A 57671-nucleotide genomic window follows, 5' to 3' on the forward strand; every position below is an offset into this window, starting at 1 on the left:
GCGCCGGCTGCGGGCCGGTGCCGCCGGCGGTGAGCGCCGCCGCGCCGCCGGAACGGCCCGCGCCGACCGCGGTGGGCTGGCGCACCTCCAGCCCGTTCTGCGTCGTGGTGGCCGCCGCCGGCGCCGGACGGGTCCGGTCGCCCTCCTCGACGACCAGGTCCTTGGGGATGACGACGACCGCGGTGGTGCCGCCGTAGGCGGACCGCTTCAGCTGGACGCGCAGCCCGTACCGCTCGGCGAGCTTGCTGACCACGAACAGGCCGAGCTGCACCGAGCTCTGCAGGTTGAAGTCCGGCGGGTCGTCGATCCGCGCGTTGATCTCGGCGAGCTTCTCGTCGGTCATGCCGAGCCCGCGGTCCTCGATGTCGATGGCGAAGCCGTTCGCGACGAGGTGGCCGCCGACCTGCACGACCGTGTCCGGCGGGGAGAACGACACGGCGTTCTCGATCAGCTCGGCGAGCAGGTGGGTGACGTCGCCGACCGCGCGTCCGGCCAGCTCGACCGGGCCGAACGGCAGCACGGTGACGCGGGTGTAGTCCTCGACCTCGCCGACCGCGGCGCGCACGACGTCGATCATCGGGACCGAGCTGCGCCAGCCGCGGGCGGGCAGCGCGCCCGACAGCACGATGAGGTTCTCCGCGTTGCGCCGCATCCGGGTGGCGAGGTGGTCGAGCCGGAACAGCTCCTCCAGCTCCTTGACCTCGATGTCGCGGCGGCGCTCCATGGTGTCCAGCATGGTCAGCTGCCGGTGCACGAGCGTCTGGGTGCGGCGGGCCAGGCTGAGCAGGACGTCGCGGATGCCGCGGCGCAGTTCCGCCTGCTCGACGGCGGTGCGGATCGCGGTCTCCTGGACGGCGTTGAACGCGCGTCCCACCTGCCCGATCTCGTCGCTGCCGAACTGCAGCGGCGGCGCCTCCACCGACACGTCCACCTTCTCGCCGTGCCCGAGGCGCTCGACGACGCCGGGCAGCCGCTGCTCGGCCAGCTCCCACGCGGCGATGCGCAGCCGTTCGAGCTGCCGGACGAGGGCGCGCGCCGTGGTGATCGACACGACGATGGACGCGATGACCGCGAGAAGCCCGAGACCACCGGCGAGGAGCAGTCTGACGACCACTCCGATCGCGATCGGCTTGGCCTTGTCGACGATCCGGTCACCGCCCTTCAGCACCACCTTCTCCAGTGCGGCCTGGACGGTCTGCGTCGAGGACCGCCAGTCCTCGGCGCGGATGCGCAGCGGCGCCCCGGGACGGCTCTGCTCGATCCGGTCCTCGACGGTGCGCATCCGCTGGTAGGCGGGGCTGTTCAGCACGTTCTGGTAGTCGGCGCGCTCGGCCGGAGTGAGCTCCGTCGCGGCCTCCTCATGCAGGAACCGCTGCGTGCCGACGAGCGACACGAACTGGGCGTGCTCGCTGGGCAGCAGCCGGCCCGCGGCGAGCGCGCCGGCGAGCAGCGCGTCCTCCCGCGAGAGGACCTCCTTGGCGCGTGTCAGGGCGTTGAGCGTCCGGCTGTCCTTCGCGATGGCCTCGTCATCGACGCTCCCGGCCGCGTTGTAGATGCGGAACGCGGAGTCGATGAGGTCGTTGAAGGGCTTGACGGCCGCCTGGCGATCGATCCGGTGCGCATCGATGGCGGACCGGGCGCCGTCGAGGCCGGCGATGTAGGAGAAGGACTCCTTGATGCGTTTCTCGAGGTCGTCGCTCGCCGTGCGGGAGACGTCTCCACCGGAGGCGAGCCGGCGGAACTTGGCCGCCTTCTCCCGGACGAGCGCGCGCTGCTCCGTCAGCGCTTGACCCTGGGCGACTCCGGGGGCGGCGATGTAGATGACCGTGAGCCTGCGCTCCTGCTGCAGGTCGGTGACCAGGTCCACCATCGGTCGGGTCACCTTCTGGTCGATCGTGCTGACCGAGAGAAGACCGAGGCCCTCCCGCACGGTCACCCACGCGGCGAACGCCCACAGGGCGACCAGCGAGGCGAGCATGGCCGTGATCTTGGTCCGCAGACGCGTGTTGCGGATGCGCATCAACCTGTCCTCAACGAGTGCCGGAAAGACTCGCCGTCCGTCCCGAGGGGGTGGCCGACTGTCGAGCCGCTGCTGTGGGGCGCGCGCGGCGGTGAAGATCACCGTTGCGCACAGCGCAGTACCTTAGCAACGTCGCAGCCGCAATAGATGCAGTTTGTCTACACGCGCGGAAGCGGTTTTCCGGCGATCTCGCGAATTGTGACCTCCGTTACAGTGGAGGGTGGCGGCGCCCTAGCGGAGGCGCGTCAGGGAGGCGTCCGTGAGGTGAAGCGCGGAAAGCACCGCGGTCCACACAATCGCCTTCGGATAGTAGAGGTCCTTGTCATGCCAGAGCGCCGGCCCGAATTTGTCGTCGCTCGCGAAGTCGGGCGCGATCCGGAGGAGAAAATCCTTGCCGCGTGCAATGGATGATCGTACTTCCTCCTGCGCGGGTGCGGTCAGCGCGAGAATTTGCAGTGCATAGGCCGTCTCTTCGGCGGTGCCCTCCCAGTGGCCCCAGGAACCATCGTCCCGCTGCGTGGCCAGTATCCACCGCCGCGCTCGGCGCACTGCGTCTCCGGCACTGCCCGTTCCGTAGTCGTGCAGAGCCAGAGTGCAGCACATCGTCGCGTAGTACGGAGACGCGTGCCAGCGGTCCGTCCAGCTGCCGTCGGCGCGTTGGTGTTCGCGCAGAAGCAGCGTGATCCGGTCCACCGCCGCCACGTACTTCGAGGTGAAAGCGTCCTCGGGCGCCGTGCCCCGCGCGAGCAGTTCGAGATGCAGGCCGAAGGCGTCGAGCACGTGCGCGTTCACCGACACGGAGAAGCCCTCTTCGCCCTGCCAGGTGCAAAAGTGTGTTTCCGTCGCGAATCCCCACAGCGACTCCGGCGAGCGAGGGGTCCCGAGAAGCGCCAGCGCAAAGAGAGCGACGGAGGTCGTATCGGCGTCGGCAGGGAGACCGTCGGCCGCCGCGACGCCGGTCGGCCGCAGGGTGTCGGCGAGACCCCTCACCAAGGTGGCGGGCACGGCGGAGGCGAGGCCGGACCGTGCAAGTCCGCTGAGCACCCAAGAGCGTTCGAAAATGGTGATCGGGATTCCGCAGGGCACCGGTCCGTTGTGTCGCGTCGCGACATTTTCCAGGAACAGCCGGGAGCGGTTGTGCGGGTCCCGCGCCCCGCATTCGTCCAGCCAGGCCGCGGTCGCGGCCGGTGACGCACCCACCGCACCGGTGCGCTCCGCGCGGATCGCTCTATTACCCCGAACCGCCGTTCCTATGGCCTCCAGGGCGTGCAGGACCTTCTCCGGCAGCGCCGCTCCTGCTTCGGCCATCGACCGGAGCAGGGTGGCCCTGCCGGTGTTCAGCGCGGGGGGAGGAACGAGCCGGCCGCCGAACGACACCCGGCGCAGGCCGTGAGCATCCTTCTCCGACCTGCCGTCGAGATGGTGGTTGATGGCCTCGATCAGGACGGGAGCGATCACGTCGAGCGCCGGCAGGTCGGGGATGTCCGATGCGGTGAGAGCCGGCAGCGTCTCGGACAGGAAGCGCAGCCCGCGCTCGGTCGCCGCCGCCAGGACCGCAGGGTCCAGAGGATGCTCGGCGGTGTCCGGAACCATCTCGCCGTCCATTCCCCTGCCCAGCGTCGCCAAGAGGGCCTCGACCGCGCTCAACGTCGGGCCGAGCCCGTATCCGCCGGGGCCGCCCCACCCGCCGTCGGCCCGCTGGCCGGTCAGGAGGTACCGCAGCCGCCGAGCGTGGCCCTCGAGCCACGGAGCGAGGGCCACCAGCCTCCCGGTCTCGTAGACCGACGGAGACACCTGGCCCCAGGGTTCGGCGGCGAGACCTTCGACCAACTCCCGGCAGGCGGCCCGGACATCGACGGCCTGGAGCCGCCGAACGGAGGCGGCGGGCTTCGCGGGAGCCGTGTCCTCGACGGTCATAGCTTCCCCCAGTAGTCCGTCATTCCGTAGAAGCCGGTGCTGAAGCCGATCTGCCGTTCCAGATACCTGGCCGCCTCCGGGCAGTCCGTCTTGACCGGTTCGATGAGGTCGTGGCTGCGCGCGATGAGAAGGTCGATCCGGGCGCGCACGTCGGATCGGTCCAACCCGAGCATCAGCGCGTTGAGGTCGCCCCATTCGAGGTCCCGGTGGAAGGTGGCGAGGTCGTTCAGCAGCCGCAGGACGCGCTGGACCTCCTGGCTCGCCGCCCACAGGTCGTCGATGCGGTCGATCGTGGCCTCGTCCCCGACCGAGATCCAGTGCGACAGGTTGACCCAGGTCGTCCCGAAGTTGTCGGCGTTCTCGAGGTACTCCTCGAACGTCGGCAGGGCGTCGTCCCGGCCGCCCGCCCGTGCGGTCTTCCACTCCCACTCCTGCGCCATCGCCGCGAGCCACCTGCCGAGCTGGTCGCGCCAGCGCGGCCCGGCGGCGGCCCACGCGGGCCGGGCGGCGAGATCGTCGATGATCTCGGCGAGGAAGGTGGTCAGCGGGGTCGGCTCCGCGGTCCCCGCGCCATCGGCGACCGCCAGGCATTCGCCGACCAGGGTCCGCACCGCCTCGCGGGTCTCGGCGACGTAGTCGATCTGCCAGTCGGCGGCGAAGTTCCACATCGACGTCTTGATCGCGGTGAGCAGCCGCGGCGCGTCCGCCCACGGGGAACCGAAGGCGTTGGCGAGCGCCACGGACGCGAAGAGCCGGTCGTCGAACGGGTTGGGCGGGAACAGTTCAGGATAGGAGTCGACGCATCGCTTGAGGTCGCGTTGGCACTCCATGGCCAGCGCGCAGATCCGCCCTTGCTCCGCGGCGGACGACACCTCCCCATCGCCGAACTTTCCGTGCCCGCCGTGCGGGGAGGCGGGTGCCGCCCCGCGTGTGCCGGACGCCGTCATCGCTTGATCGGGCGCAGGCGGATCAGGACCGGTTCCCGCGGTTTCAGGGTGATGTCCACCCGGGGTTCGATCGGTGTCTTGTTCTGCAGGACCGGCCGGAACCGGCTCAGCAGCGTGGCGAGTATGAGCGGCGCCTCGAGGAAGAAGAAGACGCGTCCCGAGCACTGGTTGGGGCCGCCGCCGAACGCCGTGTAGGCGAACCGGTGTCGCGTCCGGTCCGGCGCGAACCGCTCCGGGTCGAAGACGTCGGGGTCCGGCCAGACGCCGGGCAGCCGGTGGGTCAGGTACGGCGAGATGATCAGTGTGGACCCGGCGTGCATGCGCACCCCGTCGATGACATCGTCGGCCGCGATCGTGCGCGGGGTGACCCAGGCGACCGAGTACCGGCGCAGGACTTCCTGCAGAAGCTGCTTCGTGTAGACGAGCTTGGGCAGATGGTCGAACGAGGGCACATCGGTGCCGATCACGGTGTCGATCTCTTCGTAGAGCCGCGCGCGGACGTCCGGATGGGAGTCCAGCGCATCCCAGAGGAACGACAGTGCCGAGACCGTGGTGTCGGTGCTCGCGACGAACAGCCCGACGACGCCGTCGCGTACCGCCTTGTCATCGACGCCGTTGCCGTTGTCGTCCCGGGCTCTGATCATCATCGACACGACGTCGTGGCCGGCCGCCCCGTCCCGGCGCGCCTCCCGCACGATCGGGTAGACGAGGTCGTCCATCGCCTGGACGCAGGCGTTGAACGCGCGGTCACCGGGAAGCGGGATCGACAGCGGCACGAACGGCATCAGCATCCGGGCGCGGAACGAGGACGTGGTCGCGGTCACCATCACGTGGCCGAGCTCGTCGATCTGGGAGAGCGAGATGCGGTCCCCGACGAGCACCCGGATGATCGTCCTGTACACGACCCGGGTCATCTCCGCGAAGGCGTCCACCGGCTCGTCGGGAGCGGCGCGTTCCGCGAGCTGGTCGACGGCTTCGGCGATCGTCGCCGTCATCTCGTCGGCGATGGTCGCGATGCTCGGACCGGAGAGCAGCGTCTGGAACACCTTGCGCTTGACCGGCCAGCTCGGATCGACATCGGACGCGTCACCGGTCAGCCGGGCCAGCGGCTTCCACATCATGCCCTCGCGCCGGTAGTTCTCGACGTTGTCGCGGAGGACGTGTTGCAGGTGGTCCGGGTGAGTCACCAGGTAGGGGCGGAACGGGCCGAGGTTCAGTCGGACGATCTCGCCGTTCGCGTCACGGCCGATCCGCTCGAATCCCTCCAGCGGATTTCTCAGCAGGCTCCCCAGATGGCGCATTGACAGGGTTCTAGGCTCACGGGTCTGCCGTAGAGCGACATCGACGGACATTCTCAACCCCTTGAAAGTCGGGTGGCGATGCTCGCTGACCGTGGCCGGACAGGTTCGAGTTAGCCGGAGATGCCTGTTTTGCTCTGCTCTGAGTTGTCTGTGAGTTATGACTGGTTCGACGGAAGTATCACATGATCATTTGCCCCCTGCAAGATCCCTGTTGGTAGGAATTGTGACTATCTGCGTGTGAAGTGGCTCACTTTGCCGTTGATATGCACAGCTAGTAAGGGAGGGCGTGACAAAATCTTTGTCACTCAGCGTGGTCGCGTGATCTCAAACGGGCGCGGAATTCGAATGAATATTCGAACTCCTGTGCGCTGCGGAGGGCGTGTCGACGTCTTATCCCGGCCTGGAGCGAAAAAATTTCCGGATAGGACGCCCGCGGCCGCCGAGGATTTTTCGTGTAATGGCGTCGACGCGTCTCGTCAAGAGAAGCCGGTCACTCTTCTCGAATGACGAGACCGGGTCAGAGGCCGTCGCGGCTGCCCGGGAGCAGCGTCGGCCAGGCGAGCCGACCCGCCACGCGCACCTTCCCGGACGCCGAATGGGACCCGCAGTGCACCCGCACCGTGTAGGTCCCCGGCCTCGCGTCGGCCTTGAGCACCGCGGTGCCGTCCCGGCCGTCCAGCCGGGCCCGCCCGTCGAACACGTCCGACGACGCCCAGTGCCGCCCCGGTCCGCACTTGGGGACCGACAGGGCGACCTTCTCCCCGGCCCGGGTCACGCCCGGCCGCACCGTCAACCCGTCCTGCCCGGACGTCGTCGCCTCGCCTGTCGCCGGTGCCAGCAGTCCCGCCGCGATGAGTGCGGATCCCAGCATGGTGACGCTCAGCAAACGCAACAGGACTCCCAGGAGGCGGCGTGTGACGTCCGGCACTTTAGTGGCTCGGCCCGGCGCCTTCAATGCGCGGTTTCCGGCACGGCATCCGGTTCCGCCCGCCGAGCCCGCCGTCCGCTGCGAACCCCGTCCCACGTCAGCGTCACCAGCGCCAGCCAGACGAGCAGGAAGCCGGCCCACCGGCTCGGCGGCATCTCCTCGCCCTGCACCAGCAGCCCGATCAGGAACTGCAGGACGGGCGCCAGGTACTGCAGCATCCCGATCGCGCTCATCGGCAACCGGATCGCCGCCGCGTTGAACAGCATCAGCGGGATCGCCGTCACGATCCCCGCGCCGGCCAGCAGCGCCGCGTGCCCCGCCCCGTGATGCCCGAACGCCGCGTCGCCCCTTCCGGCCAGCACCACCGCGAACACCAGCGCCGGCACGAACATCACCGCGGTCTCCACGGCGAGGCTCTCCGCCGACGGCATGCTCGCGAACTTCTTCAGGAGCCCGTACGTCCCGAACGAGAACGCCAGCACCAGCGCGATCCACGGCAGCCGCCCGTAGTCCGCCGTCAGCACCGCCACCGCCGCCGCGCCCAGCCCCACCGCCGCCCACTGCCCGGCCCGCAGCCGCTCCCGGAAGATCACCACGCCGAACACCACGCTGATCAGCGGATTGATGAAGTAGCCCAGCGCCGCCTCGATCGTGTGCCCGCTGTTGACCGCGTAGATGTAGGTGCCCCAGTTCGCGGTGATCACCACCGCGGCCGCCGCCAGCAGCCCCGCCTTCCGGACCGTCAGCGTCCTGATCCAGCCCCAGTTCCGGGCCGCCGCGAGCACCACCGCCACCGCCACCAGCGACCACATGATCCGGTGCGCGAGGATCTCCAGCGCCCCGGCCGGCTTCAGCAGCGGCCAGTACAGCGGGAACAGCCCCCACAGGACGTACGCCGCGACCCCGTACGCCATCCCCCGATTCCCCACGACCGGCACGATATCAACCAGTAATCACCCAAAGCGATAACGCTCATGACGTGGCCTCCACCGGCCTAACATGAGCGCATGCCCGCCTCCGCAAGGCCCACGATGCTCTCCGCAGGCTCCGCGGCCTTCCCCTGCCCGGTCGGCGTCGCTACCGCCGATGGCTGAGGAGCGGCACTGCTGCGAGACCATGACGCGCCAGACCGACCATTCATGTGACCTGCACGAAGACCCCTTCGACTGCCCCGACGCACTCATCAGGTACAGCGCGAGATTCCAGACCGGCGCCTGGAGAACCCCTCGCCGCTGAACCAGCCGATCCCAGAGGAGCGCAACGGCTACGGCCTGGACGGCATACTCCGTCGGCGTAGCCTCTGCGGATGAGTGATCCGGTGGCTTCGAGCGCAGGAGGGCGGGTCTGGGCGTCCAACGTCCGCCCGCTCTTGGAGATGATCTCCGAGGGCGCCGATGACCGGACGCGGGAGTCCATCGAGCTTCTGCTGACCGTGTTCGCTCGGTACGAAGTCGATGCGGGTCGGACGGACTGGTGTGGTGCGGGGGCGTGACTCAGTGCTGAGCGGGGTGGGTGCGTTCGAGGACGAGGAGGGCGGCGTCGTCGGCGAGGTGGTCCTTGGTGTGGGCGATCAGGTCGCGGTGGATGTGGTCGAGCAGCGTGTCGGGGTCCGTGGCGGGGAAGGTCGCGACGCGGTCGGCGAGCGGGTAGAAGTCTCCGCCCGGTGAGCGCGCTTCGATGACGCCGTCGGTGTAGAGGACGAGCATGTCGCCGGGCGTGAACGCGAAGCGGTCGACGGTGACCGGGGCGGGGTTGGGCACGCCGAGCGGGGGTGCGGGGGCGTCCGGCTGGAGGGTCGTGACCCCGTGGTCGTGCACGAGCAGGGGAGGAGGATGGCCGCAGCTGATCATCTCGACTTCCGTGTGGTCGTCGGCGATGTCGAGGACGAGCGCGGTGATGAAGTGCTCACCGAGGTCGTCCTCGGTGTCGGCGACCTCTTCGAGGTCGCGGTCGACGCTGTCCTGGAGGGCGGCCGTGAGCGCGGGCAGGGCGTAGCGGCGTGCGCCCTCTCGGAACGCGCCCAGGACCACCGACGCTTCGGCGATGGCGTTCAGGCCTTTGCCTCGGACGTCGCCGATCAGCACGCGGCTGGCGGATCCGGCCGCGCGTGTGATCGAGAACAGGTCGCCGCCGATCAGGCTCTCGTCCTCGGCCGTCAGGTACAACCAGGCCACGCGCAGCGGGCCGATCCGCTGGGGCGGCGGTCGCAGGAGGGCCTGCTGCGCCGTCGCGGCCACCGACCGCGCCCGGCCCAGCGCCCGCTCGCGGCGCTCCCGGACCAGGCGCAGGGAGACGATCAGCAGGGAGAGCACGGTCAGCGCGGTGATCTGCGCGATGTGGTTGGTCGTGCTCAGCCCGCCGTGCAAGGTCGCGATGAGCACCTGGTCCGCCACCGCAAGTGCGGCGACGACGGCGGTCAGCCGTGTCGTCGTCAGGGAGGCGGCGAGCGCGGGCGCGATGACCAGGAAGGGGCCGAGGTGGACGGTGGTCCCGAGGACGAGGTCCGTCACGGTGATCGCCAGCATGAACGCGAGCGCGACCGCCACCGTCGCGTACGTCAACAGCGGCCGCTTGACACGGCCCGCCCACGCGCGTCGCCCCTCCATGGCCATCCCATGCCCTCGGCACTGGGGGTCCATGTTCCTGACCAGGCCGTTTCCGGGGCGTCGTTACCTTCGGCCGCCGAAGGTCCAGGCGTGGACCTCGACGTCGGCGTAGAGGTCCGGACTCAGGACGGTGCGGGCCGTCTCAGGGTCCGGTGCCTGGAGCAGCGCCGCCGTCCCCAGCCAAGTGCCACCGTCGTCGGACAGCAGGGGGCCATAGGCGATCAGCGCGTGGTGGTCGGGCGGCAGGTCGCGGTCGGCGGTGTGGCCTGCGCCGAGGCCGAGCACCAGGTAGTGGCCGCCCTCGGTCCGGTCGCCGGTGAACTCCCACATCGTGCGTCCGAGCGAGTTGTGCCAGCGGCGCAGCATCACGTCGCGGTAGGCGCCGGCCTGGTAGCCGGGCTCGTCGAAGGCGAACGCGCGGGCCGTGGCGGGGTCGGGCAGGTCGACGATGTGCACGCTGCCGGTGAGCGTTTCGCCGTCGTCGGCGAAGGTAGGACCGCGGGCGATCATCTCGGCCGCGTACCGGTCCATGTAGGACCAGTGCTCTTCCACGAGTTCGTGACGCAGGTTCATAGAGCCGCGCCTATCGCGGTGGTAACAGAAGAACTCCATGCCGGACAGTCTTCACCACCCTGGTAGGGCATGATCCGTCGCCTGGTAGCGCGGCCCGGTCAGGCGAGGTTCTGTGCAGGGGTCGCGATGCCTTCCCGTGCAAGGCGGAGGAGGCGGTCGGCTTGTGCGGGGCCGGATCCTGCGGCGGCGATCCCGCCGGCCAGTGCCAGGAGGTCCGGACCATTGAGGTCGGGACGGACCGTACCGGCCTCCTGTGCCCGCGCCAGTAGCGGAGCCACGGTCGCGTGCATGGCGGCGTGCCATTCGTCGAAGAGGGGAGAGCGTCCGTCTTCCGGAATGGCTCGGGCCAGGTCGCCCTTGTCGGCGACGTGTGCGATGAACGCCTTCAGCCATGCGAAGAGGGCGTCGGCGGGCGGGTCGTGTCGCAGCAGGTCCCGGCCCTTGGCGGTGAGGTCGGTGACCTCGTCCGCGTAAACGGCGATGAGCAGGTCGCGGCGCGTGGGGAAATGCCGGTACAGGGTGGCGTTGCCCACGCCCGCGTGACGGGCGATGTCGTCGAGAGGCGCGCTCGGTCCGCGTTCGGCGAAGACCCTCTTGGCCGTCGTGAGGATGAGGGCGCGGTTGCGTTGCGCGTCCGCCCTGGGCATGGCTCTCCTCACCGTGATCTCCCTGGTCAGTGTACGGCGCCGGGCCGGACGCGAGGGTGCGTGAGCGGCGCGGCGGGCGACTCGGGAGGATGGGACCGGAGCGCATCCCACGGCGGAAGGACGAAGCGGTGCAGGAGATCCGACGGGCGCGGCTGGAAGACCACGAGGCGGTCGTGCGGGTGATGCCGGAGTGGTGGGCCGATTCGCGCACGCCGGAGCAGGCCCGCCAGTTGACGCTGCTGCTGCCTCGGCTGTTCTTCGAGCACTTCTCCGGGACGAGCCTCGTCATGGACGGGGACGACGGCATGCACGGCTTCCTCGTGGGATTCCATTCGGCGGACCACCCCGATGAGGCGTACATCCATTTCGTTGGAGTCGACCCCAGGCACCGTAAGGACGGCGTGGCGAGAGCCCTCTACGAGAGGTTCTTCGAAGAGGCCACAGCCGCAGGCCGTACGAAGGTCAAGGCCATCACGTCGCCCGCCAATACCGGATCCATCGCTTTCCACCGGGCCATGGGCTTCGACGTCCACGTGCCGGAGCCCGGATACGACGGACCAGGGCAGGACCGTGTGCGCTTCGAGAAGACGCTCTAGGCGGCTCTAGGCGGCGGCGCCGCTTCGAAGGTAGGTGAGGACGGCGAGCACGCGGCGGTTCTTGTCGTCCGTCAACGGCAGGTCCAGCTTGGTGAGGATGTTGCCGACGTGCTTGCCCACCGTCACCTCGGCGACGGTGAGGATCTGCGCGATGGCCGTGTTGGAATGCCCTTCCGCAATGAGCGCGAGCACCTCGCGCTCGCGCGCGGACAGCCGCGACAGCGGATCCTGGCTGCGGCGCAGGAGCTGCCGGACGACCGTCGGGTCGACGACCGTACCGCCGTCCACGACGCGGCGTAGCGCGGCGACGAACTCCTCCACGTCGACGACCCTGTCCTTGAGCAGGTAACCGACGCTCGTACCGTCATTGGAGTCGAGCAGGTCGGCGGAGTAGCTCAGCTCCACGTACTGGCTGAGCGCGACGACGGCCAGGCCGGGATGCGCCTTGCGCAGCTCCACGGCCGCGCGTAGCCCTTCGTCGCTGAAGCCCGGCGGCATGCGGATGTCCGTGACCACGAGGTCAGGGGAGTGCTCCTCCACCGCGGCCTTGAGGGCGTCGGCGTCCTCCACCGCAGCGACCACGTCGAAGCCGAACTTGCCGAGCAGCCCGACGAGTCCTTCCCGCAGGAGCACGCCGTCTTCGGCGAGGACTACTCGGACGGTCGGCTGCACGGGAACTCCACGCGTAGGACGGTCGGCCCACCGGCCGGACTGGACAGGAGCATTCTTCCGTCAATCACCGCTACGCGGTCGGCAAGACCGGTGAGACCGCTCCCTAGGGACGGGTTCGCGCCGCCCTTGCCGTCGTCCTCGATTTCCATGGTCAGAGTGTCGCCGCGAAGGCGCACGCTTATCCGTCCTCTACGGGCGTCGCTGTGCTTGGCGATGTTGGACAGGGCCTCGGCGGCGACGAAGTAGGCGGTGCCCTCCTCATGCGGGGGCAGCCGTTCGGGCAGGTCCGTCTCCACCGTCACGGGTACGGGGGAGCGGTCGGCGAGTTCGCGCAGCGCGGCGGGCAGCCCTCGGTCGGTCAGGACGCGCGGATGGATGCCGCGGATGAGTTCGCGCAACTCCTCCATGAGGAGTTTGGCCTGCTCGTGGGCCTCCGTCACGCTGCGGCCGGCGTCGGAGTCGGCGGGCAGGTCCACACGGGCCATGCCGAGCTTGAGCGTGAGACCGATCAGGCGTTGCTGCGCACCGTCGTGCAGGTCGCGCTCGATGCGCCGCCGCTCGGCCTCGAACGCGTCCACCAGCCTGGCCCTGGACCGGGACACCTCGACGAGTTCGGCGCGGAGCCGCTCACCGGAACCCCGCCCGAGAAGGCTTCTGGCCATCGCTCCGTGCGCGCCCGCGAGGACGGCCGCGAAGTACGGGATGGTGGGCAGCAAGGCGAGCCCGGCTATGGCGTACGGCACGGCGTCCGCCGGAGTCGCCACCTTGGTCAGACCCAGGGACACCGGTTCGCCATCGCCTTGAGCGAGAAGTGGGCTGAAGAGAAGGCCGCCGACGGCGAACACGTACATCAGCAATGCCCCGTACAGGACGGGTACCACGGTCACCAGGAGGGACGCGTAGGCCATCTCGCGCCAGATGGCCGCCTCCCCGTAACGGACGAGCGACCATGTGCGCGGCTCCGAGCCGTTCACACGCGAGTGGCCGGAGACGATCGGACGGACGTCCACCAAGCGGAGCCGGCGGCGTTCCACCTCGGCGACCGGGAGTGCCACCAGCGGCCCCAGACCCGCGACGAACAGGACGCCCAGCGCCACGAGCAGCAGGCGCGCGCCGACCCCGTGACGGGACGACAGGGCGGCGGCCCACGGCAGGACCAGCAATCCGAACGGGACGGCGGCGGCGAGCATCGGAACCGGCGTCGACACCAGGTAGCCCGCGCACCGCCAGGGCCAGCCGGAGATCAGGTACCGCCGCCCGGCCGCGGCCTCCAGGGCGGTGCGAGGCGCGCTGACGGTCATGAAACCAAAGCTAGTCAAGCTTTCGCGGTGGGACGGTATGGCTGGCCATACTCTAAAGATCCTGGTTGGGCGTCATGCGGAGCCCCGCGGCCGGATGGTTCCGTGAAGGCATGACCAGCACACCGACGCCCGGCATCCCCACCCCGGCCCTCCCAGCGACCGGCGGCGCGGTTCCGAGACACATCGTCACGCGCACCGCGCCGTCCGGTGGTGCGCTGGCGGGTGGTGCGCTGGCGGGTGGTGCGCTGGCGGGTGGTGCGATGCCTGGCACTGCGGCGGTCGGTGGTGTGCCGCCAGGAGGCGCGGAGTCCGGCAGTGCGCCGGTGGTCGGCACGCCCGCGGATGGTGCACCGGGAGCCGGGGCGGCGGCCGGAGGACGGGTCCGGGTCCCGATGGGGGCGCCCGCCGCCGAGCTGCGGGACGTCACCCGCGAGTACGGCGGCGGCAACGCGCTGGTCCGCGCCCTCGACGGCGTCTCCATCGCCTTCCCCGCCGGATCATGGACGGCGGTGATGGGCCCCTCCGGTTCCGGGAAGTCCACCCTGCTGCACTGCGCCGCCGGGCTCGACCGGGTGACGCGGGGCCGGGTCCTCCTCGCCGGGCAGGAGATCACCGGCGCGCCCGACGCGGTGCTGACCGGGCTGCGGCGCCGCACGATGGGCTTCGTCTTCCAGAGCTTCAACCTCATCGGCTCGCTCACCGCCGAGCAGAACGTCGCGCTCCCGCTCAAGCTCGCCGGCGCCCGCGTCCGCCGCGACGAGGTGCGCGCGGTGCTCGCCGCGGTCGGGCTGGGCGACCGGCTGCGGCACCGGCCGCGCGAGCTGTCCGGCGGGCAGCAGCAGCGCGTGGCGATCGCCCGCGCCATGGTCACGCGTCCGGCCGTCCTGTTCGCCGACGAGCCGACCGGCGCGCTCGACTCCGCGTCCGCCCGCACGGTTCTCGGCCTGCTGCGGGCCATGGTCGACCGGGAAGGGCAGAGCATCGCCATGGTCACCCACGACCCGGCCGCGGCGGCGCACGCCGACGCCGTCGTGTTCATGTCCGACGGGCGGCTCGTCGACCGGCTCGTCCGCCCCACCGCCCGCGAGGTGGCCGACCGGCTCGCCCGGTTGGAGGCCGCCCCGTGCTGACCCTCGCCGTGAACACCTTCCGGGAACGCTGGCGGCTCTTCGCGGGCGCCATCACCGCCGTGGCGCTCGGTGTGGCGCTCGTGCAGTCGTCCCTGCTGGTCATGGTGGCCACGGACCGGGCACCGATCCCGCCCGGCGTCACCGGCCGGGCCAGGGAGGACCTCCGCGAGGGCTACGCCGGGGCGGCCACGCTGCTCGGCATGACGGTGATGCTGTCGGCCTTCCTCACCGTCTTCATCGTCAGCTCGACGTTCGCCTTCACCGTCGCCCAGCGCCGCCGCGACCTCGCCCTGCTGCGCCTCGTCGGCGGCGGCCGGGGCCAGCTCGTCCTGCTGCTGCTCGGTGAGGCGCTGTTGCTCGGCCTCACCGGCACGGCGCTCGGCGTGCTTGTCGGCCTCCCGGCGACCTGGCTGCAGGCTCGGCTGCTGATCGCGCTCGGCTTCCTGCCGGACGGGTTCCCGCTCGTCTGGGACGGCGGCGTCCTCATCGCCTCGGGCTGCGTCGGGGTCACGGTCGCCCTCGTGGGGGTGCTCGCCGCGGCGCGCCGCGCCGCGAAGGTCCGCCCGCTGGAGGCGCTGCGCGACACCGGAGGCGCTGCCCGCGTGATGACCCCGGTGCGCTGGCTGGCCGGGCTGTCCTCCCTCGCGTTCACGATCTGGATGGTGACGCTCGCCCAGTCCGCCGACCTGCTCGGCGCCATGCTCATGGGCCTCGGCATCTCCATCATGGGCGCCGTCTCGCTCAGCGCGCTGAGCCCCCTCGCCGTCCCCCTCGCCGGACGCGTCCTCGGCACCGTCCTCCGCACCAGCACCCTCGGCGAGCTGGCCCAGGCCAACCTCCGCGACGGGGTGCGCCGCAGCGCGTCCACCGCAGCCCCGCTCATCGTCCTGGTCGCCCTGCTCCTCGGCCTGACCGGCACCCTCGGGTCCCTCGCCCTGATGTCGGGCGAGGAGCAACGCCACCTCGTCCGGGGCGACCTGGTGGTGACCTCGTCCGGAGCCGACCTGGACCGCATCGCCGCCGTCCCCGGCGTCGCGGCCGCATCACCGCAGCTGTCCCTCCCCATGAGCGTGACCGCCCGACACCACGAGGTGAACCGAACGTGGCGACAGACGCACTATGCGGGCATCGTCGCGATCGACGCCTCCGCCTACACCCGCACCCACGATCTGCATCTCCGTGCGGGTTCGCTCACCCGGCTTCACGGCCGGACGATCGCCCTCGGTCCCGGCATGGCGGAGTCGGGGATCCGGGTCGGCTCCACCGTGACCGCCGCCGTCAACGGCCACAAGACGCGGCTGAAGGTCGTCGCCGCCCTTCGGCCGACGCTGGAGAACTACTCCGAGACCTTCCTCGTGCCGCGCGACCTCGTCCCCGCCTCCACCCTCGCCGCGGCGAAGTCCGAGACCGTGATCCGCCTCGCTCCCGGCGCGAGCCGTTCGACGGTCCGGACGGCGATGCGCGCGGCGGGAGCCGACAAGGTCCAGACCGTCCCGCAGTGGGCGGACGACAGGACCGCCGCGCAGCAGCGGGGCAACGTGGGGATCCTCGCCGTCCTCATGGGCATGGCCGGCGGCTACGCGGTGGTCGCGGTCATCAACGCCGTCATGATCGCCGGAACCGAGCGCCGCACCGAGTTCGCCGCCGCCCGTGTCACGGGCCTGACCCGCCCCCAGGTGATCCGCGCCGCTCTGATCGAGTCGTGGGCGGTCACCGCCATCGGCCTCGTCCTCGGCTGCACGGTCGCCGCAGGAGCCCTCGCCGGCATGCTCGCCGCCTCCCTCCGCGCCGCAGGCCGACCCCTGGTCGACGTCCCCTGGACCCTCCTTGGGATCACCACGGTCGCCGCCTTCGCCGTCACCGGAGCCGCCAGCATCTGGACGACCTACTCCGCGACCAAGCCCCGCCCAGTCGCCCTCCTAGCCGCCCGGGAGTGAAGGCCGATGCATGACCGCCGTGCGTTCGAAGGCGTCGTGGTGGTGAGACTTTGATCAGGGTGCGTGTTCGGCGGGTGGGCAGAACCACCGAAGGTCCGCCGAGGACGGAGCGGGAACGGGCGACCGCCGCTCTGAGGACGTTGGCGGTGCAGCTCGATCCGTCCCGCCGAGGCGCTTCCGCTCGTGGACGTTCCGGCTGGGCCGTCCGGGATGATCGGGTTAGTCTCTGCGTGTGGTCAACGTCCTGGCCGGGATCATCGGTGCGTTGCTGGGCCTTTCCGGGGCCCTCCTGGGAGCGTGGATCAAGAGCCGGGGTGAGCAGCACAGATGGTTGCGTGACCAGAAGCTGGCCGGCGCGGCGGAGATGGTCAGCGCGGGCACCAACATCTACGAGCTCCGCAGCGGCAGCAGGGAGTGGGTCGAAGGACACGACCCCGTCGAGTTGCGCGAGTGGCAGACCCAGTTGCAGAGAGGCCGGGCGGTCATCCACCTGCTCTGCACCCAGGAGACCCGTGATCGCGCGACCGCCTTCGTCCGGCTGTGCTGGCGTGCCGGATCGCCCGGTGACGAGCACTACGACCAGACCATGGCGGCGCTGCGTTCCTTCACCGACTCGCTCCGCAAGGAACTCGGCAGCGACTAGGCGTCCGCGTCGTGCCGGGCCGGGCCGGAAAGAAACTCGGCAGCGACCAGGCATCGTGTCGTTGCCGGGCCGGAACAGCCATCGAGAGGCGCGCTCGTGATGCGGCGCCGGTGTGGATATCGCGGGTGGTGGGTGGTCCTGTGGCAGGTGGGGCGGGGTCGGGTTTCAGGAGGCGGGCGGGGAACGGGTGTCAGTACGGCAGGAGACGTCCCGAGGGAGTCCTCAGGTCTGGCGGGCTCGGTTGACGTGGGGGCTTGGGGCGCTTGATGAGCTGCTGCCGTGCCATGTTGATCATCTCCCCCGTCGGGCCGGGTTTAACCCGTCGATCGAGCCGATGTCACCCGTACTCCATAGGACGTGGCCGCCGGAGGCAAGGTTCAGCGAGCTTATGCGACATCCCCTGCCGGTTCGACCGGTTTTCGCGAAGCGAGGTCGACCTGACGTGGTCAATTGATCACGTTCAGTGGCGGCCGAAAGTGGCCGAGGAAGATCGTTCCGCTGCCGGGGCGCCAGGCGGTAAGGGCGGTCAGGACACGATGTCGCGGGCGTGGAAGCGGCGGAAGGCGAGCGCGAGGAGGACGGCGGCGTAGGTGAAGGAGATGGCCGCCCCCTTGGCCATGCCGGTCCACTGGATCTGCGGCTGGAGGGCGTCCATCCACGAGTACATCCAGTGCGTCGGCAGGAAGTCGCGCCAGGAGCCGAGGGCGGTGACGGCGTCCAGGATGTTGCTGACGATGACGAGGCCGACCGCGCCGCCGACCGCGCCGAGCGGGGAGTCGGTGACGACCGAGAGCAGGAACGCCAGGGCGGCGACGACGAGCTGGGCGGCGAGGGAGTAGCCGACGACGATCGCCATGCGGGCGAGCGCGGTCGAGGTCGGGACGGTGCCGCCCGTGGGGAGTTCGACGTCCGACCAGCCGAAGCCGACGGTGCCCGCGACCAGCGACATGGCGGGGAGGGTGATGACGGCGGCGACCGAGTAGCCGAGGGCCACGATCAGTTTCTGGCGCAGGAGGCGGGCGCGCGGGACGGGCGCGGCGAGCAGGTAGCGCAGCGACGACCAGCCGGCCTCGCTGGCCACGGTGTCGCCGCAGAACAGGGCGACGGCGACGACGAGGAGGAACCCGGTCGAGACGAACAGGGCGAACAGCGTGAAGTTCAGGGCTCCGGAGGTGGCGACGTCCACCAGGCTCGGGACCCCGTTCCCGGACGGCGAGCCGCCGATCTTGAACGCGCCGACCAGCACCCAGGGCAGGACGAGGAGGATGCCGAACGCGATGAGAGTGCGCCGGCGGCGGAACTGCCGCACCGCCTCGACCCGCAGCGGAAGAGTGCGCCGCACGCTGTACCCGACCGGAGACATGCCCTCCGGCGGCGCCTCGGGCGGTGAGGTGTCGTTCGGCTGTACCTCGGGCGGTGAGGTGTCGTTCGGCTGCGCCTCGAGCGGAGGCGTGCCGTTCGGGCTCGTCTCGGGTGGTGAGGTGCTGTTCGGCTGCGCCTTGACCGGTGGGGTGCCGTTCGGAAGTGCCTCGGGTGGCGGGGTGCTGTTCGCGCTCGTCTCGGGTGGTGAGGTGCCGTTCGGGCGGGCCTCGAGCGGAGACATGCCGTTCGGGCTCGTTTCGGATGGAGGCGTGCTGTTCGCGTGCGTTTCGGGCGCGGGGCGGTCTTCGGGGACCGTGGGTGCGCCGGGTTCGGGCTCTCCGTGGGCGGCCGTTCCGCCTGCCTTGGGTTCTCTGGACGTGGTCATGTCGTGTGCCCCGGCGTCGTGTCGGTCACCGTCGTCCTGCTGGAGGGGTGGTCGTCCTCGCGGGCGGTCATGGGGTCTCTCCGATGATCTCCAGGAAGGCGTCCTCCAGCCGGCGGCCGGAGCCGACGATGTCGGCGACGGGACCGGCGGCGACGCGGCGGCCGCCGGCCATGACGACGGCGTGCGTGCAGGTCTGCTCCACCTCGGCGAGGAGGTGGCTGGAGACGATCACAGTGCGGCCCGCGGCGGCGTACCGGACGAGGACCTCGCGCATCTCGCGGATCTGCGGCGGGTCGAGCCCGTTGGTGGGTTCGTCGAGGACGAGCAGGTCGGGCAGGCCGAGCATCGCCTGCGCGATGGCGAGGCGCTGCCGCATGCCCTGCGAGTAGGTGCGGACGGCGCGGTCGAGGGCGGTTCCGAGGCCGGCGATCGCGAGGGCCTCGTCCATGTGCGCGTCGGCGGCGGGCCGGCCCGTGGCGCGCCAGTACAGGTCGAGGTTGTCGCGTCCGGACAGGTGCGGCAGGAACCCGGGGCCCTCGACGAACGAGCCGAGGCGGGCGAGGACGGGCGCGCCGGGGGTGACGCGGTGGCCGAAGATGCGGATCTCGCCGGCGTCGGGGCGGATGAGGCCCATCAGCATGCGGAGGGTGGTGGTCTTGCCCGCGCCGTTCGGGCCGAGGAGGCCGAGCACCTGTCCCTTCTCGACGCGGAACGACAGGTCGGCGACCGCGAGGTGGCCGTTCTTGTACGCCTTGGTGAGCCCGGTGATCTCCAGGGGGACGTCGGCGTCGCGTTCGCGGGACCGGCTGCGGCGGACGCCGAGGAGCAGCGAGGCGGCGATCGCGAGCCCCGCCAGAGGCAGGATCCACACCCAGGCGGGGATCGGGGTGGGCGTCGTGAGCAGGGACGCGTCCGTTGGAACGGTCAGCCCCGACACGGCGCGCACCTGGTACGCGGCGGGTTGCGGCGGTGTCGCGAAGCCCATGTCGGTGGTGGCGATGACGAGCCGGAGGCGGTGGCCGCGGTCGAACCGGTAGTCCATCGCGGGCAGGGTGACGGTGACCTCGCCGCCGGTCACGCGGAAGGGCGCCGCGATCCGCCGGGCGGGGGCGGCGGAGCCGTCCGGCGACACGTCGTAGAGCTTGGCGAAGAGCGGTCCGCCTTCCGCCGGCTCCTGGCCGGAGGGGGCGCTTTCCGCAGAAGGCTCGCCGGAGGGGGCGCTTTCCGCAGGAGGGGCGCCGGAGGGATCGTTCTCCGCCGGATCCTTGGTGGTGGTGTCCTTCGCGGCCTTGAGGCGGACGGTGGCGGCGCCGGTGATGCGGAGGGAGTGATCGAGCGGACGGGTGTCGAACGTGGCGGTCTGCCCGGGCATGTCGGCGGGGAGGCCGCCGCCCGCGGCGCCGAGCGACCCGAGCGAGCCCAGCGCGCCGAGCCCGGGGAGCGCGGAGACGGCCGCGGGGGTGCCGCCGGCCGGGTTGTGGATCGTCTGCTCGACGCCGTCCAGCGGGAGGTGCTGCGGGTCGCCGGAGAGTCCTGGGTACGTGCGGGCCTTCGCCTCCTGCACGACGACCTGCTGGGTGGAGGAGTCGAGGCCGCCCGCCCGGGTCACCGTGAACCGGGTGCCGCGCACCTCGCCGTGCCGGAGCCGCGCGTCGAAGAAGTCGCGGACGAGCCCGCGCACGCGTCCGGTCTCGGGATCGCCGCCGTCGTGCCCGCCCTGGTACCAGACGACCGAGACGGGCGCGCCGTTGCGGGCGATGGCGCGCGCGTTCGCGTCGGCCTGGTCGAGGGGGAACAGGGAGTCGGACTGCCCCTGGACGAGCAGGGTCGGCACCGTGATCCGGTCGGCGACGGAGGCGGGGCTCGACCGGCGCAGCGTGGCGATCGCGTCGGCGGTGGGCCCGCCCTGCTCGGCGACCTTCTGGTACATGGCGCAGAGGGACGGCAGGAACCGTCCGCACCCGGCGCCGCGGGAGCCGCTGTTGAAGAAGACGCCGGCCCACAGCTTCTTGAACACGCCCTTCTCGGGTCCGGCGCCGGCGGCGTTGGGGAACAGCACGTCCGGCAGGCTGTTCCAGGTGATCTCCGGCGCGATGGCGTCGACGCGCCGGTCGTAGGCGGCGGTCATCAGCGCGATCGCGCCGCCGTAGGACTCGCCGGTCATGCCGACGCGCGGGTCGCCGGGCCCGTCCAGTCGCACCTCCGGCCGTTTCGCCAGCCAGTCGATGAGCTGCCGGGCGTCCTTGACCTCGTAGTCGGGGGAGTCGAGCGCGATCTGCCCCGTGGACGCGCCGAACCCGCGGGCCGTCCAGGTCAGGACGGCGTAGCCGTCGCGGGCCAGGGAGCGCGCCTCGCCCGCGACGTCGTACTTGTCGCCGCCGAACCCGTGGCCGAGCAGGATCGCCGGTGCCTTACCGTGCCCGACCGGCTTGTAGAAGGTGGTGTCGAGGGTCACACGCTGGTCGTCGTGCGGGCCGTCGACGACCTGGACGCGCTGGTCGACGGTGCGCACGCGGGGCGGGCCGTCGGCGCCGACACCCCAGACGGCGGCGCCCGCGGCCAGCGCCACGGCGGACCCGGCGGCGGTCCAGCGCGCCGTGCGGCCCGTCCTGCCCCATCGCGCCCGGATCGCGCCCCCCACCGCCGTCATGCCAGCAGCCTATTCGCGCCCCTGCCGCGCGCCCCTCCGCCCTCGCGCCGATCTCCCCTGCGCCCGCCGTTGTACACACCGCTCCACCGTTACACCCCCCGGCGTACCAGGCCCCGATCACTCTCCACCGCGCCGCACGGCGCGCACGCTCACCCCATGTCCGTGCTTACGCCGCCCATGGCCCATGCACGCGTACCTGATGGCGCCCGGGCGTCGCGCCGTGCGTGTCCCACGGTGGTTGTGGAGCACGGTGTTCGCGGTTCGTTCGGACGACGCCGGACCCGGGAGTGGGTGGTGATCGGGCGGAGGTGGCTAGGCCGTGGCGGGGTGAGCCGGGCTGGGGGAGTAGGGGGAGAGAGCGGCGGTGAACATCGCGGTGAGGCGGTCGGTGAGTTCGGCCGGGTCGGCGCTGCGCAGGTCGTTGAGGCCGAGCAGGCGGCGGACAGGGCCGCCGCCCATGATGATCGTGGAGGCGAGCAGGGCGCGGGCGCGCGGGTTCGGGCCGTCGAGTTGCGCGACGATCGGCTCGATGATCACGTCTTCGAGGTAGCCGAGCAGGATCTGCTTGACCTCGGGGCTGCCGGCGGAGCGGTCGATCATCCGGGCCATGGGCGTCACGCGGTGCAGGGAGGCCTGCCGGACGAAGTGCTCGGCGAGCCGGCGGGGCAGCCCGGCGGGGTCGCCGGCGATGACGCCGCGCAGCGCGGACTCGCCGGCCAGGACCTCGCCGAACAGCGCGGCCTTGGAGCCGAAGTACCGGTTGACCAGGGCGGTGTTGGCGTCGGCGGCGGAGGCGATCATGCGGACCGTGACGCCGTCGTAACCGTGCTCGCCGAACAGATCGCGAGCGGCGTCCAGGATGCGGCGACGGGTCGCCTCCCGGTCGCGCTTGCGGTGTTCGCGCTGCTCGCGCTGCTCGGCCTGCTCGACGCTCATCATCGAATCCCGATCCGTCCCCGTATGGATCACCGAATCGCCCCAGTATCCCCCGAGTTGCAAGTAAACAAGCGTGTACATAGCATATATGCAAAACACAGGTAATTACGTTCCATGGGGGCATGGTGGCTCAAGCGAGCGTGGCGCCGTCGGCGGGGCCGATGGCGCCAGAGCAAGCGAGACCGCAGTACACGCACCGCCAGATCCTGGAGATCCTCTCCGGCCTGATGATGGCGTTGCTGACGTCGATGATCTCGTCCACGGTGGTCAGCACGGCCCTGCCGACCATCGTCGGAGACCTCGGCGGTCAGGACCAGCTGTCGTGGGTGGCCAGCGCCACCCTCCTGACGATGACGGCCTCGACCCCGCTGTGGGGCAAGGTCTCCGACATCATCGGCCGCAAGCTCTCCTTCCAGACCGCGCTCCTGATCTTCGTGGTCGCGTCCGTGGCGGGCGGGCTGTCCCAGAACATCGGCATGCTGATCGCGGCCCGCGCCGTCCAGGGCCTCGGCGCCGGCGGGCTGTCCGCGCTGGCGCAGGTCATCCTCGGCGACATCGTCGAGCCCCGGCAGCGCGGCCGCTACTCCGGGTACATCGGCGCCGTGTTCGGCGTGGCCACCGTCGCCGGGCCGCTGCTCGGCGGGTTCCTCGTGGACGCCGACGGTCTAGGCTGGCGCTGGTGCTTCTACGTCTGCGTGCCCCTCGCGATCGTCGCCTTCGCGGTGATCCAGAAGGTCCTCAAGCTGCCGAAGGTGAAGCGCGACACCCGGATCGACGTGTTCGGGGCGTTCACCATCACCGGCTCGGCGACCGCGGTGATGCTGCTGCTGTCGATGGGCGGCAACCAGTTCGAGTGGGCCTCCACGTGGACGTACGTGCTGGGCGCGATCGCGGTCGTGCTGGTGATCGGCGCGGTGTTCGCCGAGCGCGCCGCGCGGCAGCCGATCCTGCCGCCCCGGCTGTTCCGCAACGGGACGTTCGTGCTGACCTCGCTCGGCTCGCTCTGCGTCGGCATGGCGATGTTCGGCGTCATGATCTACATGCCGCAGTACCTGCAGGTCGTCAAGGGCCTGAGCCCCACCGCGTCCGGCCTGATGACGCTGCCGCTGGTGGTCGGCATGCTGATCGCCTCCATCGCGTCCGGCCAGCTCGTTACCCGGCTCGGCAAGTACAAGATCTACCCGGTGATCGGCCTGGTGTGCGTGGGCGCCGGGCTGTACCTGCTGTCGCGGCTGCACGTCGACTCGTCGAAGGTGGAGATCGGCGGCGACCTCGCGCTGCTCGGCGTGGGGCTCGGCCTGACCATGCAGATCCTGATCCTCGCCGCGCAGAACGCCGCGAAGATGGAGGACCTGGCGTCCACCACGTCCGGTGTGTCGTTCTTCCGGAACCTCGGCGGCGCGGTCGGCGTCGCGGCGTTCGGCGCGATCCTGAACAACAAGCTGCCCGGCGAGCTCGCCAAGGGGCTGCGCGAGGCGCACCTGCCGATGCCGAAGGGCGGCGGCTCCCTCGGCACCCCCGCCCAGGTGCACGCGCTGCCCGAGCCGTTCAAGTCGATCGTGCTCACCGCGTTCACGCACTCGCTGGAGCACGTCTTCATCTTCGGCGTGCCGGTCGCGGTCGTCGGCCTCATCACGGTGCTGGCGATGAAGGAGCTGCCGCTGCGCGGCAGGGCCGGCACGGGCCAGCAGGCCCCGCAGGCCCCCGCCACCACGCCGGCGGACGCCCAGCCGTCCACGCCGGTGCCCCCCAATGGCGCCGCCACGGCCGTCGGCAGGCACGCCCGCGGCCACGAACCGGCCGTGGAGCAGCAGCTGGCGTCGGTCGGGGCAGGTGCGGTCCCCAAGGAGATGGCGATGAACGAAATGCCCGCTAACGGCCTGCCGTCCAACGGCATGGCCGCGGCTCCCGGCGGGTCCACGGCGGCCGATCCGGCCGCGCAGGCCCGGCTCCTCGCGCAGCAGAACGCCTTCGCGCAGGACGGGCTCATGCGGCAGGGCGCGGGCGGCGTCCCCGTCCGCGGCGTGGTCCGCTCCGGCGACGGCGCGCCCGTCCCGTCCGCCGCGCTGACGCTGATCGGGGTGGACGGGCACCAGCTCGGCCGCGCGATCACCCAGGACGACGGCCGCTACGCGCTGCCGACCCCCGGCCCCGGCACCTACGTGCTGATCGCCGCGACCGGCGAGCACGAGCCGCAGGCCGCGACCCTCGTCGTCGGCGACCGCCCGGTCGAGTTCGACCTGATGCTGGCCGGCAACGGCGGCCTCGGCGGGACGGTCCGCAGCGCCGGCGGCAGCCCGATCGCGAACGCGATGGTCGTCGTCACCGACGTGCGCGGCGAGGTCGTCGGCACCGGCCGCACCGACGCGTCCGGCCAGTACGCCTTCAAGGACGTCATGACCGGCTCGTACACGCTCGCGGTCAGCGCCGCGGCGCACCGCCCGGTCGCGCTCCCGGTGGAGGTGGCGGGCGGCGGGCAGACCCGGCTGGACGTCGAGCTGCCCGCGGGCGCCCGCGTCCGCGGAACGGTCCGCAACGACGCCGGCGAGCCGGTCGGCGACGCCCGCGTCACGCTGGTGGACGCGGCCGGCAACGTCGTCGCGATGGCGATCACCGGCCCGGACGGGGAGTACGCGTTCACCGACCTGACCGGCGGCCAGTACACCGTCATCGCGTCCGGCTACCCGCCGGTGGCGAGCGGCCTGTCGCTGGCCGGCGGCGGCCTCGACGACCACGACCTGGAGCTCGGCTACCCCGACGAGTAGGACCGACGCCGGGGCCGCCCGACCGGGGCGGCCCCGGCCGACGCAATCACACGAGCCACGAAACTGGAGTGCGGGTCGTTGATGGATGACAGGCGCGGTCTGCGCGGATCGGTGCGGACCAAGGACGGCTGGGCGGTGCGGCACGCCATCGTCACGGTCACGAACCTGGCGGGCCGGCAGGTCGCGCGGGAGCAGACCGGGGAGGACGGCGTGCTCGCCGCCGGTCCGCTGCCCGCCGGCACCTACACGGTGATCGTCACGGCGATGGGGTTCCAGCCGACGGCGTCGACGCTGATCGTGCACGCGTCCGGCGCGGCGGACCTCGGCACGCTGGTGCTGGCCCGCGCGGGCGGCACCGAGCTGCCGCCGCCCGGCCCGTGGACGATCGACCCGGCGCACTCGAACGTCGGGGCGGTCGCGCAGCACCTCGGGCTGTCCAGCGTGCGCGGCCGGTTCGCCGCGTTCGAGGGGAGCATCGAGATCACCGAGCCGGTGGAGGCGTCCCGGGTGACGGCCCGGATCGAGGCGGCGTCCATCGACACCGGCAACAAGCTGCGCGACGACCACCTGCGCTCGGCCGACTTCCTGAACGTCGACGAGCACCCGGTGGTCTCCTACGAGGGCGAGGGGCTCACCGCGACCGGCCCGGACCGCTGGACGGTGCACGGCCACCTCACCCTGAACGGGGTCACCAAGCCCGTCGACCTGGACATGCTGTTCCTCGGCAGCGGCGGCGACCCGTGGGGCGGGACGCGCGCGGCGTTCCGCGCGACGGCGGAGCTGCGCCGCACCGACTTCGCGATCCGCTACAACCAGATCCTGGAGGCGGGGATCGCGATGGTCGGCGAGAGCCTGAAGGTCGAGCTGGAGATCCAGGCCGTCCAGGGCACCGAGCTGCCCCAGGCCTGACCGGCACCCGAAGCCGCGGACACTCGCGGAGGCGGGCAGCGCCCGGCCGAAGCGGACGGCGTCGCCGGAGGCGGGCGGCGCTGCCGGAGGCGGGCGGCGCCCGGCCGAAGCGGTTGGCGTCGGTGGAGGGCAGTGCCCGGCTGAAGCGGACGGCGTCGGCGGAGGCGGTGGCGCTGGCAGAGCCGGGCGGCGCCCGGCGGAAGCGGGCGGCGCCGGTGGAGGCAGGTGGCGCTGGTCGGGCTCGTGGGCGGCGGAGTGGCGGGCGTTGTTCAGGGGCGCGCTCGGCGGGGCGTCCTCGCGGCGCCGGTGGGGCGGGTGTCCAGTTCGGTGGCCGGGAGCCAGTGCGCGGCGGGGTCGTAGTCCAGCCAGCCGTGCTCCCGCGCCGCCGCCGCGAACTCCGCGAGCAGCGCCCGCAGCACCGGATGCTGCTCGCGGGCCCGCCAGATCAGCGACCACGAGTACAGCGGGACGGGATCGGTCAGCGGCACCGACCGGACGTCCGCCGGCACGGCCACGTCCGCCGGCAGCAGCGACACGTGCCCGGGCTCCTCGCGCAGGTGGTCGAGGAAGTAGTCCAGTCCCAGGTTGACCCCGCCGAACTCGCCGGACAGCCCGAACTCGGCCAGGAACCGGTCGAGGAAGTCGAGCTTGCCGATCTCGGCGGGGAACCACACCGTCGTCCCGGCGAGGTCGGCGGGACGCAGCGCCGCCGCGCCCGCCAGCGGATGCGACGCGCCCATCACCGCCGCCATCGGCGCGAGCCGCACCAGCCGGTGCGCCAGCCCGTCCGGCAGCGGCTCGTCCAGCGCGTGGACGCGGCCGAAGCCCACGTCGCTGTCACCGCGCCGCAGCGCCGTGACGACCTCGGACAGCCCCCGCTTCAGGTTCGGCTCGATCGGCAGGTCGGGACGGCGCGCCACGACCCGCCGGATCGTCCGCATCGGGTCGAACAGGTGGCCCCACACGTCCAGGCGCAGCGGCCGGTCGTCGCGCCGTGCCGCCACGATGGCGTCGTCCGCCGCCGCGAGCGCGCGCCGCGCCGGCTCCAGGAACCGCTCGCCCGCCGCCGTCAGCCGCACCGAGTGCCCCGTGCGGTCGAACAGCCGCACGCCGAGGACGTCCTCCAGCCGCGCGACCCGCTTCGACAGCGCCTGCTGGGTGAGGAACAGCTCGCCCGCCGCGCGCCCGAAATGCAGCTGCTCGGCGGTCGCGACGAACGCCCGCACCTGCGCGAGATCCAGGTCCACGCCGTCCAGCCTGCCCGACGACCGCCGGACGGGCCAAAGCGCGGGCCCGTCAGCGTCCCTTGAGCTCGCGGACGAGGGTGTTCGCGGCGGACCGGGTCGGCGAGCCGGTCACCACGACCTTCCCGTCCCTGATCGGCATGTCGACGCGCGGCAGGGTGATCAGCCGGTCGCGGACCACGAACGCCAGGTCGCGGCCCACGGTCGCGCTGGTCAGCCGCGCGAACGCGTGCCGGTCGACGGGCCGCAGCGTGAGCGCCACGTCGTACCCGGACGTCCCGCGCGACTTCTGCACCCGCAGGTCGGCGACCTTGTGGATCGCGATGCCCTGCGCGAGCCGGTAGCAGGTCACGCCGGCGGCGGCCTGCCCGGTGATCCCGGGCGTCCCGGCCGGGCACTGCCCCGGCGACGCCTGCGTCACCGGGTACACGTGCAGCGGGGCGGCCAGCGTCACCGGCCGCGTCCGCATGGACGAGGCGATCATGCCGCCGGTCACCGCGACCGCGGCGATCAGCAGCCCGAGCGTCAACACCATGATCACCAGCGCGGACCGGTGCTGGTCGGCGGCCTGGACCGGCTCCGGGACGGGCCGTTCCCGGTACTCCAGGCCCTGGCGGCGCGCGGCGCGGCTGCGCTTGGTCTCGGCCGCCGCGCGGCGCCGCTGCTCGGCGCGGGCCCGGCGCCGCCGGTCCGCGTCCGGGATCTCGGGCACCGGCAGCACCGCCGTGGTCCGTTCCGGACCGCGCGCCGGCGCCGGTTCCGGCCGTTCGGGCGGCGTGAAGCCCACCGCTCGCGCAGGCCGGGCGGGTGCCGGCCGGGCGGGTGGCGGCCCCTCCGGGGCGGGGATCAGCGTGGGGCCGGGCACCGGCTCGAACGGCTCCGTCGGCGTCCGCCCGGTCAGATCGTCCTGCCCGAGCGCTTGAGCAGGCGACGGGACCGCTCCGCCCCGTCCGAACGGCGCGGGCTCGCCGATTCCTGGCGCATCCTGCGAGGCGTCCTGCGCCGCGCGCGTGGGGGACTCGGCTCGCTGAGCCTGCTCGGGCGAGACGGACGGCATGGGCGCCGTGGCCTGCCCAGGCGGCGCGGCCTGCCCAGGCGGCGCGGCCTGCCCAGGCGGCGCGGCCTGTTCGGGTGGCGCGGCCTGTGCCAGTGGCGCGGTCCGCGCGTCCTGCTCGGGCGAGGTGCCCTGCCCAGGTACGGCGGCTTGGCCCAGCGGCGTGGTCTGCTCGGTCGGCGCGCTTGGCTGAGGCTGCTCGCGCGACGCGTCCTGCTCGGTCAGTGTGCTGTGCTCGGACGCTGCGGTCTGGCCTAGCGGTGCGGTCTGGCCTAGCGGGGCGGTCTGCTCCAGCGGCGTGGTCCGCCCGGGCGACGTGGACTGCTCGGGGGACGCGGCGCCGTGCGCCTGTGCGGGCTTGTCCGGCGCGTCCTGCTTGTCCGGGGCGCCTTGCTCGGGTGGCGCCGCGTCCGTGGACGGGGCGGACCGCTCGGACGGGTCGAGGAGAGGGGCGGGCGGCGGCGGCCAGGCGAGCGGACGGTCCGGGGCGGCCGCTGGGGGAGGGCTGGGCGGAGCGGTGTCCTCTGCCTGCCGACGACCCTTGTTGCGGCGCGGAACGACCCGCATCGTCACCTCCCCGGGCTGACAAGATCTGCGACAGTCTTTCAGGATGAGACAGTGTCCCGCATCGTGTCGCGGCCGAACCCGGCCAACGATCGCCGATTGCTCATCCCGTGATGAACACTGCCCCGTCCGCGCGGTTCCAAAGCGCGGAAAACCCGCCCCCGCGGTATGCGGGGGCGGGCTTTCCGGAACGCTGACGGCGTCAGTGCCCGCCCGGGGGACGGGCCCCGGACGGTGCGTCAGTCGATGCGCCAGGTGTCGCCGCCGGCGAGCAGCGCGGCGAGGTCGCCCGCGCCCTGCGTCTCGACGGCCTCCTCGACCTGCGCGCGCATCAGCTCGTCGTAGGACGGGCGGTCGACGTTGCGGAAGATGCCGATCGGGGTGTGCTCGAACGCCGGCTGGTCCAGCCGCGACAGCGCGAACGCCATCGACGGGTCCGGGTTCGCGGCGTCGTGCACCGCGATGTCCGACGCGGGGACGTCGGCGACGTTCACCACCTCGAACGAGCCCGACGGCGTCCGGCGCAGGGCCTTCTGCCGGTCGGCGCCGAAGACGATCGGCTCGCCGTCCTCCAGGCGGATCGTGATGTCGTCGCGGACGGCGGCGTCCTTGAGCGGGTCGAACGCGCCGTCGTTGAAGATGTTGCAGTTCTGGTAGATCTCGACCAGCGCGGTGCCGCGGTGCTCGGCGGCGGCGCGCAGCACCGACTGCAGGTGCTTGCGGTCGGAGTCGATGGTGCGGGCGACGAAGCTGCCCTCCGCGCCGATCGCCAGCGACAGCGGGTTGAACGGCGCGTCCAGCGAGCCCATCGGGGTCGACTTGGTGATCTTGCCGGTCTCGGAGGTGGGCGAGTACTGGCCCTTGGTCAGCCCGTAGATCCGGTTGTTGAACAGCAGGATCTTCAGGTTGACGTTGCGGCGCAGCGCGTGGATCAGGTGGTTGCCGCCGATGGACAGCGAGTCGCCGTCGCCGGTGACGACCCAGACCGACAGGTCGGGCCGGGACGTGGCGAGGCCCGTCGCGATCGCCGGCGCGCGGCCGTGGATCGAGTGGAACCCGTAGGTGTTCATGTAGTACGGGAACCGCGACGAGCAGCCGATGCCGGAGATGAACGTGATGTTCTCGCGGCGCAGCCCGAGCTCGGGCAGGAAGGACTGGACGGCCGCGAGGATCGCGTAGTCACCGCACCCGGGGCACCAGCGCACCTCCTGGTCGGTCTTGAAGTCCTTCATCGTCTGCTTCTGGTCGGTCTTGGGGACCAGGGAGAGCAGGCTGCGTCCGTTGCCGTTCACGGCGCCGTTTCCGTTGGTGTCACTCACTGTCGATCACTTCCTGGATGACGTCCTGCAGCTCCTCCGACTTGAAGGGCAGGCCCCGGACCTGGTTGTAGCCGATCACGTCGATCAGCAGCCGGCCGCGCAGCAGCATCGACAGCTGGCCGAGGTTGATCTCGGGGACGACGACCTTGTCGTAGGAGCGCAGCACCTCCGGCAGGTTCGCGGGGAACGGGTTGAGGTGCCGCAGGTGCGCCTGCGCCACGTCGCGGCCCTCCGCCCGGACGCGCCGGACCGCCGCGGAGATCGCGCCGTAGGTGCCGCCCCAGCCCATCACGAGGACGCGCGCCCGGCCGGACGGGTCGTCGACCGCGAGCGGCGCGATGTCGTTGGCGATGCCGTCGACCTTGGCCTGGCGGAGCCGGACCATCGTGTCGTGGTTGGCCGGGTCGTAGGAGATGTTGCCGGTGACGTCGGCCTTCTCCAGGCCGCCGATCCGGTGCTCCAGGCCGGCGGTGCCCGGGACCGCCCAGGGGCGGGCCAGGGTCTCGGGGTCGCGCCGGAACGGCTCGAAGGGCTCCTCGGACGGGGCCGCGAAGTTCGGTTCGATCTTCGGCAGCGCCGCCACGTCCGGCAGCTTCCACGGCTCGGAGCCGTTGGCGAGGTAGCCGTCGGACAGCAGGATGACGGGGGTGCGGTACTTCACCGCGATGCGGGCCGCCTCCAGCGCCGCGTCGAAGCAGTCCGAGGGGGACTGGGGCGCGATGACCGGGACGGGCGCCTCGCCGTTGCGGCCGTACATGGCCTGCATCAGGTCGGCCTGCTCGGTCTTGGTCGGCAGTCCGGTGGACGGTCCGGCCCGCTGCACGTCGATGACCAGCAGCGGGAGTTCCGTCGCGACGGCGAGGCCGATCGTCTCGCTCTTCAGCGCGATGCCGGGGCCGGAGGTGGTGGTGACGCCGAGCGACCCGCCGAAGGAGGCGCCGAGCGCCGCGCCGACCGCGGCGATCTCGTCCTCGGCCTGGAACGTCCGGACGCCGAACCGCTTGTGCTTGGACAGCTCGTGCAGGATGTCGGAGGCCGGGGTGATCGGGTAGGAGCCGAGGTAGACGGGCAGGCCGCTCTGCACGCCCGCGGCGACGATGCCGAGGGACAGCGCGGCGTTGCCGGTGATGTTGCGGTAGAGGCCGGCCTCGTGCTCGGCCGGCTTGACCTCGTACTGCACCGAGAACGCCTCGGTGGTCTCGCCGTAGCTCCAGCCCGCCTGGAAGGCGGCGATGTTCGCCTTCATGATCTCGGGCTTCTTGGCGAACTTGCGCTCGAGGAAGCCGATGGTCCCCTCGGTGGGACGGTGGTACAGCCACGACAGCAGCCCGAGCGCGAACATGTTCTTCGCGCGCTCGGCGTCCTTCTTGGAGATCTCGTAGCCCTCGAGCGCGGTCACCGTCATGGAGGTGAGCGGCAGCGCGTGCACCCGGTACTCGGCGAGCGAGCCGTCGGTGACCGGGTCGGCGGCGTAGCCGACCTTGGCGAGGTTGCGCTTGCTGAACTCGTCGGTGTTGATGATCAGGTCCGCCCCGCGGGGCAGGTCCCCGAGGTTGGCCTTGAGGGCGGCCGGGTTCATCGCGACCAGCACGTCGGGCGCGTCGCCCGGCGTGAGGATGTCGTGGTCGGCGAAGTGCAGCTGGAAACTGGACACGCCGGGGAGGGTCCCGGCGGGGGCGCGGATTTCGGCCGGGAAGTTCGGCAGCGTCGACAAGTCGTTGCCGAACGCCGCCGTCTCCTGGGTGAAGCGGTCGCCGGTCAACTGCATCCCGTCACCGGAGTCCCCGGCGAAGCGGATGATGACGCGGTCGAGCTGCTGGACCTGTTTGGTCACAGAGGAAGACCTCCTCGACGCGCAGCACCCGTCCTGGGGGAGGCACCCAGGATCGTGATGCTACTAAGGCTTACCTTCATGGTATGTCCGGGATGGAATGCTGGTCTCGGGGATCGGGCCGCTCAGCGGCACGGCGGCGCCGGGCGTGCGGCCCGGTGCCGTCCGTTCTTCGCCGGCGGCGGCCGTGGTCCGAGAGGCGCGGACCGCGGCCGTCGCTCCGCCCGTCATGTGCGACATCCCGCCCTCGGGGAGGTCATGACCCCGTACTTCAAGGGTTATCACCTCGGGTGGGAGATCACGCGTCCCGGCCGGATTCGGGCAGGTCCTAACCGGTGCTACGAGCCGGACGGGTCCCCGGGTTCACCGCTGAACACAGGGCGCTGGCCAGCCGGCACAGATCGACGTGCAGCCGCCTGACCAGCTGGGCGGGATGGGCCGGGGAGCCGTCGCTCCCCGAGGGCACGGAGTTCACAGCCGCAGTGTAGACAGGCTGAATTTCGTTCTGTTCAACCGGCCCCGGCCCCCGGGGGTAGGGGTTTCAGGGCCGGCCGGTACCGCCCGTCCCGGCGGCGCGGGGCCCGGTCGCACCGGACTTCTTCGGCGCGCCGGACGCGCCGGTGCCCGGCGCGCCGCTCGTTCCGGGCGACGGGGAGCCGGTCGCGCCGCCGGGGGCACCGGACAGTGTGCTCTTCACCACCGCGCTCCGCTCCTTGTCGAGCTTGGCCAGCAGCGCCTTGACGTCCGCGGCGGTGAGGGCCTCGCCGATCACGCGGGCCTGCGCCGAGTACGGGTAGGAGCCGGGGTGGTCGAGCGCCGACTTCACCCACGTCCGCCAGGCCCGTCCGGCGACGGTGCAGGTCAGCACGAACGACCGGTTCGTCGGCACCGGCGCGGACGCGGTGCAGGACCCGAGCGGGGTGCCGCGGGTGGTGATCGACGCGCGCAGCGCCGCGCGCGCGCCGTCCGGCACCGTGTCCGGTGACGACAGCGTCGCCGGGACGCGCACCGTGCAGCCCGCCGGGTTCTGGTCGCAGTTGACGAAGGTGAGCTTGCCGGGGTCGAAGTGCAGGCTCGGGTCGGCGGCGCCGGCGAGCGCCTTCACCCGGGGCCGCAGCCGCGCGAACAGCGCGGCGGGGTTCGGCAGGTCGGCGACGCTGAACCGGGCGGCGTCGGCGCCGGCCGCCTGCACGGCGACCAGCCGGTACGGCGCCGCCGCCGACACCAGGTAGTTCGCGCCCGACGTCCTGATCTTGTAGGCGCGGACGCCGTTCACGGTCTCGGTGGGCGGTTTCGCGGGCGCCTTGGTGAGCGCCTTCGCGATCGCCTGCGCGCCCAGCACGTCCGGGACGTCGAAGCCGGGGACGGCGGCGGGCGCCTTCGACCAGCGGCCCGCGTAGTTCTCGGGGTGCGCGCTCTCGCCCGCGTACTCGCGCCAGAACTGCGTCCCGGCCTTGAGGTAGGTGTCGCCGCCGGCGGCCACGACTTCTGCGGTCAGCGGGCCCGCCGCCAGCGTGCCGATCGCCGATCCCGCCGCCGTGACCTGCACGTCGGCCTGGACGGGGCGGCCGTTCGCGGCGGTGAGCGTGCCCTGGTAGCGGAAGCCGGGGCCGGAGGTGAGCTGCCGTCCCGCCTCCAGCGCCCAGGCCGAGGGCGCGGTTCTCGACGGCTTCGGGCGCGGCTTGCCGGGGGCGTCGTCGTCGGAGATGAACACCACGGCGACGGTCGCGGCGGCCGCCACGACCACGGCGACGCCCGCGCCGGTCGCCAGCCGCTTCTTGAGCCGCCCGCCGCGCGGCGGCGGCCCGCCGATCCCGGGCGGCAGCGGCATCCCGGTCATCCCGGGAGGTCCGGCCATCCCGGGCATCATTGGCATCTCAGGGGCGCCGGGCGTTCCGGGGGCCTGGGGAGGCATGTCCGCGCCGTGGGGCGCCGGGCCGTTGTACGGGATCCCGTCCGGCGCGGTGGCGCCCGGCGCCGGCGAGGGCGGCGGCGTGGCGGGTGCGGTCCGGGGCGGGCCGCCGGCGACGAGGACGTCGTCCGGTGCGGGCCGGCCAGGTGCGGACTCCGGAGAAGGGTCGTCCTGATCAGCGCTCACAAGCCATAAGAATGCCCGACGATGCGAGCGGCCGGACCGGAAACCGCGCATCGCCGGGCATACCACCACCTAGGGCCGGGGCGGGCGGCCTCCGCGCCGCCCGGCCCCGACCTGCGGGCTCACTCGCTGTCGAGCCCGCTCTGCAGCGAGGCGACCTCCGACGGCGTGGCGCCGATCACCTTGTACTGCGCGTGCTTGTAGAACGTGCCGCCGGTGGACTTGGCCCAGCTCTGCCACGCGGAGGTGGCGATCCGGCAGCTCGCCCACACCGAGCTGGTGTCGTTGATCGTGATCGTGTCGGTGCAGTTGCCGAGGTCCCGGCCGGTCAGCGTGCCGGCGGTGATGTTGAACCGGACGTCGACCGTCAGCGGCGTGGACGCCCCGTAGGGCGGCCGGATCTTGGCCTCGACGGTGCAGCCGGAGTTGCTGTTGCAGCCGCCCTTCTTCCACTCGTCGACCGACGGGCGCGCCGACGCGTCGAAGGAGTTCTTCAGGTCGCCCATGCTGGTGCGCATGGCGGAGATGACCGTGGACGCCTCGGACGAGGACTTCGGCGTGACGTCCAGCGCGACGCGCGGCGTGGTCGCCTCGTAGCGCAGCAGCTGGGCGTCGTCGGCGTCGGTGATGTAGAGCGTCGAGGTGAAGGTGGTGAACTTCAGCGCCTTCTTGCCGGCCCACGTCGTCTTCAGCGGCTTGACCTTGGCGGTCGCCGCGGCCCGCAGCTTGGCGGCCAGGGCGGTCGGCGACAGCTCCTGCTTGAAGTCGATGTCGAGTTTGTCGGCGCTCAGCCGGCCCCACTGCTGCCCGCTGCCGAGGTAGTACGGCGTGCCCTCGGTGCTCTCGATCTGGTCGCGCCAGTACGAGGCGTCGGCCTTCAGGAACAGCTTGCCGTCCGCCGACAGCAGCGTGACGTTGTCGCTGTTCCAGGTCACCGGGCCGGTCGCGCGGCCGCCCTTGGTGACGTCGAGCTGGCCCTCGATGTTGTCGGCGCCGCCGCCGAAGTCGCCCTTCAGCCCGACGACGCGCTCGGCGGCCATCGAGTCGGCGGCGGCCTTCAGCTTGTCCTCGGGCGACTTGCCGCCGCCGTTGGACGCCACGATGAAGACCACCGCGCCGATGATCAGGATCACCACGACGGCGCCGCCGACGAGCGCCGCGATGAGCGGGCCGCTGCTGCGCTTGGGCGGCGGCATGCCGGGACCCATCGGGCCGCCGGGGCCGGGAGGCGGCGGGAAGAACGGCGGCGGTGTGCCGGGGCCGCCGGGACCGCCGTACCCGCCGGGGGGAGGCGGCGCGCCGGGGCCGCCCGGAGCACCGGGAACGCCCTGGCCACCCGGGTAGCCGGGGCCGCCCGGACCGGGGGCGCCGCCGGGACCCGCGGGAGGCGGTGGAGGCGGCCAGGAGGCACCACCCGGGTTCTCCCAGCCCGGGTTCGGCGGAGGGTTGCTCATCCGGTCACGTCCTTCCAGGTCAACTGACCCCAATGCGTTCTCTAGTGTGCAGCAAAACGATGACATTGTGATCCACCGAGGTGGAGGTACGACGTCACACTCGCGCATGCCCTTTCGGGGATACTTGCTTGGACGCAGACGGGAGCGTGACGGTGCATAACTATTTCAGCTCATATGTCGCGCTCGGCGCACTGGTGATCGCCGGCGGCGGCATCGTCGGCGGCGGCCTCGCCGCGAACCGGATGCTCCGCCCGCACCGCCCGACCGCCGAGAAGCTCACCACCTACGAGTGCGGCGTCGACCCGGTCGGCGGCGGCTGGGCGCACTCCTACATCCGCTATTACGTCTTCGCCTACCTGTACGTGGTCTTCGCGGTGGACGCCGTGTTCCTCTTCCCCTGGGCGACGGTCTTCTCCGCCCCCGGCTATGGCGCCACCACGCTCGGGGAGATGTTCGTCTTCCTGGCCTTCCTCGCCGTCGGGCTGCTCTATGCGGGCCGCAAAGGCGTCCTGTCCTGGGTCTGAGCCCGCCCCTCGACGTCCCGAGCCTCCGGCGCGACCCGTCCGGGCTGTAACAATGCTTGCGTGGGCACCATCGATCTCCCGCCGCCGAGCGTCGGACCCCTGTCGCGGCTCGCGCCCAAGCCGGTCAAGTTCGTGCTCAACTGGGGCCGCCGCTATTCGCTCTGGGTCTTCAACTTCGGCCTGGCCTGCTGCGCGATCGAGTTCATCGCCACGTCGATGAGCAGGCACGACTTCATCCGGCTCGGCGTCATCCCGTTCGCGCCCGGCCCTCGCCAGGCGGACCTGATGGTCGTGTCCGGCACCGTCAGCGACAAGATGGCGCCCGCCGTCCGGCGGCTGTACGAGCAGATGCCCGAGCCCAAGTACGTGATCTCGTTCGGCGCCTGTTCCAACTGCGGCGGCCCGTACTGGGACTCCTACTGCGTGACCAAGGGCGTCGACCAGATCATCCCGGTGGACGTGTACGTCCCCGGCTGCCCGCCGCGTCCCGAGGCGCTCCTCCAGGGCATCGTCCACCTGCAGGAGAAGATCGCCGCCGAGTCGCTCGGCGACCGCTACGACGGCGGCGACCCGATGAGCCCGCCGCCCGCGCCGCGGCCGTTCTCGGCCACCGTCCTGCGCCGCCCCCTCCAGCCGCCGCCCGCCGACGAGCCGCCCGCCGAGGAGCCGCCTGCCGACGAACCGTCCGCCGAGGAGCCGTCCGGCGAGCCTTCGGCGCGGGACGAAGCGTCGCCGTCGGACGTGACGCTGCCCGTCGCGCCGCCCGAACCGCCGCCGCCGGCGGACCGGCCCGCGCCCGAAGCCGATGACGTGCGTCCGGACGATGAGACGCGTCCCCTTCCGCCCGTCGAACCGGAGGCGGAGGGGCCCCGCGACGCCCCGGCCGCCGAGGGCGGGACCATGCCGCTGCCCGCCGCCGGACCGGAACCCGCGGACGAGCCCGGCGCGGTGCGTCCCGACGACGAGACGCGGCCGATCCCCGCCGCCGAGGAGCCGCAGTACACCGAGCCGCCCGCCGAGGAGCCGCCCGCCGAGGAGCCGCCCGCCGACGAGCCGCGGGCGGGCGAACCGCGGCGGCGGCCTCGGTCCGAGCACGACCCGTCGATCATCCCGGGGCTCGCCGACGACGGGAACGACGACGAGATCGGGCGGAGCCGGTGAGCGCCGCCGCGGAGCTGACCGCCGCCTGGACGGACCGGTTCGGCGACGACGTGACGACCGAGGAGACGGCCGGCGGGCTGTCCGTCGGCGTGCCGGCCGACCGCTGGGTGGAGGCGCTCACCTTCGCCCGCGACGACCTGGCCTGCGCCTTCTTCGACTGGCTGACCGGCGTGGACGAGCTCGGCGAGGGCTTCGCCGTCGTCGCCCACGTGTACTCGCTGGAGCGGCGGCACCATCTTCTCGTCCGGACGCGGGTGCCGAGGGACGCGCCGTCCCTCCCGACCGCCATCGGCGTCTACCGGGGCGCCGCGTGGCACGAGCGGGAGACGGCCGAGATGTTCGGCGTCGTGTTCGAGGGGCACCCGAACCTCGTCCCGCTGCTGCTGCCGGACGGCTTCGAGGGCCATCCGCTGCGCAAGGACTTCGTGCTGGCGGCGCGGGTCGCGAAGCCGTGGCCGGGCGCGAAGGAGCCCGGCGAGTCGGGGCACGGCGCGCCGAGCCGCCGCCGCGTCCGGCCGCCCGGCGTGCCCGACGAGGGCCCGTGGGCGGAGGCGGCGGAGCGCCGCCGGGCCGCCGGGCGCCCGCCGCGGGAGCGGGGTCCGGATGCTTGAGACCATCGGGAAGCTGGTGCTGGTCGCGGCCGCGTTCGCGCTGCTGCCGCTGCTGGTCGGGCAGGCCGAGCACAAGGTGATGGCGCACATGCAGGGCCGCCTCGGCCCCATGTACGCGGGCGGTTTCCACGGCTGGGCGCAGCTCGTCGCGGACGGCGTGAAGTTCGCGCAGAAGGAGGACGTCGTCCCGCGCGACGCCGACCGGTGGGTGTTCAAGCTGGCGCCGGGCGTCGCGCTCGTCCCGTACCTGCTGGTGCTGATCGTGGTGCCGGTCGGTCCGGGCGGGCAGGTCGCGCTGGACCTCGGCGTCGGGGTGTTCTTCGCGCTCGCGGTGATGGGCGTCGGGGTGATCGGCGCGATCATGGCCGGCTGGGCGAGCGCGAACAAGTACGCGCTGCTCGGCGGGATCCGGGTCGCGGCGCAGCTGATGTCCTACGAACTGCCGATGGTGTTCGCGGCGTCGTCGGTGGCGATGGCGGCGGGCACGCTGTCGCTGCAGGGCATCGTCGGCGAGTGGCGCTGGTGGTGGCTGCCGTGGCAGGCGATCGGCGCGGTGGTGTTCTTCGTCGCGGGCCTCGCGGAGCTGCGCCGCCCGCCGTTCGACATGCCGGTCGCAGACTCGGAGATCATCTTCGGCCCGTACACCGAGTACGGCGGGCTGCGGTTCGCGCTGTTCATCCTGGCGGAGTACGCCGGGATCGTGGTGCTGTGCGCGCTGACGGCCGTGCTGTTCCTCGGCGGGTGGAAGGGCCCGTTCCTGAACACCGAGCTGGGCTGGCTCTGGACGCTGATCAAGGCGGCGGTGCTGGCGTTCTGCGTGATCTGGCTGCGGGTCAGCTACCCGCGGATGCGCGAGGACCAGCTCCAGAGGCTCGCGTGGGCGTGGCTCGTCCCGCTGTCGCTGGTACAGCTCGCGCTGACCGGCGTCCTCAAGGTCGCGTTCGCCTAGCCCTTCCTGCGCGACGCGGTGCGGTGCGGCGCGGTGCGGCGGGACGCGGCGGGACGGTCAGGGGAGGAAGATCGTGTACTCGGCGAGCTGCGGCATGATCGCGGGCGGCAGGTCGCAGTCCACGGCCATCTCCTCTACGGAGACGAACGTGCCGTGCTCGTCCCGGTGCGCGACGACCCGCTCGGCCAGCTCCTCCGTCATCCCCGGCAGGGCCGCGATGATCTCGGCCGGGGCGTGGTTGGCGTCGACGAGGCCGCCGTCGTCGTAGGCGCGCGGGACGTCCGGGCGGCCGATCCGCAGCTCGTGCGCGAGCGCCGGGTCGTCGGCGGCGATGGCGCGGGCGTCGGCGCGCAGGTTCCGCCGGTACTTGGCGTACTCGACGGCGTTCTCGTTGTTGTGGCTGCGCGGGACCTCGCGGGGGTACACCTGGCGGCGGACGGCGAAGGCGTGCGCGGTCCCCGCGGGCCACAGCGTCAGCAGCAGGATGGTGCCGAGCGCGATCAGAAGCACGTTCCCGCTGTTCAGGGCGGCCAGCATCGTCACGAGGCCGATCCCGTAGCCGGCCGCGGCGGCGCCGTGGTTCCACGATCCGCGCTTCACGGCGGCGTAGAAGAACGTCACGGGCGTCGCGAGGCCGAACGTGAGGAACGGCATGATCGCCCACAGCACGCCGTTCGGCTGCTCGGGCGGCGGCGGAAGCGGCGGCACGGGACGCAGCGGCGGAAGCGGATACCCGCCGGACCCCCAGGTCGGGGACCGGTCCGGCGGTCCCGGCGGCTGCACGGGACGCCGCGGGTCCACTGGGGGCGGGACGGAAGTACGCGGTGCCGCCGGACGGGGCGGTAAGGCCGGTGGATGCGGCGGCGCGGCCGCAGGACGAGGCGGCGCGACCGGATGCGGTGGGGAGGCGGCGGGCTGCGGCGGGACGGGCGGGCGCGGCACCGAGGTGCCGCGCGGCGGCGTGAAACCGTCCGGCTTGGTGGTGCGGTGCACCGGCAGGCCGCCCGGCGGCGTCCCCTGCACGGGCGTCCCGCCAGGCGGCGTGGCACTCGGAGGAGTGGCGTCCGACGGCGTGGCGTCCGACGGTGTGGTGTTCGGCGGTGTGGGGCCCGGCGGCGCGGAGGGCTGCGGGCGGGCGTGGTCGGCTCCGGGGTCGTACTGTCCGTCCGCATGGTGGCTCACATGTCCTCCTTGCCCGCAGGCGTACAGGAGCGCGGACCGCGGGTGCCCGCGTATCGTCCGACGAACGCGGAACCCGCCGCGTTCCACGGCGGCGTTTCGTGCGCAATCATGTTGCGGGTGGGACGGTTGCCAGGAGGCGGGCTGGCCAAGGGGCTGGCCGTCACGTTGCGGACTATGACGCGGCGCTCCATCACGCGTCAATACCCCGAGGTGCAGCCCGATCTGCCCCCGCGCAGCCGGGGGGTGATCGCGCTCTTCGAGGAGAACTGCACCGTTTGCATGCTCTGCGCGCGCGAATGCCCCGACTGGTGCATCTACATCGACTCGCACAAGGAGACCGTCCCCGCCGAGGGCGGCGGACGGCCGCGCGTCCACAACGTCCTCGACCGGTTCGCGATCGACTTCGCGCTGTGCATGTACTGCGGCATCTGCATCGAGGTCTGCCCGTTCGACGCGCTGTTCTGGTCGCCGGAGTTCGAGTACGCCGAGTACGACATCGCGGAGCTGACCCACGAGAAGGAGCGGCTCCGGGAGTGGATGTGGACCGTCCCGCCGCCGCAGGCCCACGACCCGGCCGCCGAGCCGCCGAAGGAGATCGCGGCGGCGGAGAAGGCGGCGGCGCGGGCCGCGCGGCGCCCGCCCTCCGGCCCGCCCGGCCCGCCGGGGAGCCGGCGGTGAGCGGCCAGGAGATCGTCTTCACGCTGCTCGGGGTGGTGGCCGTCGGGGCCGGGATCATGGTGGTGACGACGCGGCGGCTCGTCCACGCGGCGCTGTGGCTGGTGCTGTCGTTCGGCGCGCTCGCGGGCGGCTACCTGGTGCTGACCGCGGAGTTCGTCGCGTGGGTGCAGGTGCTGATCTACGTCGGCGCGGTCGTCGTGCTGCTGCTGTTCGGGATCATGCTGACGCGCGCGCCGATCGGCGACTCCGCCGACCTCGACTCCGGCAACCGGTGGGCCGCCGCCGCGGTCGCGGTGGCCACCGCCGCGGTCCTGGTCACGGTCATGGTCATGGGCTTCCGGGACGAGCGGATGACGCTGCGCGCGGGCGGCGGGTCGGCGAGCGCGCTGGGCGCCGGCGTGTTCCGGACGTGGGTGCTGCCGTTCGAGGTGCTGTCGGTGCTGCTGCTGGCCTCGCTGGTCGGCGCGATCGTCCTGTCCCGCACCGACATCGGCTCCCGCCGCTCCGACCGTTCGAACGGCTCCGGCCGCTCCGGCCGGGGGAAGGGGCGCGGCTGATGCACCTGGCCTACCCGACCGTCGTCGCGGCGCTGCTGTTCTCCGTCGGCGTGTACGGGGTGCTGGCGCGGCGCAACGCCATCCTCGTCCTGATGTCGGTCGAGCTGATGCTGAACGCGGTCAACCTGAACCTCGTCACGTTCGACATGCGGTTCCGCGACCGGCTGCACGGCGGGCAGGTGCTCACCCTGTTCACGATCGTGATCGCGGCGGCGGAGGTCGGGCTCGGCCTGGCGATCGTCCTGCTGGTGTTCCGGAACCGCCAGATGGTCGACATCGACCGGCTCCGTGCCCTGTCCGAGTCCGACGACGAGTCCGCTGACGAGCACGAGCCCGCCGACGAGCCCGAGACTGACGAGCCGGAGCCGGAGCCTGCCGCCAAGACCGGCGCCGAGCCGGTCGAGGGGGCGACGCCGTGATCTGGCTCGCGTCCCTGGCGATCCTGCTGCCGTTCCTCGCCGCGTTCGGCGGCATGCTGTTCGGCCCCGCGCTCGGGCGGCTGCTGGGCTCGCCCCGCCGCAACGGCCCGGCGCTGATCGCCTGCGTCCCCGTCGCCGTCTCGCTCGTCCTGTCGGCGATCGTCGCGTTCGTCGTCTGGCGGGACCCCGGCGAGCGGACGGGCTCGCTCGCGGTGATCGACACCGGCTCGGTGCCGATCCGGATCGGGCTGCAGGTGGACGGCCTGTCCGCGGTCGTCGCGCTGATGGTCTGCTGCGTCGCGCTCGCCGTCCAGGTGTACTCGGTCGCCTACATGGACGGCGACCGGCGCTACTCGTCCTACGCCGCGTTCATCTCGCTGTTCACCGCCGCGATGCTGCTGGTGGTCCTCGCCGGAGACCTCATCGTCCTGTACGTCGGCTGGGAGGTCATGGGCATCTGCTCGTACTTCCTGATCGGCCACCACTGGGAGGAGCGGGCCAACTCCCGCGCCGCCGTCAAGGCGTTCCTGGTGACGCGGCTGGGCGACGTCGGCTTCCTCATCGGGATCATCGTGCTCGGGCTCGGCGCCCGCACGTTCGAGATCCAGGGCGTCCTCGCCCGGGTCTGGACGATGCCGGGCTCGACGCTCACCGTCGCCGCGCTGCTGCTGCTCGCCGGCGTCGCGGGCAAGAGCGCCCAGTTCCCGCTGCACACCTGGCTACCGGACGCCATGGCCGGCCCGACGCCGATCAGCGCGCTGATCCACGCCGCCACGATGGTCGCGGCCGGCGTCTACGTCGTCGCGCGGCTGTACGGGGTGTTCGTCGCCGCGCCCGGCGCGCTGGCCGTCCTCGGCGTCATCGCGGTGATCTCGATGGTCGGCGCGGCGCTCGCGGCCCTCGCCCAGGACGACCTGAAACGCGTCCTCGCCTACTCGACGATCAGCCAGCTCGCCGTGATGGCGGCCGCGCTCGCGGTCGGCGCGAGGTCCGCGGCGATCTTCCACCTGCTGGCGCACGGCGCGTTCAAGGCGCTGCTGTTCCTCGCCGCCGGCTGCGTGATCGCGACGACCGGGTCCACGCTGCTCGCGAAGCACGGCGGGCTGCGGCGCGGCATGCCGATCACCTTCTGGTCGATGACGGCGGGGTTCGCGGCCCTCGCGGGCGTCCCGCCGTTCAGCGGCTGGTTCAGCAAGGACTCCGTCATCGAGGCCGCCCAGCACGCCGCCCTCCACGGCCACGAGACGACCGAGGCCGGCTGGTTCGCCTACGCCCCGCTGACCTCGGACGGTCCCGCCGCACCGCCGGCGGCCCCGCTTCCGGGGCCGTCCCCGAGCGGGCTCCCGCACGACCTGGCCGTGATGGGCGGCCGGCCGCCGTTCAGCGACCACATCGTGGGGCGCGTGGACATCCCACCGGGCGGACTCTCCACGAGCGTCGCCTCCGTCGACCTGCCGTCCGGGGTGGCGTGGCTGGTGTACCTCGGGCTGCTGCTGACGGTCGCGCTGACGGCGGCGTACGCGATGCGGGCCTGGCTGATGACGTTCTTCGGGGAGCCGCGCGGGACGTACGAGATCCGCGAGCCGTCGAAGTTCATGTCGTGGACGGTGGCGGCGCTGGCGGTGCCCGCCGCGATCCTCGGGTTCTTCGGGCTCGGCGCGAGCGAGCTGCGCCCGCACGCCGGACCGGCGCTGCTCGGCATCGCGCTGCTGATCATCGGCGGGGGCGCGGTGTACCTGCTCTGGAACCGGGACCCGGCGTCCGATCCGGCGGTCGCCCTCGGGCCGGTGCGCCGGGTGTTCGCGCGGGGCTTCTACCTGGACGAGCTGTACGCGATGGCGATCGTCCGCCCCGTCCGGGCCCTCGCGCGCGGTGTCGTGCTGTTCGACCGGCGCGGCGTCGACGCGGCCGTCGTCGGGGCCGGACGGGGCGCGCGGCGGCTCGGCGGGCTGCTGCGGATCCCGCAGAACGGCAACCCGCAGACGTACCTGACGGGCCTGCTCGCGGGCGTCGTCGTCATCACGGCCCTGGTGGTGATCTTCCGGTGATCTTCCTGTGGATGATGGCGATTCCGCTGTTCGGGGCGGTGGCGCTGCTCGTCCCGGCGGACCGGTTCCTGCGCACCGGGTTCGCCGTCCGGGCGTTCGGGACGGGCGTGTCCGCGGCGACGCTGCTCGTCGCGGTCTCCGCGCTCACCGCGTTCGACTTCGGCGACACCTCGCGGACGCAGCTCCAGGCGGACTGGGCGTGGGCGCCCGCGATCGGGCTGCGGTTCCACCTCGGCGCGGACGGGATCTCGCTGCCGCTGGTCGTGCTGACCGCCCTGCTGACGTTCCTGTGCTTCCTGTACACGCTGCGGCATCCCCCGGCGGGCGGGCGGATCCGGCTGCTGACCGCGCTGCTGCTCGTCCTCGAGGTCGGCCTGATCGGCACGTTCACCGCCCTCGACCTCGTGCTGTTCTTCGTGTTCTTCGAGACCGTGCTGATCCCGATGTACGTGGTGATCATGCTGTGGGGCGGGGACGGGCGCCGCGCCGCCGCGACCAAATTCATCCTGTACACGCTGCTCGGGTCGGGTCTGCTGCTCGCCGGAATGCTGCTCGTGGCCGTCAACGCGGGCACCCTCGACATGGTCCAACTGGCGGCGCGGCATGGCTCCGGTGTCTCCCACGGCATCCAGATCGCCGCCTTCGCGCTGATGGCCGTCGGGCTCGCGGTGAAGGCGCCGATGTGGCCGCTGCACACCTGGCTGCCGGACGCGCACACCGAGGCGCCCACCGTCGGGTCCGTGCTGCTGGCGGGCGTGCTGCTGAAGATGGGCACCTACGGGCTCGTCCGCGTCGCGCTGCCGCTCGCTCCGGACGGCGCGCGGGTGTGGGCGCCGTGGCTCGGGCTCCTCGCCGTGATCGGGATCGTCTACGGCGCGCTCGCCTGCCTCGCCCAGCGCGACCTCAAACGGATGATCGCGTACTCGTCCGTCGGGCACATGGGGTTCGTGCTGCTCGGCATCGCGACGCTCACCCCCGTCGGGATCAACGCCGCACTGTTCGGCAACATCGCGCACGGCCTGATCACCGGGCTGCTGTTCTTCCTGGCCGGAGCGGTGAAGGACCGCTGGGGCACCACCGACATGGACCGGATCGGCGGCGGCATGCTCGGCACCGCGCCGCGCCTGGCGTCCGTGCTGACCTTCGCGTCCGTCGCCTCGCTCGGGCTGCCGGGGCTCGCCGGGTTCTGGGGCGAGATGCTCGCCATGGTCGGCGCGTACCGGCCGCACGCCGACCTGCCGCGCGGCGCGTTCGTCACGTTCATGGCGGTCGCCGGGATCGGCGCGCTGCTCACCGCCGGCTACTTCCTGCGCGTGCTCGCCAAGATCACCCACGGCCCGGCGCCGGAACCCGCCGCCGGACCGGCCCCGGCCGGTGGTCCCGAATCCACCGCCGGGCCCGCGCCGGAACCGGGGGTGGGCGGCCCCGAACCCGCCGCGGCCGACCTCGAACCCGCCGCCGCGGCCGGTCCGGGCGCCGTGGTGTCGGCCCAAGAGTACGCCGCCTGGGTCCCGCTGATCGCGCTCACCCTGCTCGTCGGGCTGTGGCCGAAGACCCTGCTGGACGTGACCGCCGCGCCGGTCCGCGCGCTGTTCGGAGGCGGCTGATGATCCAGGGCATCGACTACGCGGCGATCGCGCCCCCGCTGATCGTCGCCGTCGCCGCGCTCGGCCTGCTGCTCGCCGACGCGTTCGACGTCCCGCGCCGCGTCCTCGGCCCTGCCTGCTGCGGTGCGCTCGGCGCCGCGCTGATCGCGGTGATCGCGCTGGCGCCCGGCGACCGCCGCGCCACCTTCTGCGTGCCGGACGCGCTGCGCGGCGGCGGCCCCCGCTCCTGCTCCTACGTCACCGACGACTTCACCCTGCTGTTCCAGGGCCTCGTGCTCGCCGCCGCCCTGGTCGTCGTGCTGCTGTCCCTCCAGGAGATCACCGACTCGGAGATCCCCGCGGGGGAGTACCACTTCCTGCTGCTGTGCGCGGTGGTCGGCGCCCTCACGCTCGTCGCCGCCCGCGACCTCGTCCTGCTGCTGGTCGCGCTGGAGACGCTGTCGCTGCCGGTGTTCGCCCTCGTCGGCCTCCGCCGCTACGACGGCCGCGCGTCCGAGGCCGCGCTCAAGCTGTTCCTCGTCTCCGTCGTCTCCACCGCGATCATGCTGTTCGGCATCTCGCTGGTGTACGGGACGACCGGCGCCATGCACCTCGACCGGATCGCGCCCGCCCTCGGCCGCGTCCCCGCCGACCTGGACCCGGTCGCCGCCGTCGGCGTCGTCCTCCTCCTCGCCGGGTTCGCGTTCAAGGTCGCCGCCGTCCCGTTCCACTTCTGGGCCCCGGACGTCTACGAGGGCGCGCCGCTGCCCGTCGCCGCGTTCCTGTCCGTCGTGTCGAAGGCCGCCGGGTTCGCCGGACTCGCCATCGTCCTCGCCCTCGGGCTCCCCGCGTACGGGCACGTGTGGGGCCCGGTGATCGCCGTCCTCGCCGCGCTCACCATGACCCTCGGCAACCTCGTCGCGCTCCGCCAGCGGACCGCGATCCGGCTGCTGGCCTGGTCGTCCGTCGCCCAGTCCGGCTACATGCTCGCGCCCCTGTCGGTCGGGTCGCACCGCCTCCCCGAGGCCGTCGCCGCCACCACCGCCTACGTCGCCCTCTACGCCGTCATGAATCTCGGCGCGTTCACCGTCGTCACCGGGTTCGCGCGGCGCCGGCTCGACGGCGCCCGGCCCCACCGCGACACCCTGGACGGCTACCGCGGCCTCGCCCACCGCAGCCCCGCCACCGCGACCGCCCTCGCGTTCTTCCTCATCTGCCTCGCCGGCCTCCCGCCGGGCGTCATGGGGCTGTTCGCGAAGGTCGTGGTGTTCCGCGCCACCGTCGCGGGCGGCGTCACCTGGCTCGCCGTGATCATGGCGGTCAACACCGCCATCGGCCTGTACTACTACCTCGCCTGGGCCGTCCGGCTGTTCACCCCGCCGGTCCGCCCGTTCGCCGACCCGCTGCCCGGATGGCCCGTCCGCGCCGCCCTCGCCGCGACCGCCGCAGGCGCGGTCGTGCTGTCGGTCGCGCCGCAGATCGTCCTCCAGACCGTCTCAGCCGCGACCTAACCTGGAGGCAGGGCCCCGGCCCGGCCGGCGGCCGCCCGCGAAGCGGGAACGTTGAGGCTGGTCACACCGTTGTTGTTCATGGCGGGTCCGGACGGGGAGGCGGTGCGGAGTGCGGTTCAACGGCGTCAAGACGGCGGCACTGATCGCTGCGCTGTCGGCACTGATGCTCGCGATCGGCTGGGCGTTCGGCGGCACCGCCGGACTCACCATCGCGCTGGTCATCGCCCTCGCCACCAACGGCGTCGCCTACGTCTTCTCCGACCGGATCGCGCTGCGCTCCATGCGCGCCCACCCCGTCGGCGAGGTCGAGGCGCCGATGCTCTACCGGCTCGTCCGCGAGCTGTCGACCACCGCCCGCCAGCCCATGCCGCGGCTGTACGTCTCCGAGACCCGCCAGCCGAACGCGTTCGCCACCGGCCGCAACCCGCGCAACGCCGCCGTCTGCTGCACCCGCGGCATCCTGCGCATGCTGGACGAGCGGGAACTGCGCGCCGTCCTCGGCCACGAGCTCTCGCACGTCTACAACCGCGACATCCTGATCTCGTCCGTCGCCGCCGCCATCGCCACCGTGATCACGTACCTGTCGCACCTGGCGATCTTCCTGCCGATCGGGCGGGCGGACGACGACGACGGCCCCGGCGTCCTCGGCGCCCTGCTCATGCTGGTGCTCGGCCCCGTCGCCGCCGCCGTCGTGCAGATGGCGATCAGCCGCACCCGCGAGTTCGCCGCCGACTCCGCCGGCGCCCGCCTCACCGGCGACCCGCTCGCCCTCGCGTCCGCCCTCCGCAAGATCGAGGCGGGCACCCAGGCGATGCCGCTGCCGCAGGACCCCGAGCTCGCCACCACCAGCGCCCTGATGATCGCCAACCCGTTCCGCGGCGCCGGCATCGGCAAGCTGTTCTCCACCCACCCGCCGACCGCCGAGCGCATCGCCCGCCTCGAACGCATGGCGGGCCGCCGCTAGCTACGGCGCCGTCAGGACCAGCGGGCCGTCCGGTGTGATCGCGATGGTGTGCTCGAAGTGCGCGGCCCGGCCGCCGTCCGCCGTCGCGATCGACCAGCCGTCCGCCAGCAGCCGCGAGTCGTCCGACCCGCCCTCGTGGAACATCGGCTCGATCGCGATCGTCAGGCCCTCCCGCAGCGGCATCCCCTTGCCCGCCTTGCCCACGTTCGGCACCGCCGGGTCCTCGTGCATCTCCGTCCCGATGCCGTGCCCGCCGCAGCCCCGCGTGATCCCGAACCCGGCCTTGCGCGCCGTCCGCTCCACCGCGTTCGCGATGTCGCCCATCCGGTTCCCCGGCACGGCCGCCGCGATCGCCCGCCGCAGCGCGGTCTCGGTCACGTCCAGAAGCCGCCGGCCCGCCTCGTCCCCGTCCCCCACGAAGAACGACACGGCCGCGTCCCCGCAGTACCCGTCGAGCGTCGCCCCGCAGTCGACCGAGACCAGGTCCCCGTCCTCCAGCACCCGCCCGTCCGGAATGCCGTGCACGACCACGTCATTGACCGACACGCAGATGTTCGCCGGATACGGCACGGGCGCCCAGCTCGGCTTGTAGTGCAGGAACGGCGACGTCGCCCCGTTCTCCTTCAGGATCCGCCCGGCCACCGCGTCCAGCTCCGCGAGCGGCAGGCCCGGCTCCGCGGCCTCCCGCGTCCCCGAGAGGATGCGGGCCACGACCCGTCCCGCCTCCCGCATGAGCTCCCACTCCCGTGGGGTTCGGTACGTCACCATGGCGGAGATGGTAACCACGCCCCTCACCGACGAGCACCGCGAGCGGGGCCAGGTCCTCCGCGCCGCCCGCCTCGAACCTTTCTCCGAATCAGAGCGAACCGACGAGCCCGCCGCCGCGTCATAACCCACGAGAGCGCGCCGGCCGCCTCTGCGGGGGAGGCGGCCGGCGGGCTCTCGTCCGCTCTACCGGTAGTTGACGAACTGGAGGGCGACGTCCAGGTCCTTGCTCTTCAGCAGGGCGATGACCTGCTGAAGATCGTCCTTCTTCTTCGAGCTCACCCGCAGCTCGTCCCCCTGGATCTGGGCCTTGATCCCCTTCGGCCCCTCGTCCCGGACGATCTTGCCGATCTTCTTGGCGTCCTCCTGGGAGATGCCCTCCTTCAGCCCGACGCCCAGCTTGTAGATCTTCCCCGACAACCGCGGCTCGCCGGGATCGATCGCCTTCAGCGAGATCCCCCGCTTGACCAGCTTGTCCTTCAGCACGTCGAGCACGGCGTTCGCCCGCTCCTCGGTGTTCGCCTGGATCTCGATGCTCTCCCCGGACCACTTGATCCCGGCGTCCACGTTCCGGAAGTCGAACCGGTTGGCCACCTCCTTGGCGGCCTGGTTCAGAGCGTTGTCGACCTCCTGCCGGTCGAGCTTCGAGACGATGTCAAACGAGCTGTCGGCCATCGCGCACACTTCCCCTCAGCAGCACCTTCGCGGTCCTGAGAGCGTAGCGACTCGCGACCCGCCCCCGCGGCTCCGCACCGCCCGCCTCCGATGTCACGACCACTCGCCGCGTCCGCTATTCTTTCCAGTGCCGTCGCGAGAGCGACGCCACGGCGGGTTGCCCGAGTGGCCAATGGGAGCGGACTGTAAATCCGTCGGCTTAGCCTACGCAGGTTCGAACCCTGCACCCGCCACCACAACGAGAAACGGCCCCTCACCAGGTACGACCCTGGTGAGGGGCCGTTCCGCTGCTGTCCGGCTGTCTCTGATCGTTTGCGGCCGTCTACGGCTGCGCGGGCCCAATACGGGCCCGCGTTTGAAGGGCGTAGGCGGCCCCCACACCGGCCACAGGCGTCGCTCTGGCCGTCGCCGGGCCTTCTGATGACCTCGGTTCCCCCGTGGTGCTTGGCCTCTTCCCCCGGGCCGGCTACGCAAGGCGGCACTCTTGGCGCCGAGCGTGCCGGAGATCTCCCATGCCGCCAGAGCCAACCCCGACGTCCCGATCCTTCGAGCGCTCGCTTCGTACGTCGACGGCATCGAGGTCGCGTCCGGCGGCGAGCTGGCGCACGTGCGCGAGGCTTTCCCGGACGCGCGGTTGGCGTTCGGCGGCCCCGGCAAGACCGATGACGAACTCGAACTGGCGCTCAACCTCGGCGTCGAGCGCATCCACGTCGAAAGCCCGCACGAGCTATCCCGCCTCGCGCGCATCGCCGAGGCGGCTGGGCGCGAGGTCGAAGTCCTGCTACGGGTCAAGCTCGCCGGCGACCGCAGCGGCGTCGCGCTGGCCATGAGCGGCCCATTCAGCATGGACCCCGAACTCATGGACACCTGCACCGACACCCTGACCGCCTCGCCGCACGTGCGTCTACGCGCCGTCTACGCGCACCTAGCGTCCGGGCTCGACGCGTCCGCCATGGCGGCCCAGTCCGCCGAGATCCTTGCGTGGGGCCGCGCGTGGCTCGACAGGATCAGCCACACCGGGGCACGTGAGTTCAACCTCCGCGGTGGCATGGCAGTCGACTACAGCACGCCCGGCACCAGCTTTGACTGGAAGTAGTACGGCGCCGAGGTCGCCAACCTCGCGCAGCCGGGCGACACACTGCGCATCGAACCGGGCCGCTCCATCAGCGTCTACGCCGGGTGGTGCATCACGGAAATACTGGACGTGAAGAAGGCACACGGCCAGTGGTAAGCCGTCCTAGGCGGCGGCACCATGCACATCCGGACGCCGGTCACCAAGCAGCCAGCCGTTCGACATCCTCACCGGCACCGGCGACGGTCCCGCGGTCCGCCAACGAGCCCGTCACTCTCGTTGGCCGGCTCTGCACACCAAAGGACGTCTTTGCACGCGAGGTCCCCACGGAACGCATCGTAGTCGGCGACCTGGTCGCCTTCTCCAAGGCCGGCGCCTACGCCTGGAACATCTCCCACCACGATTTCCTCATGCACCCAAAGCCCGTCGTCCGTTACCTAGGCGGGTGACGGCATATGAGAGGGCTTCGCCGACCAGATCGGCGAAGCCGTCTTCTATTTTGAGCTCAAAATGGTTTCAGATGCGAAGTTTGGATGCAGTAGCGATCAAGACTCTCTGGGCCAAGAAACGGACCAACTCGATGTCTTTGTCCATGGACTGTGCTTCTTGTGAAGAAGGCAGCAACAGCTCAGGCGCCGATTCAGTTCCCTCATCCTTTGTGTGGACGACACGGCAGCGGATGTCGTAGACTCGAGTTGCGACTTGATCGCGGATATCGTTGTTCTTGTTTTGTGGATCCAACAGCTTTAGCCCACGTATTGGGTGGGCGGTTGTGAAGTACTTGAGGCTCTCTTCGTCTCTAGAGACGAAGGCCTTCAAACGGTTGTCGTCTATGCAGCCGCGAATCGTTGCCTTAAGTTGGTCACGCTCGTTGCCATAGCTCCTTCCGAAGGACTGAGCTAAGGCGAGCAGCCGCCCTATGTCGCTGTCTTTCTCTGGATCAAAGGACGGATCGCGAACCTCATTTTTGAGGCGGTCGAGTGCTTCCCTGTGGCTGAAGCTAGGAAAGCTATACTCCAAGACCTGATAAAAGGCAAGGAACTGCAGCAGCGGCATTCCTGGCGCCGAGCGGCCATACTGATACAAGTCGAAGGGTTTTTGTTGGTATTCATAGCGTGGGAGCTGTGGAACACTCCCGGCGCGTCTGTTTCGTCGTCCGGCGAATCGAATTTGCGTACGCGGATAATCGGACAGTCCGCATGCGATGTCATGACGGACGTCGAGATCGAAGAAGATGGCACTGGATACCCGTCTAAGCAGATCCAGTGCTTCGTCATGGCGAACGGTTTTTACTCCTTCTAGCCGCAAAACGATCAGAGGACGGTGAATCGACGTCAGGATCGCGAACCGATCACTTGCGGTACCGATCTCGGCTGACAGGGGAAGTGATCCAGAGTTTTTGAACTGCAATCGCCATGGTGAAGTAGGGTCGTCTGTCTCCTCGAAGTAGGATGATTCTTCGTCTTCGTCGAATAGGGTGGACTGGCGCTTAGTCATTACCCCAGAAAACCGTCTCAGTGCCGACGGCGGCGTTGCAACCCCCTTTATGCGAGCCTCAATTGTGCCAGTGTCAATATAGTGGACCGCCCAGTAATCACCGAGAAACTTGGCTTCCTGAAAGTTCGCTCCCAGTAGGCGTACACAATCGGAAAAGTTTAGATAAACTGGCCGCTTTTCTTTGCCATTGGGAAGGTCTACGCGCAAGCCGATCTGAAGCTTTTTTTCGACGGCTTCCACAAGCCACTCGTAATCGATATTAGCGGCGATGCATCGAGCCTCGACATTGAGGCGTGGATCGTCCGGCGGAAGTCTGCGCTTGAGATCATCTATATCTACATGGGCGGGCAGTTCCGTTCCCTCTTCGGTCATGCTGGCTAGCATAAGGCGCTGCTCATGGGTAGCGCATCGGGTTCAGGAGAGCGACTTCGTCCTAAAGTGGTCTTCAGCCACGAGACATCACAAGACTGAGTGCTGCGAGCGCCGCAGGGCGTAGGAAGCCGCAGCAACCATGCGTGTCGCTGCGCCAGTCTGGTAGTTCGTCTACGGAGGTGGGGAGATACGGGGGTAGTCGCAGGGGGGATGAGGGCTCTCGGGCTCATCACGGGACAGGAGGAAGCGCGGTTCGCTGCTGAGAGGATGGCTTCCACAGGTCAGAGCCTATTGCGAGCATAGAACGAGGTCCCTTTGTAAATCTGTCGGCTTAGCCTACGCAGCTTCGAACCCTGCACCCGCCACACTCACAGGGAACGGCCCCTCACCAGGTACGACACTGGCGAGGGGCCGTTTCGCTGCTGTCCGGCTGTCTCTGATCGTAGGCGGCCCCCACACCGGCCACAGGCGTCGCTCTGGCCGTCGCCGGGCCTTCTGATGACCTCGGTTCCCCCGTGGTGCTTGGCCTCTTCCCCCGGGCCGGCTACGCAAGGCGGCACTCTTGGCGCCGAGCGTGCCGGAGATCTCCCCGTACCGGGACACCCTGGCCGCCCTGACACACGTCCGCTAACGCGGAATCCATGCGCATCTGGCGTCCGGGCTGGACGCGTCCACCATGGCGGCCCAGTTGGCTGAAATCATCGCGCGAGACCGTGCGTGGCTGGATAGGATCCGGCCATGCCGGGCTCCGTGAGTTCAACCTCTGCGGCGGCTTGGCCGTTGACTACAGCACGCCCGGTACTCGATTCGACTGGAAGCAGTACGGTGCCGAGCTCGCCAGCCTTGCCCAGCCCGGCGAGACGCTGCGCATCGAACCGGGACGCTCCATAAGCGTCTACGCCAGTCGTACGCCACCGAGGTGCGCTCCATCGTTGCACTCTAAGGGCAGTCACTCCTTCTTTGGGCCGAATGGCAGGGCCTTATCAAGCACCGCGTTTACGCGTTCCGGAGCCGCAACACCGCCGCTTATCAGTGCGAGGATGGCACTAATGAGCAAGGCTGCCCTGACACTATCGGCCGCTTGCGGAGAATTGTGAAACGCCGAAGTATTCGGCAACCAGAGAGCCATTAAGGCAAGGATGAGTCCTGACCAAGCGCGTCCCAGTAGAGGGCGGATCCAGGCGCGTAAGCCGACCTCGGGAACCGCTTTAAGAAGCTCTTCTAGATCTTCATTTTGCCACGCAATCAACCCGCCTAAAAGCGACGCCTCAACGCGAATGAAGTCCCCCATGCCGACGGCGGATGCGAGTGGAACCTTGTGCATACGAATAATAGCCGCTAGTCGTAAACCAAGCCGCCTTGCTTCGCGACGCGCTTGCAGGTCCCACCAGGGCACTCTGCGCAATGCGAATCGCTCGGATTCGCGAGCAATTCTCTCTAGCTCACCTGTTAAGATTACGCAGAATGATCTGTTGGACCATCTGTTGTCATGAGTACACCATTCAACCCAATATGTGATGTCGAGAATGCGCATCATAATGAGGTCAAGCTGGCTTGGGCCGGGATTCTTTCGGCGCCATGACAGATAAAACAGGTCGGCGCTAGCGGCCTGCCAGACAAACGTGAAGATCGTGGCAATGAAAATCTCAATGGCCAATACGCTCCAGTCTCCGCTGGTTGGGTCGCCCTCCTTTTGATCTGGTGTCGCAATCGTATAAGTAGAACAAAGTGCGCTGAACAGTAGAAGTAGTTGCCACTTTCGACGCCTTCCGGGCTTTCTAAGATCCAACCTACTAAGTTTGTGGTCAAGTCGACGACTTGCTGGGGCAGTAAGCGCAGCGGCAAGCCACACAAGAGCGATGAAGACGAGCATTGTCGACCGCACCGCTTGCCCAGTGGAGCTTCCTCTCAGTTCGCTGATCGCGGATCCAAATAAGACGCCCAGAACCAATACAAAAATGAGAGCAATCCCATGCAGGGTGTAGCCCCATGTGGGCGTGACCATCCAGTATGTTCCTCGCCGCATAGCCAGCCTGGTAACACGTGCGCGCAGTCGGCCCCTATCTTCGTCTTCGAGTTGCTTAATCCCATCGACGCGTTCAACGGCCCACTTTAGTTCTTCATGGATTTTTTTCCGGACAGACCCGGCTATGCGCTTATATGCTCGCTTGCTTATCTGGCGACGCATAAGATTGACAAAAAACATGAGGTGGCGACGAGTTGTCGTTAACGCGGCCGATCCTGTGAGATTGAACTGCATGTATAAGGGTCCCTCTTAAGTTCGCTCTGGCTATTGCTTGCTAAGTCGCATTGTTGTCACCTTGGGGACGTATATTCGCTGCGGCATCTTTCTCTTGCTGGGATTGTCCGATCGGTCACATAGTCTGAAGGAGGAGCCGCCTGAATGAACTGAACCCGTGCATCTAAGTTCGCATAGGTCAGCCCAGTGAGGCAATGGCCAAAAGTGGTCGGCTCTTCGTCTGGCCATCGCCTCCTGCCTGCACCTTAGACGCCGGCCGCCTTCCCGGCCGCCTGGCATGAGTCTGGCAGGCCTTGTTTGACGCCGATGGCTGGATTTGTGGTGATAACTTGTAGTGGGAGAGCTAAGAAGAGTTGGAGAACGCGGGCCAGTATCGCCCGTTCGGCGCTTGTGTGGCGCCAGGAAGTCATGTCGGAATCCCGGCTGGACTGGGCCCGGGCTGTCGCGCCGTTGACTGAGTATATGTGCAAGTCAAGATGTGGCTAAGGCTGCAGATGTGTTCTCTCTGCAAGTCCGTCGGCTCAGCCTATGCAGGTTCGAACTCTGCACCTGCAACAATCACAAGAACGGCCTCTCACCAGGTAAGGCTCTGGCAAGAGGCCGTCTTGTCGCTGTCCGGTTGTCTCTGATCGTGTGCGGACGTCTGCGGCTGTGCAGGCCCAACGCGGGCCCACGTTTCTGAAGCGCCTAGGCGACCTCTCCAGAGCCTCCGGAGGTGCCCGACTCGCCTACGGTGGGCTTCCTGATGACCTTTGTTGCCTCCGCAATGCGGCGCTTGGCCTCCTCTTCCTGGCCGGCTACGCACTTGGCGTAGACGCGAAGAAGGACCGCCACGCTGTGGCCTGCCCACTCGGCCACCTGCGCGGGAGCGACTCCCGCACTCAGCCAGGTGGACACGGCGGCGTGCCGCAGGGAGTACGGCGTCTCTGCGAGTGGCGAGGCGGCCTCTTCGGGCGTTAGCGCGTTCGCCCTCGCCGTGCGCCAGGCGCTCAAGTACGTTCGGTCGGTCATGATCCCGCCGCGCGGTCCGATGAATAAGCGGGTGCCAGGTTGGCCCCGGAATGCTTCGATGTGGTGCCGCAGGAGACGCACGAGTTCCGGGTGTAGTGGAACGGAACGCGTCTCTCCGGGGGCGCGGTGCTTGAGTGGTTGCCGGTCGCGGGCCGTGCCTCCGTTGGTCCACCTGGACCCGCTACGGGGCTCGGAGTGTGTGAGGCGCAACTCCCCCCAGCCCTCCGGCGGGAGCGAAACGAGGTTCTCGCGTCTGATGTCTATAACCTCCTCAGGGCGCAGCGCGGCGTAGTACATGAGGCCGAAGAACGCGACCATGCACTCCCCCCGCTTGCCCTGTTGCCTGACCGCGTTGAGAAGACGCGCGGCCTGTTCTGCGTTCACCACCGTCCGAATGTCGAGCGTCTGTGCCATCCGGGGCCTGGTCCACTTCACTCGCTTGAGTGGGTTGGCGGGCAGGATTGAGCGCTCACACGCGTACTCCATGGCGTTGTTGAACGTGACGCGCTTCCGGGTGGCCGTGGTGCCGGCGGCCGGGCTGCCGTCCTTCTTCTGGCTGAGCCTGTCGAGAACGGACCGCGCGATGGTGGCGCCGCCGCGGTCAGGGGAGAGGTCTGCCATGTCGACGGTGTTCCGCTCCAACCATCGAAGTGTGGGAACGATGCTCGCGGGCGGCTCTCCGCCCTTCTGGAGCCGCTCACTGTAGGCCCAGCTACGCAGGGCGAAGCGGATTTCCTCGCGGGACGGGGCGCCCTTCGGAGACGTTAGGAGGGCTTCCGTCGCGTCCGTGAGAGCCTCAGCGATACCTCGGCGGTGATTCGGTGACGCGTACGGCCACTTGGCGGCAGCGTAGTCGAGAGAGAAGGCGTACCAGCTGCGCGCCTCCGCCTCGCGCCCCCATGAGACTGGGCGGCCAGTCCTGAGGTTGAACGCCTCGCCATTCTTTGCAGCGGTGACGAGCGAGGCGCGGAAACTGTCGGCCTGAGCCTTGTTGCGGAACGAGTCCTTCCAGCGCTTCGGGCCGACCTTCCATCGAACGATGTAGGACGTGACCCTTGAGCCGTGCCGGACCTGCGTCGCGTGAATGCGGACGTCGAACGTGGTGTCCTTCATCGGGCGTCGTCCTCGCATGTCGAGAGCCAGCGGTCGAGTTCGGATCGGAGGATCCGAAGCGACTTGTTCGGAAGGGTGAGACACTGAGGGGCGCGGTCTTTGAGACGCCAGTCGTAGAAGGTTGACGGGGAGATCTTGAGTTCGGCGCATACCTCGGCGACGGTGAGCTTTTCGTCAAGCTGCGTCTTGGTGGGCAATTGCTACCTCGATTTCTCCGGCTTGTGTGATCGGTCGGACTGGTGGCCGGTGCCGTGCTGGTGGCTGTGCAGCGGTCACGGGGAGCGACGTCAACGGCGGCGGGGCGGCGACCTACAGCGGTGAAGCACGTCAGCGGAATCCCGCAGAATCGTGCTTGGGGGCTTTCCGCTGGATTCTGCTGACGGGCTGCACCGCTGGCAGCCGGGGGCGGCGGTGACGCGCTGCAAGCGGTATGCCGTAGTCATCGAGTCGCCCCCGTCGCCTCCGGATGCGTCTCGTACACAGGGCCGGACTTGCGTCCTCGCCCTGTCTTCGGTGGTGCGAGAAGGCGCCGAATCCAGCCGTGAGACTCCAGAACACGGAGCGCCGGGTCCAGGTCTGCGACCTTCTTGAAGCGCCGGAGAGACGAGAGCACGTCACGGGCACCGAATTGCGTGGTCCCGGTTCGCTCGATCCAGTCGAGTAGGGCGCGTGCGTCGGCAACGGCCGGGTCGGCTCCGATGGCGTCGTAAGCCGCTTGGGCGTGCACAGTGAAGTACTCGCCGATCTGGCGCGCGTTCTGGAACGTGGCGAGGCTGATTGGGCGGTTCCATCCCTCGCGGAAGTGTTGTGCGATGTGGAGGAGTGCGGCGATCCTGAGAACGGCGCCTACGTACTTGCCGCCCCAATCGGTCATGTGCGCGAGGTCGCCTGTTCCAGGGCGGAAGCGCGGTTCGGTCTCTGCCAGCAGCG

The 57671-nt window shown here is 70.7% G+C and carries 45 protein-coding genes, 1 tRNA gene and 1 pseudogene (1 of these 47 running past the window's edge); 19 read left to right on the forward strand and 28 right to left on the reverse strand.

The window, feature by feature from the left end; all coding sequences use genetic code 11:
* The 9 genes from amrb99_RS38075 to amrb99_RS38115 all read right to left on the reverse strand — a co-directional run.
* The coding region (locus amrb99_RS38075; RefSeq protein ID WP_190865616.1) for a nitrate- and nitrite sensing domain-containing protein at positions 1-2020 on the reverse strand (2020 nt) is incomplete at its 3' end.
* 231 nt (positions 2021-2251) lie between these two features.
* Entirely contained in the window at positions 2252-3937 is a 1686-nt protein-coding gene (locus amrb99_RS38080; RefSeq protein ID WP_190865618.1) for a prenyltransferase/squalene oxidase repeat-containing protein, read from the reverse strand.
* Complete coding sequence (locus tag amrb99_RS38085) at positions 3934-4809, reverse strand: terpene synthase family protein (RefSeq protein WP_190865620.1); 876 nt, start codon at positions 4807-4809, stop codon at positions 3934-3936. The genes amrb99_RS38080 and amrb99_RS38085 overlap by 4 nt, the downstream gene beginning before the upstream one ends.
* Before the next feature lie 71 nt (positions 4810-4880).
* Positions 4881-6185: a cytochrome P450 gene (locus tag amrb99_RS38090; protein WP_190865622.1), complete on the reverse strand. Its 1305-nt coding sequence runs from the start codon at positions 6183-6185 to the stop codon at positions 4881-4883.
* 517 nt (positions 6186-6702) lie between these two features.
* Positions 6703-7077, reverse strand: a complete 375-nt coding sequence (locus amrb99_RS38095; protein ID WP_190865624.1) for a hypothetical protein — start codon at positions 7075-7077, stop codon at positions 6703-6705.
* A gap of 59 nt (positions 7078-7136) precedes the next feature.
* Positions 7137-8042 (reverse strand): EamA family transporter RarD, encoded by a 906-nt coding sequence (gene rarD / locus amrb99_RS38100; protein ID WP_347257028.1) that lies wholly within the window; start codon positions 8040-8042, stop codon positions 7137-7139.
* 564 nt (positions 8043-8606) lie between these two features.
* Positions 8607-9719 (reverse strand): PP2C family protein-serine/threonine phosphatase, encoded by a 1113-nt coding sequence (locus tag amrb99_RS38105; RefSeq protein ID WP_190865626.1) that lies wholly within the window; start codon positions 9717-9719, stop codon positions 8607-8609.
* A gap of 63 nt (positions 9720-9782) precedes the next feature.
* Entirely contained in the window at positions 9783-10331 is a 549-nt protein-coding gene (locus amrb99_RS38110; RefSeq protein WP_190865628.1) for a YciI family protein, read from the reverse strand.
* Between the two features lie 59 nt (positions 10332-10390).
* Positions 10391-10939 (reverse strand): TetR/AcrR family transcriptional regulator, encoded by a 549-nt coding sequence (locus amrb99_RS38115; protein WP_190865630.1) that lies wholly within the window; start codon positions 10937-10939, stop codon positions 10391-10393.
* 89 nt (positions 10940-11028) lie between these two features.
* Here amrb99_RS38115 and amrb99_RS38120 point away from each other — a divergent pair, with 89 nt between their 5' ends.
* Entirely contained in the window at positions 11029-11535 is a 507-nt protein-coding gene (locus amrb99_RS38120; RefSeq protein WP_190865632.1) for a GNAT family N-acetyltransferase, read from the forward strand.
* 6 nt (positions 11536-11541) lie between these two features.
* On the opposite strand, the gene amrb99_RS38125 is transcribed toward amrb99_RS38120, so the two are convergent.
* Entirely contained in the window at positions 11542-12207 is a 666-nt protein-coding gene (locus amrb99_RS38125) for a response regulator (RefSeq protein WP_190865635.1), read from the reverse strand.
* Complete coding sequence (locus tag amrb99_RS38130; protein WP_190865637.1) at positions 12186-13508, reverse strand: sensor histidine kinase; 1323 nt, start codon at positions 13506-13508, stop codon at positions 12186-12188. Before amrb99_RS38130 ends, amrb99_RS38125 begins: the two co-directional genes overlap by 22 nt.
* A 392-nt stretch (positions 13509-13900) precedes the next feature.
* Here amrb99_RS38130 and amrb99_RS38135 point away from each other — a divergent pair, with 392 nt between their 5' ends.
* The 3 genes from amrb99_RS38135 to amrb99_RS38145 all read left to right on the forward strand — a co-directional run bounded on the left by amrb99_RS38135 (position 13901) and on the right by amrb99_RS38145 (position 17218).
* The gene (locus amrb99_RS38135) at positions 13901-14638 is read left to right on the forward strand and encodes an ABC transporter ATP-binding protein (protein WP_190865639.1); all 738 of its coding nucleotides are present in this window, start codon (positions 13901-13903) and stop codon (positions 14636-14638) included.
* Positions 14632-16575 carry an FtsX-like permease family protein gene (locus tag amrb99_RS38140; RefSeq protein WP_190865641.1) on the forward strand — a complete coding sequence of 648 codons (1944 nt, stop codon included), beginning with the start codon at positions 14632-14634 and terminating at the stop codon, positions 16573-16575. The genes amrb99_RS38135 and amrb99_RS38140 overlap by 7 nt, the downstream gene beginning before the upstream one ends.
* 331 nt (positions 16576-16906) lie before the next feature.
* On the forward strand, positions 16907-17218 hold the full coding sequence (locus amrb99_RS38145; protein ID WP_206700265.1) for a hypothetical protein: 312 nt from the start codon (positions 16907-16909) through the stop codon (positions 17216-17218).
* A 526-nt stretch (positions 17219-17744) separates the two neighbouring features.
* Here the strand turns inward: amrb99_RS38145 and amrb99_RS38150 are convergent.
* The 3 genes from amrb99_RS38150 to amrb99_RS38160 all read right to left on the reverse strand — a co-directional run bounded on the left by amrb99_RS38150 (position 17745) and on the right by amrb99_RS38160 (position 22551).
* Positions 17745-18821 carry an ABC transporter permease subunit gene (locus tag amrb99_RS38150; RefSeq protein ID WP_241756320.1) on the reverse strand — a complete coding sequence of 359 codons (1077 nt, stop codon included), beginning with the start codon at positions 18819-18821 and terminating at the stop codon, positions 17745-17747.
* 211 nt (positions 18822-19032) lie between these two features.
* Positions 19033-21615: an alpha/beta fold hydrolase gene (locus amrb99_RS38155; protein WP_190865645.1), complete on the reverse strand. Its 2583-nt coding sequence runs from the start codon at positions 21613-21615 to the stop codon at positions 19033-19035.
* A gap of 312 nt (positions 21616-21927) precedes the next feature.
* On the reverse strand, positions 21928-22551 hold the full coding sequence (locus tag amrb99_RS38160; protein ID WP_190865647.1) for a TetR/AcrR family transcriptional regulator: 624 nt from the start codon (positions 22549-22551) through the stop codon (positions 21928-21930).
* Positions 22552-22712: 161 nt separating this feature from the next.
* Between amrb99_RS38160 and amrb99_RS53480 the strand changes: the two genes are divergently transcribed.
* On the forward strand, positions 22713-25316 hold the full coding sequence (locus amrb99_RS53480) for an MFS transporter (protein WP_190865649.1): 2604 nt from the start codon (positions 22713-22715) through the stop codon (positions 25314-25316).
* Between the two features lie 81 nt (positions 25317-25397).
* Positions 25398-26225 carry a YceI family protein gene (locus tag amrb99_RS38170; RefSeq protein WP_190865651.1) on the forward strand — a complete coding sequence of 276 codons (828 nt, stop codon included), beginning with the start codon at positions 25398-25400 and terminating at the stop codon, positions 26223-26225.
* Positions 26226-26494: 269 nt separating this feature from the next.
* On the opposite strand, the gene amrb99_RS38175 is transcribed toward amrb99_RS38170, so the two are convergent.
* From amrb99_RS38175 to amrb99_RS38200, 6 genes are all read right to left on the reverse strand, one after another.
* A complete protein-coding gene (locus tag amrb99_RS38175) occupies positions 26495-27472 on the reverse strand; it encodes a LysR family transcriptional regulator (RefSeq protein WP_190865653.1) in 978 nt (325 codons plus the stop codon).
* 49 nt (positions 27473-27521) lie between these two features.
* The gene (locus tag amrb99_RS38180; RefSeq protein WP_190865655.1) at positions 27522-29090 is read right to left on the reverse strand and encodes a hypothetical protein; all 1569 of its coding nucleotides are present in this window, start codon (positions 29088-29090) and stop codon (positions 27522-27524) included.
* Positions 29091-29326: 236 nt separating this feature from the next.
* Positions 29327-30406: a thiamine pyrophosphate-dependent enzyme gene (locus amrb99_RS38185; RefSeq protein WP_190865657.1), complete on the reverse strand. Its 1080-nt coding sequence runs from the start codon at positions 30404-30406 to the stop codon at positions 29327-29329.
* Positions 30399-32240, reverse strand: a complete 1842-nt coding sequence (locus amrb99_RS38190) for a 2-oxoacid:acceptor oxidoreductase subunit alpha (RefSeq protein WP_190865659.1) — start codon at positions 32238-32240, stop codon at positions 30399-30401. The genes amrb99_RS38185 and amrb99_RS38190 overlap by 8 nt, the downstream gene beginning before the upstream one ends.
* A gap of 538 nt (positions 32241-32778) precedes the next feature.
* Positions 32779-34095: a hypothetical protein gene (locus amrb99_RS38195; protein WP_190865661.1), complete on the reverse strand. Its 1317-nt coding sequence runs from the start codon at positions 34093-34095 to the stop codon at positions 32779-32781.
* 359 nt (positions 34096-34454) lie between these two features.
* The gene (locus amrb99_RS38200) at positions 34455-35786 is read right to left on the reverse strand and encodes a transmembrane domain-containing protein (protein ID WP_190865663.1); all 1332 of its coding nucleotides are present in this window, start codon (positions 35784-35786) and stop codon (positions 34455-34457) included.
* Positions 35787-35938: 152 nt separating this feature from the next.
* Between amrb99_RS38200 and amrb99_RS38205 the strand changes: the two genes are divergently transcribed.
* The 4 genes and pseudogenes from amrb99_RS38205 to amrb99_RS38220 all read left to right on the forward strand — a co-directional run bounded on the left by amrb99_RS38205 (position 35939) and on the right by amrb99_RS38220 (position 39031).
* A complete protein-coding gene (locus tag amrb99_RS38205) occupies positions 35939-36310 on the forward strand; it encodes an NADH-quinone oxidoreductase subunit A (RefSeq protein ID WP_190865665.1) in 372 nt (123 codons plus the stop codon).
* A gap of 99 nt (positions 36311-36409) precedes the next feature.
* Positions 36410-36853 (forward strand): annotated as a pseudogene (locus amrb99_RS51825) (NADH-quinone oxidoreductase subunit B family protein); the annotation flags it as partial.
* Between the two features lie 614 nt (positions 36854-37467).
* Positions 37468-38082 (forward strand): NADH-quinone oxidoreductase subunit C, encoded by a 615-nt coding sequence (locus amrb99_RS38215; RefSeq protein WP_347257029.1) that lies wholly within the window; start codon positions 37468-37470, stop codon positions 38080-38082.
* Entirely contained in the window at positions 38075-39031 is a 957-nt protein-coding gene (locus amrb99_RS38220; RefSeq protein WP_190865669.1) for a complex I subunit 1 family protein, read from the forward strand. The genes amrb99_RS38215 and amrb99_RS38220 overlap by 8 nt, the downstream gene beginning before the upstream one ends.
* A 57-nt stretch (positions 39032-39088) precedes the next feature.
* Here the strand turns inward: amrb99_RS38220 and amrb99_RS53485 are convergent, their stop codons facing one another.
* On the reverse strand, positions 39089-40213 hold the full coding sequence (locus amrb99_RS53485; RefSeq protein WP_190865671.1) for a helix-hairpin-helix domain-containing protein: 1125 nt from the start codon (positions 40211-40213) through the stop codon (positions 39089-39091).
* A 174-nt stretch (positions 40214-40387) separates the two neighbouring features.
* Between amrb99_RS53485 and amrb99_RS38230 the strand changes: the two genes are divergently transcribed.
* From amrb99_RS38230 to htpX, 7 genes are all read left to right on the forward strand, one after another.
* The gene (locus amrb99_RS38230; RefSeq protein WP_206700267.1) at positions 40388-40891 is read left to right on the forward strand and encodes a 4Fe-4S binding protein; all 504 of its coding nucleotides are present in this window, start codon (positions 40388-40390) and stop codon (positions 40889-40891) included.
* The gene (locus amrb99_RS38235; protein ID WP_190865675.1) at positions 40888-41448 is read left to right on the forward strand and encodes an NADH-quinone oxidoreductase subunit J; all 561 of its coding nucleotides are present in this window, start codon (positions 40888-40890) and stop codon (positions 41446-41448) included. The genes amrb99_RS38230 and amrb99_RS38235 overlap by 4 nt, the downstream gene beginning before the upstream one ends.
* On the forward strand, positions 41448-41867 hold the full coding sequence (nuoK, locus tag amrb99_RS38240) for an NADH-quinone oxidoreductase subunit NuoK (protein WP_190865677.1): 420 nt from the start codon (positions 41448-41450) through the stop codon (positions 41865-41867). The genes amrb99_RS38235 and nuoK overlap by 1 nt, the downstream gene beginning before the upstream one ends.
* Positions 41864-43915 carry an NADH-quinone oxidoreductase subunit L gene (locus amrb99_RS38245; protein WP_347257030.1) on the forward strand — a complete coding sequence of 684 codons (2052 nt, stop codon included), beginning with the start codon at positions 41864-41866 and terminating at the stop codon, positions 43913-43915. Before nuoK ends, amrb99_RS38245 begins: the two co-directional genes overlap by 4 nt.
* Before the next feature lie 11 nt (positions 43916-43926).
* On the forward strand, positions 43927-45522 hold the full coding sequence (locus amrb99_RS38250; RefSeq protein WP_190865679.1) for an NADH-quinone oxidoreductase subunit M: 1596 nt from the start codon (positions 43927-43929) through the stop codon (positions 45520-45522).
* Positions 45522-47012, forward strand: a complete 1491-nt coding sequence (locus amrb99_RS38255; RefSeq protein ID WP_190865681.1) for an NADH-quinone oxidoreductase subunit N — start codon at positions 45522-45524, stop codon at positions 47010-47012. Before amrb99_RS38250 ends, amrb99_RS38255 begins: the two co-directional genes overlap by 1 nt.
* A 109-nt stretch (positions 47013-47121) precedes the next feature.
* The gene (htpX, locus tag amrb99_RS38260; RefSeq protein ID WP_190865682.1) at positions 47122-47976 is read left to right on the forward strand and encodes a zinc metalloprotease HtpX; all 855 of its coding nucleotides are present in this window, start codon (positions 47122-47124) and stop codon (positions 47974-47976) included.
* Here the strand turns inward: htpX and map are convergent, their stop codons facing one another.
* Together map and amrb99_RS38270 are read right to left on the reverse strand one after the other, a co-directional pair.
* A complete protein-coding gene (gene map / locus amrb99_RS38265) occupies positions 47977-48744 on the reverse strand; it encodes a type I methionyl aminopeptidase (protein ID WP_190865684.1) in 768 nt (255 codons plus the stop codon).
* A gap of 183 nt (positions 48745-48927) precedes the next feature.
* Positions 48928-49416: a YajQ family cyclic di-GMP-binding protein gene (locus tag amrb99_RS38270; RefSeq protein WP_190865686.1), complete on the reverse strand. Its 489-nt coding sequence runs from the start codon at positions 49414-49416 to the stop codon at positions 48928-48930.
* Between the two features lie 151 nt (positions 49417-49567).
* On the opposite strand from amrb99_RS38270, the gene amrb99_RS38275 reads away from it, so the two are divergent.
* Positions 49568-49652 (forward strand) — tRNA-Tyr (locus amrb99_RS38275).
* A gap of 248 nt (positions 49653-49900) precedes the next feature.
* A complete protein-coding gene (locus amrb99_RS51835; protein ID WP_241756321.1) occupies positions 49901-50512 on the forward strand; it encodes an alanine racemase in 612 nt (203 codons plus the stop codon).
* A gap of 492 nt (positions 50513-51004) precedes the next feature.
* Here the strand turns inward: amrb99_RS51835 and amrb99_RS38285 are convergent, their stop codons facing one another.
* From amrb99_RS38285 to amrb99_RS38305, 5 genes are all read right to left on the reverse strand, one after another.
* On the reverse strand, positions 51005-52357 hold the full coding sequence (locus tag amrb99_RS38285) for a hypothetical protein (RefSeq protein WP_190865688.1): 1353 nt from the start codon (positions 52355-52357) through the stop codon (positions 51005-51007).
* A gap of 949 nt (positions 52358-53306) precedes the next feature.
* Positions 53307-54617: a hypothetical protein gene (locus amrb99_RS38290; protein WP_190865689.1), complete on the reverse strand. Its 1311-nt coding sequence runs from the start codon at positions 54615-54617 to the stop codon at positions 53307-53309.
* A 687-nt stretch (positions 54618-55304) separates the two neighbouring features.
* Complete coding sequence (locus amrb99_RS38295) at positions 55305-56741, reverse strand: tyrosine-type recombinase/integrase (RefSeq protein ID WP_190865692.1); 1437 nt, start codon at positions 56739-56741, stop codon at positions 55305-55307.
* Positions 56738-56938: a helix-turn-helix domain-containing protein gene (locus amrb99_RS38300; RefSeq protein WP_190865694.1), complete on the reverse strand. Its 201-nt coding sequence runs from the start codon at positions 56936-56938 to the stop codon at positions 56738-56740. Before amrb99_RS38300 ends, amrb99_RS38295 begins: the two co-directional genes overlap by 4 nt.
* Positions 56939-57180: 242 nt before the next feature.
* On the reverse strand, positions 57181-57671 hold the end of the coding sequence (locus amrb99_RS38305) for a DUF3987 domain-containing protein (RefSeq protein WP_347257031.1). Its footprint extends 1408 nt past the window's final position; only the last 491 of its 1899 coding nucleotides appear in the window; its start codon lies off the right edge, out of view — the gene reads right to left on this strand; its stop codon occupies positions 57181-57183.

Source organism: Actinomadura sp. RB99 (assembly GCF_014706005.1).
Taxonomy (GTDB): Bacteria; Actinomycetota; Actinomycetes; order Streptosporangiales; family Streptosporangiaceae; genus Spirillospora.

Coding starts and splice junctions, on each gene's coding strand:
- amrb99_RS38120 (WP_190865632.1), top strand. CDS start 11,029: ATGGGACCGGAGCGCATCCCACGGCGGAAGGACGAAGCGGTGCAGGAG.
- amrb99_RS38230 (WP_206700267.1), top strand. CDS start 40,388: ATGACGCGGCGCTCCATCACGCGTCAATACCCCGAGGTGCAGCCCGAT.
- amrb99_RS38160 (WP_190865647.1), bottom strand. CDS start 22,551: ATGAGCGTCGAGCAGGCCGAGCAGCGCGAGCAGCGCGAACACCGCAAG.
- amrb99_RS38200 (WP_190865663.1), bottom strand. CDS start 35,786: ATGAGCAACCCTCCGCCGAACCCGGGCTGGGAGAACCCGGGTGGTGCC.
- amrb99_RS38250 (WP_190865679.1), top strand. CDS start 43,927: ATGATGGCGATTCCGCTGTTCGGGGCGGTGGCGCTGCTCGTCCCGGCG.
- amrb99_RS38090 (WP_190865622.1), bottom strand. CDS start 6,185: ATGCGCCATCTGGGGAGCCTGCTGAGAAATCCGCTGGAGGGATTCGAG.
- amrb99_RS38290 (WP_190865689.1), bottom strand. CDS start 54,617: ATGCAGTTCAATCTCACAGGATCGGCCGCGTTAACGACAACTCGTCGC.
- amrb99_RS38170 (WP_190865651.1), top strand. CDS start 25,398: ATGGATGACAGGCGCGGTCTGCGCGGATCGGTGCGGACCAAGGACGGC.
- amrb99_RS38220 (WP_190865669.1), top strand. CDS start 38,075: ATGCTTGAGACCATCGGGAAGCTGGTGCTGGTCGCGGCCGCGTTCGCG.
- amrb99_RS38295 (WP_190865692.1), bottom strand. CDS start 56,741: ATGAAGGACACCACGTTCGACGTCCGCATTCACGCGACGCAGGTCCGG.
- amrb99_RS38155 (WP_190865645.1), bottom strand. CDS start 21,615: ATGACGGCGGTGGGGGGCGCGATCCGGGCGCGATGGGGCAGGACGGGC.
- nuoK (WP_190865677.1), top strand. CDS start 41,448: ATGCACCTGGCCTACCCGACCGTCGTCGCGGCGCTGCTGTTCTCCGTC.
- amrb99_RS38105 (WP_190865626.1), bottom strand. CDS start 9,719: ATGGAGGGGCGACGCGCGTGGGCGGGCCGTGTCAAGCGGCCGCTGTTG.
- amrb99_RS53480 (WP_190865649.1), top strand. CDS start 22,713: ATGGCGCCAGAGCAAGCGAGACCGCAGTACACGCACCGCCAGATCCTG.
- amrb99_RS38180 (WP_190865655.1), bottom strand. CDS start 29,090: ATGCGGGTCGTTCCGCGCCGCAACAAGGGTCGTCGGCAGGCAGAGGAC.
- amrb99_RS38195 (WP_190865661.1), bottom strand. CDS start 34,095: ATGGCCGGACCTCCCGGGATGACCGGGATGCCGCTGCCGCCCGGGATC.
- amrb99_RS38285 (WP_190865688.1), bottom strand. CDS start 52,357: ATGACCGAAGAGGGAACGGAACTGCCCGCCCATGTAGATATAGATGAT.
- amrb99_RS38110 (WP_190865628.1), bottom strand. CDS start 10,331: ATGGAGTTCTTCTGTTACCACCGCGATAGGCGCGGCTCTATGAACCTG.
- map (WP_190865684.1), bottom strand. CDS start 48,744: ATGGTGACGTACCGAACCCCACGGGAGTGGGAGCTCATGCGGGAGGCG.
- amrb99_RS38080 (WP_190865618.1), bottom strand. CDS start 3,937: ATGACCGTCGAGGACACGGCTCCCGCGAAGCCCGCCGCCTCCGTTCGG.
- amrb99_RS38130 (WP_190865637.1), bottom strand. CDS start 13,508: ATGACCGTCAGCGCGCCTCGCACCGCCCTGGAGGCCGCGGCCGGGCGG.
- amrb99_RS38150 (WP_241756320.1), bottom strand. CDS start 18,821: ATGTCTCCGCTCGAGGCCCGCCCGAACGGCACCTCACCACCCGAGACG.
- amrb99_RS38270 (WP_190865686.1), bottom strand. CDS start 49,416: ATGGCCGACAGCTCGTTTGACATCGTCTCGAAGCTCGACCGGCAGGAG.
- amrb99_RS38135 (WP_190865639.1), top strand. CDS start 13,901: ATGGGGGCGCCCGCCGCCGAGCTGCGGGACGTCACCCGCGAGTACGGC.
- amrb99_RS38115 (WP_190865630.1), bottom strand. CDS start 10,939: ATGCCCAGGGCGGACGCGCAACGCAACCGCGCCCTCATCCTCACGACG.
- amrb99_RS38255 (WP_190865681.1), top strand. CDS start 45,522: ATGATCCAGGGCATCGACTACGCGGCGATCGCGCCCCCGCTGATCGTC.